Below are 56115 nucleotides of genomic sequence, written 5' to 3' on the forward strand. Positions count from 1 at the left end.
AAATAAACTTCGAGTAATTTCTACCATCAATCAATGAAAATAATTTCGATCGATCAACCGGTAAAAATCCACACAAGTTGTTCTTCATAATCTCTTAATGATCTTCTTGCCACTTCGTCAGCAGCAAGCTAGGTCGGCTATATTACTCTCTATCTCTAGAAAGTCAACAGGTTTTATTGATTATTTTCAAACTTCTTCAAGATTTCCAGATTACACCCTTTAGGCTAAATCCTTGTTTCTCAACAAGCTTTAATCAACATCACCGCCGATGGATGTGCATTCTACAGTATTTCAGGTCAGGCGCAACCCCTTTTCCGCTTTATTTTATAAATAACACCTCGACTGTTTATTTATTCTACAAAATAAAGGGTTTTTCTTATTTTTTGCACGCAAAAGGTACTGTATTGACCAATTCATCACGCATTTTTTCTTCTTTATCTTTTTCCTGCCAGTTCAATGAACGACAATCGATATATTCGCAGTAGCCACTTTCGCCCATTTCTTCATGATGATTAATTTTGATTTGATATTTAAAGCTACCTACATAGCCAGCAGCCAAACCAAATTTAAAATCTCCGCGACTTTGTGCCTGAACTGAAATACAGGTGCCATCTTTTCCTTCATAGCCCCATTCAAATTCACGCGGCAAATACATGTATTGTCCATTCGGCGTTTTTACCTTCGGATAAACACGATGGACTTTAAAACGCACATTATGGTCGAACATTTGTGCCACGCCCGTCTTGGCATCGCGTAAATACAAACGTGATTGCACAATGCTATTAAAAGGGTCACGAATTTGCGCTAACAACAGCTGACGATTATTTTCCAGATTAATAATTTGATAAGTAAAAAATGCGAGTGGCAAATAGGAAAAGTTAATCGAACGTGCATATTCGAAACAGCCCATTTGCTGAATTTCAAATGTCTGCCCTTTATAGATAATCTGACCTTCACATTGACATAATGCGGACCAGTGATCTGCCAAGCCCATACGTAACTTGGTAAAATAAGAAATAATATTACTGGTGGTCACCGATAAATCAAAACTTAGCTCTTTATCTTCACGCTGAATCCGAAAATGCGGAAAACTTCCTGAAATTAATTCCCGATCTGCAAATTTGAAATATTCTTTTTTAAACTGGCATTCTTTTTCAACAGAATAGGAATTTAATTGTCCCCTCATATGTGGACTGACACTGGCAATAGTAGTCGCTGTATCTAAAGCAGTGGAATGAATTGCACTTTCATTGCGAAGCATGGGGACATTGGGCTGACCAATCACACTCAGAAAGTTTAAGTAATGTAATGGCGCAGGCAAATTCGGAATCATCAAGCCTTGATGAATAATTTTATATCGCCCTTTTTGCGCATGATAAGCCAACTGCGCCTGAGATGGAGCCTGATTGAGTTGTTTAGACTGATCAAATAAATCTTGAAACAACTGCATATCATGCTCCTTTTTATTTTCAGTATAGATGTCTCATTTTTATATCGGGGTGTTTTTTCTGGCCATAAATGTCGTTACGAAACCAGAGAGTGCGTAGATAATAGAAATGACTAAAATACCTACTGGAATATTATAAGTAATCGCGGCAAAGATAAATACAGCGATAGGTAACACCGCAAAAGGCACGCGTTTACGATCAAATGTTTTAAATGAATAATATTTAATATTCGAGATCATCAACAAGCCGACTGCCACAATGAGTACGGCATTGATGATTTGAATACCGACTTCACGCAAATCAAAAATTGCAGGGAAATCACGTCCCACCCAGACCAGGGTGATAATCAAAATGGCGGCCAACGGACTTGCGACACCAATAAAGTAGCGTTTATCGACCACACCAATTTGTACATTAAAGCGGGCTAAGCGGAATGCGGCACATGCGGTATAAACAAAACAACATGCCAGACCGATACGACCTAAATCATGCAAGCTCCAGCTGTACATTAGAATAGCCGGTGCCACACCAAACGCTAACAAGTCGGACAAAGAGTCATATTGTTCACCAAAAGCACTTTGTGCGCCAATCGCGCGAGCAACCCGACCATCTAAACCATCTAACAACGCTGCAAGAAAAATAGCGTAAATCGCTTGGGTGAAATCACCATTCATACTGGCAATGATAGAGTAAAACCCCGACAGCAATGCTGCTGTCGTGATCAGATTCGGCCACAGATAGATGCCACGACGTTTCACCTTTTGTCCCTCATGGGTTTGCTCTTCTTCTTCCACTTCAAAAGTGATGCCATCAAAACCATGTTCATCACGTGTAGAAGATTCACTTTCAGGTTTATTTATACTTGTCATTCTTGTCGATCCTAACTGTAACCGTATCTCTCTTAAAGGTATATCTTATTCGCCAACTAACCAGCGTACAGCGGCATGCCCACCATTTTCACTCATGCGTAAATGCGGGAACAACCATTGTAGTGCTTCATCAGCATCCTGTGAGAATTTCCACGGTGGATTAATCACAAGCAAACCACAACCATTCAAGCCCACTGGGGTATCGTCTGGCCATACACAAATTTCACACACCAATTGACGGCGAATACCGGTTTTCATCATTTTCTTTTCAAAACGATCAATCATGGCGCGGTCTTTAATTGGATACCAAACTGCAAAACAACCTGTAGGCCATTTTTTATGTGCAGTCGCCAACAATTCTACCAATTGAGGGAAATCTTTACGTTCTAATTCGTAAGGAGGATCGATCATCACCAAACCGCGTTTTTCTTTCGGTGGGATAACCCCTAACAAACCTTCATAAGCATCACGTTGATGCAGACCTGCACGGCGATCACGAATATTGAAATACAATTCTTGAAAAACTTCTTTTTGCATTTCGAAAATTGTCGCTTTATCAATATCGCGCATCCCTTCTAGTGCAAACCAAGGTGAACCTGGATAAGCACCCTTGCCTGAACCGGCACGCATATCTTCAACGATTTTAAGATATTGCTTCACACCTTCAGGGGCATTACGGATAATTGAATCATCAAGCTTTACCAAACGATGAATACCGTTTAAAAACTCACCTGATTTTTGTGCAGCAGCTGTAGATAAATCATATTTACCTGCACCACCATGCGTATCGATATAGCGATATGGTTTATCTTTGGCATTTAAACGTGTTAAAAGTTGGAGCAATAACACATGCTTCATAACATCGGCAAAGTTGCCTGCATGGAAATGGTGACGGTAATTCATGTTTCTTTAATTCCTATAATCAACGGACATTTTAGCATGAAAAAATGTTTCATTCCGAAGGATATCTTGCTCTAGAATACGCCACCTTTCTCCAGATTGTATTTGAGTATCTGTGTATGGATGCAATTCACCTCCCAAAGTCATGGAATGTTGATCAAATTGTTGAAGATTTAGATCAACAGGGTTTTACAATCATTGACAATGCCTACCCTCAAGACTATGTACTTGCTTTAGCTGAAGAATGCACTTCCAATTTAAACCGTTTTCGGGATGCAGCCATTCAAAGTGGCGTGGTCAGCAAAATCCGCAGTGACCATATTCTATGGATTAGCGAAGAACTAGAAATCGCACAACATCACATTGAAACACTTAAAGAAATCTCTCAAGTATTAAATCAAAATTTTTATTTAGGCATACAAGAAGTCGAAGCACATTTTGCCTGCTATAACGCGGGAGAATATTACGCTTTGCATCGCGACAATCCACAGGGCAAAAATGGTCGTATTGTTTCTACGGTCTATTATTTGCATGAAGATTGGCAAGATGACTGGGGTGGAGAATTGCATCTAGAGGATAAAAATGGACAATGGCATACCATTCAACCCAAACCGAATCGTATTGCGATGTTCCAAAGCGATTTATTGCATGAAGTAATTAAAGCCAAGCATCAACGCTTATCGATTACCGCATGGTTACGTAGTGGTAATGTCTTGTTCTAATTGTTTATTATAAAAGTAGGATGCTGCATTTGCCTTTAAATTCCTGGTTTTGCCCCTATATACTGATTATTCATCAATGAGGTATTGGCTAATGTTTGAAAATACAAAAAAAATTATCGAGCGTATCGGTGAGACAGATCAATTGTATTTGGAAAACAATACGCCTGATCTCGCCTTAGAACGTGCTGATTTGCGTTTACAACTGGTGGTTATAAGCAATTTACGTCAAGAACAGATTCATTTTCTACAAGAAGCCGTGGTTCTGTTAGAACAGGCACGGATTGAATATGAAGAAATGCCGATGCGGTTGTATTTGAATCTGTCTTTACATCTGGCTAAAGCCTATATGCTGTATTTCGAAATCACCAAGGAACAGCGTTTTGCTTTAATTACCCAGCAGATTTTAAAACCCCTATCGCAACATGAACATAGTGATATCTATTTTTTCCTTGCCTATGCATCGGTTTCTAAAAATCAAATTGCTTTAACTCGACATTGGTTAACTAAATACAGTAAATCTGTAGACTTTGATTTAGAACTATTACAGCAGCATCCTTCGTTTAAGGTGGTACGTAAAGAAATCTGGTTTGTGAAACTGCTGCAAAGCAAATTGCACTAATTGCAGAAAATAAAAAACTCTCCTAAATGGAGAGTTTTTATATGAGAAAGCTTTTTTAAAAATTTATTCTAACTTTAAGCCATTTGTAATTTATTGGCATTCAGATGCAGTTGCTGATTAAGCTCATCAATCCAGATGACCCACTCATCCGCATCTTCGACCAAATAACGAATCAGAAATTCACGCTGAGACTTATTCCAGAAAGGTGCATCGTGTAAATTTTGATTTGCAGGTAATTGATGGGTACGTATAAAAAGCTCAATGGCTGCAGGGCTATTAGCCAATCCCAACTGCGAAAACAATAATTCTAAGGATGGTTTATTACTCATCATCTTTGCAAACTCCTTATTCGTTAAATTGTCATTTATTATTCAATTAACTTATAAGAAATATCAGAAAAATAATAGTCATCACTTTAATTATGTTGTTTCAATTTGTGATTAAAAATTTATCTTATTTATGTGGCTGATATTCAGTATGTAATTGCTCATTTAAGATATCCACCACCATTGCCCATTCATCATCTTTTTTCCAATGACTGATCAGAAAATCATGCTGTGCTGGCGTCCAGAATGGAGCATGATGCAAAGCGACATCCATCGTCAATTGATGAGTCTCTATGAACTGATCAATTGCTTCTTGGCTCGCATCGAGACCCAATTGTTCGAACAAGAGTTCTAATGTGGGTTGCTGATCAAACATGTCATTCTCCTTAAGCTGTTATTATTAGCCTTTAAATTAAACTGAAATGCCTGAAAATTCAGTTGTTACTGCATCACAGCTTGTTATTTTTTGTTCAACAGGAAATTTCAGGCATAAAAAAGCACCCCAAATGGAGTGCTTTTTTAACTTAATCTAGAAGATTAAATTATTTAAGCATGTCAGCAATTGCTGCGCGCTCTTCTTCAAGTTCGTTCAACGTGAAGTTGATACGTTCACGGCTGAATTCGTCGATTTCAAGACCTTGAACGATTTTGTATTCACCGTTTTCAGTCGTTACAGGGAAACCGAACATCACGCCTTCAGGAATACCATAAGAACCGTCAGAAGGAATACCCATAGTTACCCATTCGCCGTTTGTGCCAAGAGCCCAATCGCGCATATGGTCGATTGCAGCATTTGCAGCAGAAGCAGCAGAAGACAAACCACGTGCTTCGATGATCGCAGCACCACGTTTACCAACAGTCGGAAGGAATACGTTAGCATTCCATTCTTGGTCGTTGATCATGTCTTTAACGCTTTCGCCGTTGATAGTCGCAAAACGGTAGTCAGCATACATTGTTGGAGAGTGGTTACCCCAAACTGTAAGGTTTTTGATGTCTTTAACCGCTTTACCAGTTTTAGCAGCAATTTGAGATGCAGCACGGTTGTGGTCAAGACGTAACATTGCAGTGAAGTTTTTCGCTGGAAGATCTGGAGCAGATTTCATAGCGATGTAAGCATTCGTGTTTGCAGGGTTACCTACAACAAGTACTTTAACGTCACGGCTAGCAACTTCGTTGAGTGCTTGACCTTGACCGATGAAAATTTCACCGTTCACTTTCAACAAGTCAGCACGTTCCATACCTGGACCACGTGGACGTGAACCAACCAATAACGCGTAGTCAGCATCTTTGAATGCAACTTTTGGATCATCAGTACCGATCATGTCTTCTAAAAGAGGAAATGCGCAGTCTTGAAGTTCCATCATCACGCCTTTAAGCGCTTGTTGAGCTTTCTCAAAAGGAACTTCTAACAATTGTAAAATAACCGGTTGATCTTTACCTAGCATCTCGCCGCTTGCGATACGGAATAGTAAGCTATAACCAATTTGACCTGCAGCACCAGTAACGGCAACACGAACGGCTTGCTTCATCTAATTATCTCCAATTGAGGATAGTCAATGCGATTAAATAGTTAGTCCATTTAATCTAATAATCATAAACGCCCAAGATTGTACTCCAATCATTGGACTGATGCATGCAAAAGAGATAGAACTTCAACAAAAGTCTGATAGGAAATACAAATAAAATATGGCAAAAAACTTAGTAAGAACCTTTTATGGTGAAGGAATTCGGACAATTCGTTTCAACTGTTGTTGAACACTGTTTGTACTGCCCATTCGGTTTATAACAAAGTTTGACTTCTGTCAGAATGGGTGTTCCATTTACAGACGCGCAATTAAACTTAATTGCACTCACCGGCATAGCCGGATTTAAACGTAAAAACTGCAAGCGAAGGTTGGTCACATGCATGGTCCGATTTTCAGGACTGGTTAATTCAGTAGGTACTTTTAGACGTTCTGCATAATTAATTACAGTACGAAAATATTGACTTGCATTCATCGGCACACACCCACCAATCGCCTGCCAAAGTTGAACTCGCGCACCTTCATCCGGCATGACGCGTGCCACCACTTTCGCCTGTAGTGGTGATAAAGCTGCTGAAGCTGCCGTTTTACACTCGGGTTCTGAAGTTTCGGGCAATAAACCTGAAATATTAAGAGCATAGCCTTCTAAACATTTTCGTTTTTTTGATTTTTGATTATCCAACATACACACCGCAGGCGTCATTTGTACCACCATCACATACCCTTGCACTGGCGCTGCAAAAATATGAGATGAAGACAGCCCTAGGCCTGCACCGCTCATGACGAACAGTGCCAACCTGGCTAAAACTGGCGTGTAGTCAAAAAAAATCATTAATAACCCAAACCCCATCAACAAAATTAAAATTTAAGGATTTATTCTCAATGGAATGATATTCATTCTTTTTTCAATAGATTGTGCACCTTGCCCAAGTAAAACCCCATAATGAGTCGCATTGGTCATCACATGTTTTACATAATCACGGGTTTCCGTGAGTGGAATGGTTTCAGTATATTGATCCGCGGCAATAGACTGCGAATCGGGTTGCCAACGACGTGCCCGGTTTGGACCTGCGTTATAACCTGCTGTGGCTAGAACAGGACTACTGCTCAATTGGCTCTGAATCATGGATAAATAAAAGGTGCCATAACGAATATTGGTATTCATATCAGATAGTGCAGCCGGGTTATAGGTTTCACCCATCTGACGTGCCACCAGTTTTGCGGTATCCGGCATAATCTGCATTAGCCCCCCCGCGCCCACATGTGAACGTGCACCGGTATTAAAACGACTTTCTTGACGCATAAGTCCATACGCCCATGCAGGATCGATCCCTGCATTACGACTATGGCTCACTACATAATTCTGATGTGGCATGGCATAACGATATGAATAATTATGTTTATTTTCAGTGCGATCGGCAGCATAGATTGCTCGATCATACCAGCCCATATCCGTAGCACGTTTCGCTGCGGCAAGCAGCAAGCCATCATCCTGTTTTAAATAGGCCTGACGAACCGCCCAATTCCATTCGCGATTAATATAATTATCGGGTGCATTGACACGGCGTAAAGCAAAGGCACGACTAAAATGAATATCCTGGCTTAAGCGCTGCACATCACTATTGGAGGGTTGAACATTATTCGGAATATTGTTGTAACTTTGCCCCAGTTTATCTTTGGCCAATAAGTTATGATAATCATCACCTTGCGCCAATTTTTTAAAGATTTCCTGTGCAGTTCGTTTAGAGCTTGCATCTCCGCGCTGCTCGGAAGCACGTGCCAACCAATATTGCCAACGATCTTCCTGTTTTTGGGTCACGCTCATGGCATCAATGGCACGAATTAAACTTTCCCAGCTACTAAAACGAATGGCTTGGCGTGCATAAATTTCCGCTTCTTCTGAACTGAATGGCAATCCATAACTGGCATCCAGATAATTCAGCACTTCACGATTGAAGTTGTTTTTCATCACCGTAGTACCGCCAATATAGCCCACAGCACGGTATAACGCTTTTTGCACCTGTACCGGTGTGCCTTGGGCAGCGTTTTGCACTGAAGATATTGCAGTATTTAAATCACTATCTGCTAAACGCCCCATCGCAAAAACTAAATAGGCATGATCAGCAGTTGATGTCTTAGGTGCAGACCATAAGTAATTTAGAGGATTGGCTTGAATTTGATTGAGTTGCGCGAGCGATAAACTCATACCCAAGGTTTGTGCTGTAGCTAAAGCCTGACCGGATTGACCTGCGCGCAGCTGTCCCCACAGGCGTTGCTGTCTATCCTGCTCGGTCATGAGTGGACTGGAAAGCATCATGCGACCTAGACCGGTACATGATTCAGGTTGTGAATTGGTGGTGAGCCAAACATCTTTATATTCAGCAAAAACCAGCGGATCGCCCGACTTTGCTCGGACTTGTGCCACTGCACAACTTTCGGCCTGATCCGGATTGGTGACATACTGCAAAACCGGTTGCGCGGTTGCAAAATCGGCTTGTTTTACTTTTTCTTCGACATAATCTGCTGCCAATTTTTCGGCCATGGCGGATTGCGGATAACGCTGTGCGAAGTTAACAATATTACTGGAAGGTTGTGCGGATAAATTCGCGTTCAGTGACCAATATTCAGGGTAATAACCCAACACATCATTTTGCATAGAGGCTTGGTATTGTTGTAATAATCCAGTATTTCCTGCATTGGCCGCTTGTAAAGCAGCATTAAATTGTTCATCTGCTGCATGGGTAATAGAAACGAAACCCGTTGATGCCAAACTTAAAGCAAGCATTTTATAATATTTTTTATTGATTACCCGATTAAACATATGCTTACCTTCTGTCATTTAGTATTGCCTTGGTCGCACCTAATCATTTTTAAGTAGTTTAATTATTATTAAACTACTCTACTGTTCTGTTATGTAACCTTATGATTAGACAATATTAATTTTCAATCATTTTTACTCCATAAATCAATCTTATTGTCGGTTTATTTATATCTATAAGTTTAGCCGCTATTCCTGCTAAAATATGCGCCTTTCTTCTATTCAAATCACAATTTCAAAAGATTAAGCCAGCACGCTCTTCTTGAATAATTTTCAATTAACGATTGAAATAAAAAAAGGGAAACTGCTAGCCCGACCCAAAATATGGAAAATCTAAAATTGTGATTTCTTCAATTTATCCTTTAGGAGCCTACATGACGGTTCAAACCTTCATTCCAAATAGTGCCCAAGCTGCTTCAGAAAACACTGTTACCCAGCCACAGCACACCCCAGCCGACGGATCAGTGAAAAAACTGTATATCGAAACGCAAGGGTGTCAGATGAATGAGTATGACAGTCATCGTATGGCAGACCTGTTGGGCGACTCACACGGTTATGTGTTAACGACTGATCCGAAGGAAGCCGATATTCTGCTAATGAATACCTGTTCGATTCGTGAAAAAGCCCAAGAGAAAGTGTTCTCTGAACTGGGTCGCTGGCGCAAACTGAAAGAAAAAAATCCTGACCTGGTGATTGGGGTTGGCGGTTGTGTGGCTTCGCAAGAAGGCGACAATATTCAAAAACGTGCGCCTTATGTCGATATGGTTTTTGGCCCACAAACCTTGCACCGTTTACCGCAAATGCTGGATCAGCATAGCGATCAAATTGAAAAACCAAAGAAAGATAAAATCAAGCTGGTGGATATTTCTTTCCCGGACATCGAAAAATTCGACTTTTTACCTGAACCGCGTGTTGAAGGTTACAAAGCTTTTGTTTCGATTATGGAAGGCTGTTCAAAATACTGTTCTTTCTGCGTGGTGCCTTATACCCGTGGTGAGGAAGTTTCACGTCCTTTAGATGACGTACTTGCTGAAATTGCAGGTTTGGCTGAAAAAGGCGTACGTGAAATTTCGCTACTCGGTCAAAACGTCAATGGCTACCGTGGTGAAACGTTTGAAGGCAATATCTGTACATTTGCAGATTTACTGCGTTTAGTCGCTGAAATTCCGGGCATTGGTCGTTTACGTTACACCACTTCACATCCGCTTGAATTTAATGATGATTTAATTCAGTGTTACCGTGATTTACCACAAATGGTTTCACATCTGCATTTGCCAGTACAAAGTGGTTCAAACGATGTATTGAAAGCGATGAAACGTAACCACACCATCGATGTCTATATCGAGAAGATTAAAAAGTTACGTGCAGTCCGCCCTGATATGCATTTATCTTCAGACTTTATTATTGGCTTCCCCGGTGAAACTGATGAACATTTTGAAGAAACCTATCAATTCATCAAAGATTTGGATTTCGACCATTCATATAGCTTTATCTATTCAAAACGTCCGGGTACGCCAGCATCTGAATTACCAGACAGTACTCCTGAAGATGTGAAAAAAGAACGTCTTGGCAAAGTACAAAAATGGATCAAACGCTCAAGTATTGATAAAACAGATGCCATGCTTGGCACCATCCAACGTGTTCTTATTGAAAAAGTTTCCGACAAAGATCCAAACCTGTTGGTGGGTACTGCCGATAACACCCGTTATGTATCCTTCATTGGTGATCCAGCTTGGGTTGGGCGTTTTGCAGAGATTGAGATTACCGAAATTAAAACTTTGAATTTTGTTTACGGTGAGCTATTGAATCTTGAGCCTGACGTGGCGTAATGTAAGGTGATCAGTAAGATCATTTTATAAGGAATTCTCTTGACTGCAGCGATTCGACGTACAGTAAATTTTCCTGGTGTTTCAATGGAGCGTTTAAAAGGCATGCTTGGTGCTTATAACGGTCACTTGAAACAAATCGAACAACGTTTAGATGTCCAAATTTCCCATCGAGGTGATGTATTTTTCATCGATGGGAAACTCGATGCAGTAGAGAGAGCCGAAACCCTCTTGATGCGTCTGTATGAAGAAACTGAAATTACCCAGCAAATTAGTGCTGACACCTTGCATCTGATGATTCAAGGTAGTCAGACGGATCGTGAATTACAGATTGATCCAGATCAGGAACATACCGGTCTGGATGATGTCTGGTTACAAACCCGTAAAGGTCGCATTAATCCGCGTGGCGCGAATCAAAAACGCTATGTACAACGTATTTTACAAAGTGATATTTCATTTGGTATTGGTCCTGCCGGTACAGGTAAAACTTACCTTGCTGTGGCAGCGGCAGTCGACATGCTGGAACGCAATGAAATTCAGCGTATTCTGCTGGTTCGTCCTGCGGTAGAAGCCGGTGAAAAACTCGGCTTTTTACCGGGTGATTTAAGCCAGAAAATCGATCCATATTTGCGCCCGCTTTACGATGCCCTGTATGAAATGCTGGGCTTTGAAAAAGTTGCCAAACTGATTGAACGTCAAGTGATTGAAGTTGCGCCCCTCGCCTATATGCGTGGTCGTACCCTCAATCATTCTTTCGTGATTTTAGATGAAGCGCAAAACACCACACCTGAACAGATGAAAATGTTTCTGACCCGTTTAGGTTTTGGTTCACGCGCGGTGATTACCGGTGACATTACGCAGGTCGATTTACCGCGTGGTCACCAATCTGGTCTAGCGCATTGTTTACGTGTACTTGAGCCAATTGCTGAAATTCATATCACTCGTTTCCATTCTCGTGACGTGGTTCGTCATCAGCTGGTACAAAAAATTGTCGAAGCGTATGAAGGATGGGACAGTGAACAACACCGTCTTAGTGCTGAAGCACGTGCAGAACGCAAAGCGCGTCAGGAAGCCTTGATTGCTGAAAATAATGCGGCTGCCGATGCCCAAGACTAAGATCATTTAAGGATTCATTTTGAAACTTAGTCTCTCGCTCCAACAAGACTTTCAAGCTCCAGAGCTTGTGCTGAAACGTGCTTATATCAAGAAAGTGATTGAAACAGCACTTCGTTATATCGATGTCGATCAAGATTGCGAAATCGGGATTGCCTGTGTTGATAATGACGAAAGTCATAAATTGAATTTGGAATATCGCCAAAAAGACAAACCGACCAATGTGTTGTCTTTCCCCAGTGATATTCCAGAAGAAATTTTACCCATGCTTAATGCATGGCCGATGGGTGATTTGGTGATTTGCATTCCTGTGGTTTTGCAAGAAGCCATTGATCAAAGCAAAACTCCAATTGAGCATTTCACCCATATGCTGGTTCATGGTGTATTGCACTTAATGGGCTATGACCATGAAACTTCAGAAGCAGATGCTGAAGAAATGGAAGCTTTGGAAATTAAAATTTTGGCAAAGTTGGGATTTGATAATCCTTATACAGAGCAAGACTAAAACCCATTCAATAAAAAAGCGGGCTTAGGCTCGCTTTTTTAATGCCTTATATTCTCTCTCCTTTTTAAAGAAGAGGATTAGGGAGAGGATTTATTTCCATACGATTTCTACCAATATTCTTATAGAAACATAGAAAACCCCTATTTTTTCATACCTTTTTAAACCAGATTGACTATTCTTTGCTTGCAAAAGAAACATCGTCTCCCTTATAAAAGAGCAACCTCAATAAAATAAAAAATAATACAGAATGAAATACATTGTAATTTTTAAAGCAAAAATAAATGTTTTAGATGATGAATATTCTAGAACAGCCCAACTTTTACGTGAAAAAGCACTTACACAATTCAATTGCCAAAAATTTGAAGCGATCACCGAAAATGACTTTGAGATTGCACTGTCATATTGGAACTCTTTAGAAGATATTCAAACTTGGCATAAAGATGCAGAACATCAAGTTGCGCAGCGTTTAGGCAAAGAAAAATGGTATAAAAGTTTTAGTGTTGAAATTTGTGAAATTCAGAAAAGTTATACGGACTTAAATGCTAAATGACAATTAATTAGAACAAAATTCATTTATAAATTATTAATCTTCTCATTCCTCTTCAAAAGAGAACTCTATTTTACTTATTCTCCCTCACCCCCTTGCGGAACAATATTCCTCATCCCATAGGGAGAGGGAGTCTTATTAGATGATTAACGCACTTCAAACTCTGCTTCAGCCGGATCAAAACGCCAGGTTCTGACAATACGCAGTTCTGAAATATCTTTCATGCCTTGATCAAAACCACCAAAGGGTGCCGCTTTACGCACCGAGGTTTTTGCGGCTTCATCCAATAAAGCATGACCGGAACTATCAATCAGGCGAATGGCACGAATCCCGCCATTTCTATTCAAAATCACCATTAAACGAACTTCTCCTGCCAAGCGTTGCACTTTTGCAGCATCGGGATAATAACGGTTACCGTAAAATTCAACTTTTTGACGGAATTTTTCTAAATAAGCGGCTGAAATATCCTGCTTGGCTTGAATACCATCTACAGTTTTAATCTTTTGCTGACGGCTAAAATTTTGCTGACGTTGTAAATATTGCGCTTCCAAACTTGCCACCATCGCGGCTTTAGCTTGGAACTGACTATTCAGCGCTTCCATGGCCTTTTTACGCTGATTCTGTTCAGCTTCCTTTTTCCAGCTTAAAGTCGTCATTAAGACTTTTTCTTCAAAGCTTAATTCACGCTTTTGCTGTAATCGTTCTAAACTTTCTTGTTGTTGCTCACCTGCACTTTGTTCAAGCATCGGTGCTGGCATATCACTCGACATGCGATGTGCTTCGCGGAAGGTTCCAGAGCCTTGCTGATCTGCCTGCGCAAGAAAATCGGCATTTTCAACTTTATCTTTACTCGGGCGTAAAGTCACCGCAATTTCTTTCACTGCTGCATCACTTTCTTCCGGCATTGCAAATTGCAGTGTCAAAATCATTAAATGTAGAATGGCAGCCAAAATAACTGCGCTTGTGAAAATAGGATCTTTCCACCATACATACATTAAAGGTGCAAAACTGATTTTCTTAAGCATCACATTAAACCGACAAAATGTCTGGTCCCCAAACTGCATAAAGCAGTATAAAATAAACACAGTCTTCATTTTTGAATAAAAAACGAGAATTCAATCAACAAGCGAACTGTAGACAATTAAAATCATGAAAATGGTGCAATTAATTTTGCTAAACTGCAAGATTGAATACTTGTATTTTTAATACTTTTCGACAAAATCCATCATCTCTCGAAGCCTAAGAAGATTCACTTGCTAGGATGCCCCATATGCAAACGCTAATATCCAATATCTCGAAACGTATACGTCAAGTGTACCAAAAAGCCGAGGGATTTATTGAAGATGAGCGTGAATTTCCATTATCTCAAGTTTTTCTGAATGCAACGTTCCAGCGTTTTGTGACTGACAATGTCTCTATGTTGAAAGATTTACATGCCGATCTGCATGATGACTGGCTACGCTTATATGCAACGATGGATGTCAAAGGTTTATACATCACCCTTTCAGTCGATTTAAAACTGGTGCAGATGGAGCTGAATAAAGACACCCAGCTTATTGTGTTTGAACAAATCAGTGACACCGAAGTGATTGAAGCAAAATACAAAAATATATTTCAAAAGCTTGCTGTAAAATTTGCTTTATTTTTCTACCAAAAAGTCTTAAATCAAGATCCTTTGGGCATGATTCTGGAAAAGCTCAATGTCATTAAGGTCAAAGATGATTTACTGCATTTAGACCTCAACCGCTGGCTGGGTAAAAAGCGTTCCATCATCGACACTTTAGCCAAAGTCCATGTCAACCATGCGGTTTTACGTGAAGCTGAACTGGTGGTTATGGGCAATGTGAATCTGACTGCGCTATTTAGAAAAATGTCCGAAGAACCGGTGGATGATTGGGATATAGCAGATCTTGCTGAAACTGAAGTCAGTCCGCTTAAACAAAAATAAGCTGAATTTTTTTTCATGATTAAAATCTGTATTTTTAACTGGAAAAAAACTACATAAAGATACAGATTAGACAAAATTTCGAATTTTATCTTCATAATCAAAGCGCATAATAGCAATCAAGCAAAAAAATGCACTTTATTCAAACTTCATAGGAACACTTTACTTATGGCTCACAATGTATTGAAAACAATCGCGTTAGCATCTGGTGTAAGCACTACACTGTTGTTTGCTGGTTTCTCAAGCCAAGCATTTGCCATGAGTCCATTCCAGGCAAGTTATCAATTTAGCTATAATGGCAAAAATATGGGCTCGGCAACGCGTACTTTAAGTAAGTCGGGGAATAACTGGACTTATGTTTTTGCTGCCAAAGCAGGTGCTATTGCTTCTGCAACGGAAACCAGTCATTTTAGCTTAAATGGTAACAATATCATTTCAAACAACTTTAGCCGAAGCAGCAAAATTTTGGTGCACAACAACACCATGAGCATTAAATTTAATCCAAATGCTAAAACCATTAACACCAAGAAAGATGACAAAGCACGTTCTTTTGCTTGGAAATCTGGTGTTCTGGATGAGCTAAATGCTGAATTGCAACTTCGTGAAGACTTAAAAGCTTCAGGCTTAAAATCAAGTTATGCAATTGCCGATGCCAAAGAAGTTGAATCACGTCGCTTTGTAAAACAAGGCACTGAAAAAGTTAAAACCTCTTACGGTACGTTTGACACCATTAAAGTGGTGATGAAACATGACAAACCAAACCGCGATACGATTTTCTGGTTAGCACCTAAACTTGACTATGTTCCAGTGAAAGTTTCTCACCAAGATGGCAAAACATCGTATGGTTTGTTGTTAACAGGCTATAAAGGCTCAATGAATTAATCGATTTGATCAATTTCGCTTGCATTTTTTGAGAGCCTTTTTAAAATACGCTTTTGCTTGAAAAAGCATCTGCCCTTAGAGGAATTCTCCCGTGCACGCACTAGAACAGAAAATCTTAAGTGAAGGTATCGTTCTATCTGATCAAGTTCTGAAAGTTGATGCTTTCTTGAATCATCAAATTGACCCTGTATTAATGCAGCAAATTGGTAAAGAATTTGCTGCTCGTTTTAAAGATGCAGGTATCACGAAGATTATCACTATCGAAGCTTCTGGTATTGCTCCAGCAGTAATGGCAGGTTTAGAACTTGGCGTGCCTGTAATCTTTGCACGTAAATATCAATCTTTAACTTTAAAAGATGATTTATATCGCTCTAAAGTTTTCTCTTTCACCAAACAGATTGAAAGTACCATTGCGATTTCAAACAAGCACATTAACTCTAGCGATAAAGCGTTAGTGATTGATGACTTCTTGGCAAATGGTCAAGCAGCTTTAGGTCTTGCTGATTTAATTCATCAGGCAAAAGCTGAAGTTGTGGGTATTGGTATTGTGATTGAAAAATCTTTCCAGCCAGGTCGCCAATTGTTACTTGATAAGGGTTACCGTGTTGAATCTTTAGCACGTGTTAAATCTTTAGAGAATGGTACTGTTGAATTTGTTCGTGACTGAGTTTCGAATTGAATTTTAAAAAGAGCGCTTAGGCGCTCTTTTTTTATATTAATCTTTTAGAGGTTATTCATTAATTAAAATATCTATGCGATTAACTATAGTCAAGTCTGACTACACGTTGTTTCCAACTTTCTCATGTACGAACAGCCCCCCTCGTATCTTTAAATTGAAATTGACTTAATTCTGATTTTTGACGTGCTAAAGCTACATCTGTTTGAGTGATGATGTGTGTTCTCATACACGTATGTGCAAATATTTCATTTACTTTTTTCAGAAGCTAGAGGGTTGTCATAAATTACTCCACCCTACTTTTTTACCAAATCCTCAATGGGTTTTATGTATTCCACTTGAGTCCGTCTACATTACCCGCTTCAGGATGAGATGTAAGAAAATCTGAAATTCATTGTACTTTTTTTCTAATGATCCGATTGAAATGAGCTTCCAGAATAAGTACTACTATGGAATAGATTAATGCCGCTATATGCGATCATTAAATCAACAATTTATATTCATATTATTGTAAGATAAAAAGGTCTAACTATCCGCAAATAGTTAGACCCTGAATCATATTGAAGGGTGGATTTATTTTACGGTCACTGTAATGCTGCCTGTATTCACAGCGCCGATTGCTGAAGTTTTGATGCCGTCAATATGATTCTCGAATCCTCTTGTATTTACAGATGCATCAATAGCGCCAGTATTAATGGCTAAATTCGCTGCGCTGTAATTACTCAGGGTTTCAGAGAATTGATCATAAACGTCGGTATTCAGTGATGCACTGATAGAGCTTTCGAGCTCTGACGACCGTTCAGAACGCCACTCTTCTAAAGTACGCGCCGCACTTCTTTCAGCATCAAGAGTTGCCTCTAATGTCCCCGTACTCACAGCACTCAGGTTACCTTGCTGTAAGCTGATACTTCCTGTGTTCACGGCACCCAGTGCTGAAGTTTCTATCGCAAGTTTATCTCCCACATTATTTAGTGAATTAAAACGCCCCTCTGTGTTGACGGTTGCATCAATATTATTGGTATTAATGGCTAGGTTAAGCGCACTACCATTTGCAGTCCTTTGAGATAAAAGGTTTAGGGTCGATTGCAAACCAGTATCTACAGTTACATTATTATCTTGAGCATTTGCCATAACTGCACTGGACAGGAAGGCGACGGATAAGGCGATTGTTTTGATAGTCTTATTCATAGTTATTTTCCTTTTCTAGTTTTGAAGTACTTCTCGCTAAGTACTTCTTTTTATAATGGGAGCGAGCCCATTTTTTATATATTTTTCAATCACGCTGAGTGGTTGACCAATAATTTTCTACAACCTCTGGGTTGACATCCCACAGCATCGAAGTCTTCTCATTTTCTTTTTCTTTATTGCCTTTTTCTTCATTCATTTTGCTTGAAGAAGATGAGCCTTGTTTCTTGCTGATGTATTTAATCAGGTCTTGTTTGCTCATTTCAGGCTCGCCTTCAGGATTTTGAATCACCTCAGATTCTTTATTTTTAGGCGGCTTGGTATCTTTACTGGGTGAGTTGGTCGATTTATTTTTTTCATTAGATGAACTTGTATTATCTGAGGATGACTCCAGAAGAGATCTACTTGAATCCGCAGTGTTTTGTTTCTGGCTTTCCTTATATTTATACAAGGCAACAGAACTTCGCGTTAAACTTAAGCGGCCAAATTCAGGCGGTATTTCAGTGCGGCAGCTTTCAAATGTTGCAGGCGGAATAACCTGACTGAGCAATTCAAAGGTTGCCAGATTCAACATTTGGCGCAAAGCAAAGTTTGTTGCCTCCCGCTCTCCTTTACCGACCTGAATGTTCAATAAAGTATGGCCAGCGAACCTGCCTGCACTTATGCCGTAATCTTGTGCGGCAATTTGCTTCTGCAGTGAAACATTGGCAACGACTTTACTGCTGCGTGTATCGGTCAGAGATAAATCTAAACCGACCATAATCCGGGTTTGGCTATAATTGGGACCGACACCGCCAATCTGCATGTCCAGACCGCCGCCAGGAATAAAATCCAAACTGTTAATACTGCCTGTCACATAATAATCAGAAGCCTTAATTTGCCTTGGGTCGCGAATTCCCCACTTGGCTTCGCTTTCTATAATACGAGGATCACGCCGGTTCAATAAGCTAACACCAGCCTGAAATAACGCAGATTGCACCATATCTCCCGCACCTTGGGTCACCATTTTGCCACTGCCGCCATTCGTCACTACATCTTTGCCGGTTTGGTCTAAAATTGCTCCAACAGAGAAATTGACATCATTGCGCAGTTGTCCTTTCAGGCAAGATAAGGCCATATCAAAAGGGGTAAAAATATCGGTAATTGGTGGCCCCTGCACCAGACTGACAGGCTCCTTGTTTGAAAGTGCCATCCCCGTACACCCTGTCAGAAGATGGCTAAAAATGATCAAGATGCTCACAGAAGATATTTGTCTTCTATTCAACCGAGGGAAATTCAGCATAGTGACTCTCCCCCTGGTTGGGTGCTTAAGTTAGGGCATTGCTGATTATTTTGAGTGGTATTTGAATTTACAGATCCGTCATTCGCAGTATCATTCGAAATGTCTACACCGTTATTTGAACCATTTATATTCACATTGCTAGTAGCTGAATTAACTGTACCTATAGAACTTGTCGATGTGCTATTTATTGTGGTTTTTCCTAGTCCAGAATAATAATCTGAATCCATGAGTTCAATCAGATTTGCTTGGACTAAATTCTCATTGGAACGATTACTTGATGCTTTCCAGCGCTGACTCCACTCATCAGATGTTGCATAAGTGTTACTCAGAAAACATAAGCAAAATAAACCCACATTGATCACTGATATTCTCATGATGTTTGCCATCCTTTGAGCTAAGATGTTTATTTATTTTTCGTTGAGTAATATTTAATTAGTAATGTTTAATTTCTATAACAAACATTAAATCACATAAAAAAAACAAAAGGCGAAACGTATCAGGATTTACATGTTTCTTGTTTGTAAAGATAAAACATCTTGTTGTTTTAATTAATAAATTGTTATTTGTTGTTTATTTTTGAATTGTAAGAAATCATGATGTAACAAATTTTAAAATCTATACTTCACATAAATAATCGAACTTAATTAATATATTTTTAATATTAATAATAGTAAAAATTTTCGAAAAGAAAGACTAAACTTGTCAAACCAATTCAGTTTTATGAAACGGTTAACTTTGATTTTATTAGAGCTTCTATTTTAATGTGAACTAGATAGTGATTTATTAAAAATATAATAAAACAATCACACTTAAGATTATTTATAAGGGAATTCTGATATAAATATGGATTTTTGCAAGCATCACTTCAGGCTCCGTATGCTTCAACCAAAGATACCCATGTAATTAAGCGTAAAGAAATGACCAGTGAGCATATCTATGTTTTGAGTTGTGAATATTCAGAGGGGAATTTTCATCGTTTTAGGACTCATCATTACCCAAAAATGATTTAAGGATGGCCAAAGTTAGATGAAGCAGCAAGGTATTTACAACTCAGATAAACTTCTATGACTTTCATTCAGCTAGAATCAAGTTGGTATGAAATGTTCCTGACATCATAAGATAGAGGATACATACTGTTCTTGTTTATTGTTAATGACCTATTATCTTGGAAAAGTACCCATACTCACTTTCTTGCAAGATAAATAAAAGATGAATATTTGATGGAAAAATCTATGCAATGTCCTAAATGCGGATCTTCTGAAGTTGAGAAACGAGATCACGAGAAAAACATCAAGACAATAAGCGGAATCCTTCTTACTTCTGCTGGGGCAACCGCAGGAACAGTCGGTGGTGCGGCAACTGGCGCATCAGCTGGGGCAGCAATTGGCGCTGTCGCTGGGCCATTAGGTGTTATTTTCGGTGGAACCGTAGGGACTTTTGTAGGTGCAATTGCCGCTGGTGTCACTGGCGGTATGTTAGGTAATATCTTCGGGAAAAAAGCCGGTGTGATTATCGATAAAAATGTGTTCTTAGATTATAAATGTTTAAAGTGCAATCATCGTTTTAAAGAAAAAGTATAACGATTCAACGCTTAAATTTTATCCTGTAATTTAAAAAGACCATTCATTTTAGAATGGTCTTTTTATTTTTTATATATCGATAGAAATTCTATTTAGAATAGTCACCTATTTAAGTTCCCTTTCCACTTTAGAAAATTATGAATTTGCTTGTAATTTTTTAACCACATCACCCAAACGTTTTCCCTGCTCTTCGCACAGGACTTTTTCATCTTGGCTTAAGCCCAAATCGTGGCGTGGACCACTGACATGACTTGCACCATACGGCGTACCACCCGATTTAGTATTGGATAACGCTGGATTAGCATTTGGTAGCCCCATAATCATCATGCCATGATGGAACAATGGTGGAAGCATAGTCAGCAAGGTACTTTCCTGTCCACCATGCATGGAACCCGATGAGGTAAATACACAGGCAGGTTTTTGATGTAAAGCTCCATTTAACCAAAGGCTTGTGGTCTGGTCCCAAAAATACTTCATCTCAGATGCCATATTGCCAAAACGTGTTGGCGAACCCAAAGCCAAACCCGAACAATTCGCCAAATCATCTAAAGTACAATAAATATCCCCTTTAGCAGGAATACTTAGTTCAGCTTCTTTAACCACTGTCGATAAATTTGGAACAGTGCGAATTTTTACCGCCATACCTGCAGATTCAATACCATTGGCAATTAAATGCGCCATTTCTTTAGTCGAACCATATTTGCTGTAATATAAAACAAGGACATAAGACTGCATAATTTTTATAAACGAAGCTAAAAAAGAAAACTATACGGTATTTTTCCCATTTTTTGGTTAAGCTTGGTCATGAAAATTCATAAAGATGATTAAAAAAATTGAGACTTGATACCTATGTTAGAAAAGTATTTAAAAAAACTTCCTTTTTATAATGAGACTTGGTTTCAGTTTGTTTTATTTGTCATAAGACGTTTTGAAGCAGATCGTTGTCGTGAACAGGCAGGTTCACTAACCTATACCACGTTATTTGCAGTTGTGCCCATGTTAACTGTTTTCTTGGTCATCATTTCTTCCATTAAAGCGCTTGAGCCGGCAAGACAACAATTACAACAACTGATTTATAGTAATTTCTTACCGAGATCCACGATTGCTTTTGATAAAGCCTTCAATGCCTTTACCGATAAATCCAGCAATCTAACCGTTATTGGGATTTTATTTCTATTTATCACCACGGTGATGATGCTAACCAGTATCGAAACCGTTTTTAATCGCATTTGGCGAGTCCGGGAAACACGTGGCGGCATTATTGGCTTTATGCGTTATTGGACCATTATTTCACTCGGTCCAATTTTATTAGGTAGTGCATTCGCTATTTCATCTACCGTAGCATCGTTAAATGTGCTGAGCAATAATTTTGCCGGCTACGAGTTAAATGGCGAGTTTATCTTTTGGTGTATTTCCTTTGTCCTGACCATTCTGGGTTTTTTCATTTTAAATTGGACTATTCCTAATCGGACTGTTCCGATCAAGGCGGCTTTGATTGCAGGTACATTTAGTGCGGTGGTATTTGAATTATTAAAGAATCTGTTTGGCGTAATCATGTCCAATTTCACCAGTTATGAAATTGTTTATGGTGCTTTTGCTGCCGTGCCAATTTTCCTGCTATGGATTTTCTTGTCCTGGAACATTGTCTTGTTAGGCGTTGAAATCAGTTATGCGCTGACGGCATTTCATTCAGGCAAAGAACAGAAGCGACATCCTGTGATTATGCTGCTGGATTTATTGGAACTGTTTTATAAAAAACAACTTAAAGGCGAAAGTATCTCTGATGAAGAAGCTTTGGGCATTTTGGGCCGTGGAGAAATTGGACGCTGGCCTTCTTATGTACTGATGCTCGAAAAACAGAACTTAGTTAAACGTACCGACAATGACGAGTTTGTTTTAGCACGCAATTTGGATCAAGTCGATTTCTGGAGTTTCTATACCCAGTTACCCTACCCACTTCCACGCCGTCAAGATATGGGCAATATTCATCCTGACGATGTATGGATGCAAAAACTGGGTCCTGCACTGATTGAAACAGATGACTATCTTTCAGCAAAACTGGCGATTCCCTTATCCAAAATTCTGGAAGAGAAATAGAACGCTCTTTCTCTCACACCACCGAGTGTTGAGGAAATTTATCCAAGATAAAATATCTCTCCTTCCTTCTTAAAAGAGGAAGGGATATGGATAAGGCTTAAATTTCCGCAGTGTTCTTCCAGCAAATCATGGCCCCGAAAGTCACCAAGCATGTCCCGATCCAAAAGGTAAGACTGGGTGTTGCATCCAAAATCAGCATCGACATAAAGGAAGATAAAACAGGCATAAAATAGGTAGCGAGAATCAGCAGCTTGATATTGCCGAACTGTAAACTCTGATTCCAATTGCTATAAGCAATCCCTACCAAACCACCTGTCACTGCAATCAATAGCCACATATTCAGCTGTGGAAAAATAAAAGCCTGATCCATCATAAAATGAATGCACCATAAGGCGATCGCCGTCACCAGAAAAAATAACGGCACCGCATTTTGCCCTTGGGCATATTTTTTGGTCAGTACGCTATAACACGGCCAAAGCAAAGCCCCTAAAAATGCAAAACAATAGGCCATTGGATTTTGTTGCAGTATTTGTAGAAATTGCTCCAGATTCAAAATGTCGGGATTAACCACCAGCAATAACCCAAGGACAGAAACAATAAATCCGACAATCACCGGCCAACGATAATTCAGCTGCTTGGCCAATATTGAAAAGACAATGGTGAGAGGCGGCCACAAATAATTGATCATCGCGATAATCAGCACCTGATCATGATTTTGTGACAAGGCAATCGAAACTAAAAATAGAATTTCATAAGCCACAAATAAAGCGCCACAGCCCCACAAATAAGCTTTCGATATGTGCTGAAAACGCGGCAGCCCATTCAACACTAAAATAGCCATCGCACTAAAACTATAAATCAGCGCAATGGCTGAAACAGGACTTAATGATTCAGTAATCAGTTTAACCACTGCAACCAGACTTGCCCAAATCAAGATGGATGACAAGCCGATCAAGGTGGCTTTATTGAATGCTTTCATGCTTTGCTATTTTTCGGCTTTAACCAGCCCTGTAAACTTACGACCAACACACCCATCATCACCATGACTGTACCGATAATAAAATTCATTTCGATGCTTTCATTCAACAACCACACACCAAACAACATGCCAAACAATGGCGTTAAAAATGAAAATACGCCTAAACGTGAAGCCAAATAGCTTTTCAGCAGCCAGAACCAGATCAGATAACTGGCAAATGAAATAACGATACTATGAAAGATCAAACTGCTAATGGCAAGGCTTGTCCAATGAATGCTGGCTTGTCCCAACACGAAAGTTAAAGGGAACAGGAACACAAAACCACCTGCCAATTGATAGAACAAAGTCTGAGTTGCTGGTGCATCGGAAAGCTTGGTTAAACGGACAGAAATTGTGGTGGCTGCCCAAAGTATGCCTGCCAATAAAGCGAGCAAATCCCCAAATAGCATTTGCGATAGGTCTTGCCCTGAACTGCCATCGCGTCCAACAAATGTCACCACGATGCCTAAAAATGCGATAAAAATACCGCTCCACTGCAAAATGGATAAGCGTTCTGAAGGCAATTTCCAATGCAGACCTAAAGCCACAAAAATAGGTGCGGTATAAAGTAGAACAACGGCATGCGAAGCAGAAGTAAATCGAATGGCTTGAGCAAGCATAAAGAACTCAGCTGCAAATAATAAAGCTACAACTAAACCCGGATACAAATAATCTTTGCTCCATAGTGAGTTCCCTTCCCCAAGCTTGATCAGTGGATAGACCATTAAGGCGGAAAGCCCTGATCGCAAGGCGACTTGCATTAAAGAAGAAATATCGGGAGCTGCCATTTTCAAGACGACTTGTTGCAAGCCCCAAAGAATACACAAGCCAAACATGATGGTAGATGCTCGTACATCCAGTGCCTTGCGTTCTATCACTATTATTCCTTGAAACTTACCGTATTTTTTACGCGTCCAAAGATACGCTAAACCGCTCAACTTTGAAATTGCAGAGAATCTAAAAAAGTATTCAGCGTCATATATATTTTTAAAAAAAAGGACTGCCAAAGCAGTCCTTTTTATTCATTCAAAGCTTAAGCCTGAACAAAGGTTTTCCAGACAAACTCTTGGGTTTGACCTTGTAACGTCATGGTCAGTTGATCGCCTGCTTTTAATGCTGCCACACCTGCAGGTGTACCGGTCATCACCACATCACCTTCTTCTAAAGTGAAGACTTGGCTGATGTCGGCAAGCAAAGTGGCAATATCAAAAATCAGTAAAGAGGTATCACCTTTTTGACGCAGCTCATCATTGACATGCAAGGTGTAATGCACATCTTTCCAGTCTTTGACTTCTGACAGTTCCACCCAGTCTGCCAAGACACATGAACCATCAAATGCTTTGGCACGTTCCCAAGGCTGACCTTTCTTTTTCAGGTCGTCTTGTAAATCACGTAGCGTCAAGTCTAAACCCAAAGTCACTGCGCCCACGGCTTTTAAGGCTTTGGCTAGATCAGTTTCTGCCTTTAAAGTACGGTCTATACGCAAACTCAATTCACACTCATAGTGACAATTGCCCCACGCTGGGTTCCATGAAATGCCTTGTTCTAAACTCGCCAAACTGCTTGGCGGCTTAATGAATAAAACTGGACGATCAGGAATAGCATTTCCTAATTCTTTGGCATGGTCTGCATAGCTACGACCGACACAGACAATTTTAGATGGACGTGTACTCATGATCTTCCCTTTTTTATTTCACTTTTACTGTATTTTAAAGCTTACTTTTTAAATGTATTTTCAAATACGGTCTGATCCGCAGATTGCTCAAAAGCGCGTTTCGGCACAATAATGACGGTACGATTTTTCAATTCAATCATATAGGTCAGCTTACCTGTGGCAAAGTTTTGTACTTCGCTATAGTTGAAAATTTGCTTACGACCATTGGCATAAATTTCTACATAATCTTGAAATAATTCGATGCCCTGTTCACTTTTACCAAACTGGTATTTCACAAATTGACGTTTAAACATCATCGGTAAAAACCAGTAACGCATAATCAATTGTAAAATTAAAAAGAAAGCACCCAGCGCAACATAATAGCGCCCCACGCCATTAAAGCCGAGGTAAAAACCCCAAACAATGATCCCGATACTCACCAACGGGGTAATAAAGCGTGTGAGTTGCTTTTTACCAAAAGTAGCAAGGGCAAAACCATCTTGTGATTCTTCCAGGTTTAAGGAATAACGTAGCGATACAGCGGGCTTGGTCTCTGACATAAGTGATCATCAAATTATTACAACAATTGCGCTAGATATTACACCAGATTCAGCCTTTTCCTTATTGTTTTTGCCAGCCTAAATTACATAAGTTCGCTTCACAATTACTGGGAAATTGATTAAAACATCAGCATATACTCATAAAAAGCATAAACAGGATGTAATATGCAAAACAATAACTACAGATACAGCCTATTGATTCTGTGCTGCCTGTGCGCTATGCCAGTTTCGGCAAAAATCATTCCATGGAAAGAACAAATTCCCAGCAGCTTAAATGTATTTCAAGGCAAGGCTCAACCACTGGCGGACTTAACTGCAAACCGTATTTTAATTTATGCCCATCCTGCGCAATCCATTACTTTACCGACCTTTAAAAATCCACAAAGTATGACAGGCAAGTTTTATACCGGTGCAGTGGTTGTTCCTGCAAATAGCCAAAATGTGGCGCGGCTTTTAAGTAACTATAGCGGGTACAATGGACTATTTCCGGTATTAAAATCTTCAAAGGTCTTGGAACAACAAGGCAGCATTACCCAGATGAAGTATCAGGTGCATATTCCCACCCCTATTCCAATATTAAACTTTAAAGAAAATGTGGTGATGCAGCATCATTTAACAGCCAATAGCATTTCCACCATTGTTCTGGATGCGCCCATTCCTTACGGCGCGGGCAAAATTGAATGGTTTGATTTAGGCAGTAATAAAACTTTAATTACCCTTACCCAATGGGGTGATTTGAACCAGCCTAAAGGCTTTTTATTCAGTACCATTCTGAAGGCCATTCCAGAGGCCAAACTCGGCATTCCCTCGGGCACCAACGCTTTTTTATTAGAAGCCTTGCAACAACACTTTAAAACACCCACATATCAAACCTTAAAAGCTGGAAAGTTACCCGAACCCCACTTAAGCTCGAGCCAAGTTCAAAAAATTGCAGCGCTGAGTCAACAATCACAAGAGCCGGTTTCTTTTATCCTGCCATCTAATAAAGTACCTTATCAGCATGGTTTGGAAAGCTTGCGTTTTAGTAGCAGTTATCAATATTTCGCCAAAAGTCCGCAACAAATGCAGCACTGGCTGAATGCTCCTTCTTATCAAGAACTTTTTCCACGCCAGATTAAAGACATCGAAATTAAAAAAATTGATCCCAACACCTTTGATGCCGACTATAAAATTTCAGTCGGCTTAGGCGTGATCAATATTCCATTTGATTTTAAGCTACGTTTTGACTATCCCAACAGTTTAGAAAATCAGTTTGATGCCGTGGGTGGTGATTTGCAATTTGTCAAAGGCGGGATACAGCTGATTCCTCAAGATAACGGTACGCTATTAAACGTTACCAGTGCCATGAAAATTCACGACAAGGCACCATTTCTACTTCGGGCGATGCGAAGCATGCCTTATCACGACATGTTGCCAGCACTTGGTGGTAATACCGTGTTTGCATTGAAGATTAAACAGAAGATGAAATAATTGTTTAACACTTTTAATTTATTCTAGGCACAAAAAAACCGCAATTAAGCGGTTTCTTCCAGTTTTACATCTGTCGATGTGTTCAAGTTGGTGCGCTCAGAGAGATTCGAACTCCCGACCCCTTAGTTCGTAGCCAAGTGCTCTATCCAGCTGAGCTATGAGCGCGACGTCTTGATGTGGTGCATTATACGCGTTTTTAACTGTCTGTTAAGTGCTTTTTAACAAATACGCAATCAAGTGGACAGTTATTGGGCAAAATTGGATTTTTCATCTATTTTTTAAACAAAAATAGCCAATTTAGTGATTTCTCACGACCTCTTTCCCAAAAGCTGATCTTGAGATCAGCAACAAGCACTGAAAATACATCAATGCTCTAGATTATGACACTCAGGAAACTTATCTGATTGGTAGAGACCGATGTGAAGCCGTTTAAATACTACCTGTTGTTCTAGAATATTAAGTAACCACAGGAAAATATGCATGTAATTTCATAAATATATTTATGGCAATAAAGAGAATTTTTTAATTTTCTCCTTTTTTTCTTGATAGGCTTGGGTATCAGCCACAATTAATTGTTCTCTTAAATCTTTATACTCTTCCCAATGAAATGGTGGAATTGTATTTGGGGGATAAGGTTTTTGTTTATTACTTGATGCATATACTTCATTTCCACAAATAAATTCACATGCAGCTTTTGCACCTAATGCAAATAGTGCGGCTTTCTTTTCATCCGACATATTGAAGTCAAGAATACCAAATGTATCTGATTCATTATGCTTGATTTTCCCTAATATTCTTCTCACAATATTATTCGATTTATTTTTATTAGTGGGTACATACTTTTGTGAAGTGTCTATATATGTAATCAATTGTTTGTAATCATCATTATTAAGCAAAAAAGTATAATCATTGGTATGAATGGTCGTTTTGACGAGTGCTGTTAAATAGTCAGATATACTGTCTACTGTTGAAGCTTTTTTCCTACTAATATCAAGTTTGACTCCAAATGTCGGACATAATGGAATGCTGTCCCGAGAATGAAAAACATCAATTGGAAAATTAGAGATCACACCACCATCAACAAGATAAGCAACTTCAGGAGGATTCCCTTCAAAACCAGTCAATACCTGCCAAAAATCTTCACGCTTTTCAGGTATCTTATTGATTCGAACAGGTTCAAAAAACAATGGAATGGACATAGAAGCCCTGACATAGTGTTTGGGATGAACTTCTAGGGGATTCTTCCAATATAAATACCCCATTTGAGGAAAAATAATTTTACTTTCAGTGGTAATATCCGATGCAATAATAGCCAACCTACTAGTTTTGAAATTATTTTCAAAGCGTATCTGATCAAGAACAGGATATTTTCTTTTGCTAATTTCTCTAATTTTTAAATTTTTGTTCTCAAGTTTTTTAAAAAGTTTAGCCGTTGTTGAGGCATTATGCTGATTTAAAATGCTTTCTAACCAGTTTTCAAAGTACTGCCCCGGGTTGATACCCAGTTTATTTTTGCTAAATTTTCCGAGAGTTAAAAGACCTAACAGTTTTGGAAACATTGCAAAAAATGGATGATCTTTTTGCTCAATATCACTCGCTAATTCTTGAGCTAGAACCCCACCATCAACAAAACTTTTTAAATCCATTTTATTAAAAATAGCAAGGAGCTCTTCACTTTTTTTGTCAGATGATTGCCCTAAAGCTGCAAGAACTATCGCATTTATTGCACCTGCTGAAGTCCCTGCTAAGTTTAGAAAACGAATACCTGCTTGTTCTAGTGTGTATGTATAACCGATTAATGCAAGTCCCCACACCACACCTCCTTCTAATACTAAATCAATATATTGGTTGCCTTGGTGATCGGTAATATCCGAGATTGGCTGCGCCGTAATTTTATTTCGAATTGAATTGATATAGCCATTTTGGCCATGAATGTCTTGATCATCTTTGATTAACGCAAGTAGAGCCATATTCAAACCCTCACTATTATAATTTCTCGGACGTAAAACCTTTTTATTGAATTAATAAACTAAACCTAAATATAAAAAAACTCTATGTTTGAAACTCTTTCTGACAAATGCAGTGAGGCATATTTTTGAAAATATTTAAGCAGTTTTAAGGGGAAGCTATAACTAAATTTCAGACACAAAAAAAACCGCAATTAAGCGGTCTCTTTCAGTATTACATCTTCTAATATAAATCATAGGGTCTTATTTCAACAAATCAAAACTCATTCCATCCAGACAATGATTTTATCATTTAGCATTACCCCACCCTACCCATTTTCACTTCTCCTACCCGCTTGTAATAAGTGAACACCACACCACTTGATGTGACCAAGCTATCCGTTAATTCAAAAGCCGTGGGAGTTGAACCCTCAGCAAATAAACATTTACCTGTACCCAGGATAATAGGAAAAGTCATCAAACAAAGTTCGTCAACCAGATCATGTTTGAAAAGTGTCTGGGTCATATTGGCACTGCCATGAACTTTGATATCACCACCTTCTGACGCTTTGAGCTTTTTCACATCATCAACATTTTTCAAAAAGACAGAATTTTGCCAGTCCGAGTGCCCCAAGCTACTGGACATCACATACTTAGTGACATCATTGATTCCTGCCCACATCTCCGCATGCTTTGGCCAGTAAGCTTCCCAAATATTAAAAGTATTTTTTCCCAAAAGAATATCTGTGGACTGCATCCATTTTTGCATGATCGTATTGACTACTTCGTCTGCATCGGCCAAATAAGGGGCAACCCAGCCACCATATTTAAAGTTGCCTGATTGATCTTCCTCTGGTCCACCTGGTGCTTGAATAACGCCATCTAAAGTTATAAATTCCTGCACAATTATTTTTCTCATCTTAATTTTTCTCGTATCAACCCTTTATTTTGTTTATTTTATAGCTCAGTATTTGTTTTTATTATTCAGCTTATTTCAATTCTATAAACTTCAGACACAAAAAAACCGCAACATGTGCGGTTTTTTCCAGTTTTACATCTGTCGATGTGTTCAAGTTGGTGCGCTCAGAGAGATTCGAACTCCCGACCCCTTAGTTCGTAGCCAAGTGCTCTATCCAGCTGAGCTATGAGCGCGTACTTGAGTTGCTTTTCAGCATTCGTTACATTTACGTTTAACTTGATTGGTGCGCTCAGAGAGATTCGAACTCCCGACCCCTTAGTTCGTAGCCAAGTGCTCTATCCAGCTGAGCTATGAGCGCATTTCAAGTTATTCGTGGCGGTGAGAGAGGGATTCGAACCCTCGGTGGGCTTTAAGACCCACGCTCCCTTAGCAGGGGAGTACCTTCAGCCACTCGGCCACCTCACCGTAACGAGCCGCCATAATACAAACTAAACTCTACTTCTTCAAGTCACATTTCAAAAAATTCTGATATTTTTAATCAATCATCTATTTTTTATACGATTTCCGGCTATATCGCCCTCTTTCCCCGGTTTTTTCGACAGTTGCTCGTGTGAAATGTGCCGCTTCCCTGTAAAATTGAAATTGAAAACACAATATTGCAATCATTTTCGTGCAGTATCATGCTGCATGACTTATGCTAATCCTATCTTCTGACATGAAGCCAAAGACATTATGAAAAATTGGGTCGACCCTGAAGCTAAGGCTGAAGCCGAACGTTATGACAATCCTATTCCAAGCCGTATTCTCATTTCAGAAACGATTGAAAAATTACAAGCACCACAATCTCATGCAGATTTAGTGGAACACTTTAATATTGCAGATGAAAGAAGTATAGAAGCACTCAGCCATCGTTTAAGTGCCATGGTACGCGATGGTCAATTGATGAAAGATGGATTTAAGTTCCTGCTTGCAACCAGCCAACCGACTCATGAAGCAACTGTATACATCAACTCGAAAGGTTTAGGTACAGCAAAAATTTCCGATCATGATGATATTTTATTGCCAGAACGTGAACTGCGTTTGGTCTTTAATGGTGACCGCGTTAAAGTGCGTCAGACTTCGGTTGACCGTAAAGGTAAACCTTGGGGTTTTATTACTGAAGTTGTACAGCATCGTGTAAAACAGATTATTGGTAAAGTTGCGGTTTACGACGGCGAATACTTTATTCAGCCTGCAAATCCAAATGCACATCAACCAATTACCTTAGAAAAAGAACTGATTGAACATGCCCACGTCAAGGTCGGTGATTCTGTTCGTGTAGCCATTGATGATTACCCGACCCGTGAAGAATTGCCTACAGGACACATCGTGCAATCGATGGCGGACAAGGCAGACACTGAAATCATTATTCCGCAAACCATTTTAGAATTTGGTTTGCCGTATGAATTTCCGGAAGAAGTGGTTCGTGAAGCAGAAAGCTTTAAAGAACCAAATGAACAGGATCGCCAAGGTCGTATCGATTTACGTGATTTAGCCTTAGTTACTATTGATGGTGAAGATGCGCGCGACTTTGACGATGCGGTGTATGCTGAAAAACGTCCAGGTGGCGGTTACCGTGTGGTGGTTGCGATTGCTGACGTCAGTCATTATGTACGTAACGATCACCCGCTGGATGAGGAAGCAAAAGAACGTGGTACTTCAGTGTATTTCCCGCACTACGTTTTGCCAATGTTGCCTGAAGCACTCTCCAATGGTTTGTGCTCACTGAATCCACACGTAGACCGTCTATGTATGGTGTGTGATTTGACCTTATCCCGCGCGGGTAAAGTGACAGGCTTCCAGTTCTATCCATCAGTGATGCATTCAAAAGCACGCTTGACCTATACTCAGGTTGCGCAATATTTTGATGGCGAAAGCGATGCGATTCCTGACGACCGCAGTGTGCACAAGTCATTGAATACCCTGTTCCAACTGTATCAGACCCTCAAAGGTTTACGTGCCGAACGCCATGCGATGGAATTCGAAACCGTTGAAACCTACATGACTTTTGATGAGTTAGGCGGGATTAAAGAAATTCTGCCTCGTTCACGCAATGAAGCGCATAAACTGATTGAAGAATGTATGTTGCTTGCCAATGTGGCAGCAGCAGAATATGCCTTAGAAAATGACATTCCAATGTTGTACCGTGTGCATGAGCCACCTGAATTTTCGCGTATCCAAAAAGTTCGTGAGTATGTGAAGTTGCTTGGCCTGCCATTTCCTGAACAGCCAACCCAAAAAGATTACCAAGCGGTGATTGATGCGACTAAAGACCGTATTGACGCGCCAAGTATTCATGCCGTGTTGTTACGTTCAATGATGCAGGCCTATTACGGCGCAAACAACGCCGGGCATTTTGGTTTGGCTTATGATGCCTATACGCACTTCACTTCACCAATTCGTCGTTACCCTGACTTGCTGTTGCACCGTGCCATCAAAGCGCATTTAAAACAAAAGCCTTTCGCGCTTTCAGGTGCCGCTTTAGATGATGCCGGAGAACATTTCTCTCAAACTGAACGCCGTGCTGACGAAGCATCTCGCTCTGTGACCACATGGTTGAAATGTCACTATATGCAGCAGCATTTAGGTGAAGAATTTGTGGGTATCATCAGTGCAGTGGCTGAATTTGGTTTATTCGTCACCCTTAAAGACCTCTATGTCGATGGCATGATTCATGTTAGCCAATTGGGCGATGACTTCTTTGTTTATGATCAAGCCAACCAAAGCTTGATCGGTCAAAGTCGTGGTCAAACCTTTAGTCTGGGTGATGAAGTCAAAATTAAAGTTGCAGCCGTGAATCTGGAAGATCGTAAGATTGACTTTCAACTGTTGCAACAAATGACTCATGCCGGTCGTGCTATTCGTAGCCGAGCACCGCGTGTTGCCAAAACTACAGCGAAAGAAGAGGTTTATACCCCTCGTGCTAAAGCCGTAGTCAGTGAAGATGGTGAACAGCCCATTCGCAAGAAAAAGCCAAAAACCAAGTCAGATGCTTTTGCTAAAAAGTCAGATAAAAAACCTGCAGCTAAATCGGACCTAAAAGCCAAAGATAAAGACAAAGTGAAGAAAAAGTCTAAGCCAAAAAAGAAAAAGGCCAATGCGAAACCTAAGATAGAGTAAATTCAAAAAAGAGAGCTTCGGCTCTCTTTTTTTATTTATAATCAGCACACTATAAAAAATTAAAAAGATCTATGCCAATTCTTCAAATCACAAAATTTTACTACCATTACTATGTATGTCTTCTTATGTTCTGTTTGATGATCAGCGGAACTATTTATCTCTTATGCAGTAACTTCTCCCCAACTCCGACGATCCAAATCATCGCCCTAACCATTTCAGTCATTCTCTATATTTGGCTGCTGTTATATTTTATTTACTTAAATAAACGCCAAGAGTGGTTTATTCCTCATCACTGGAAAAATGTTCGCAAAAGACCTAGGTTCTACTGCTTGCTAATTTTTCCACTCGTTATTATTTTTCTATTTTGGCTCAATCTTTCTGGCACACTTCTCATGTTTTATACAGCGATGGTCGGAAAACAGCAGCTGATCCATACGCAAGCCCAAGCTACTAAAAATTCGTTTAAAGGTAAAATCTCTTATTACTTGAAAACACCTTATAGATCCTCTCCAATTTTTAAAATCAGCCCTGAGCAATATCAGCGCTACCAGAATCAGCAAGTCCGCCTACAATTGACCATTCGCCAAAGTTCAGTTGGAACATCCGTCAAATCTATTAATCATATTCAGGTTAAGCCGAAAACTACCAATAAGGAACAATAAATCCTGATCGAGTCTTGATTTCCCCTGTCATAAGCCCTACATCTACTAATAAGTTTATAAATGATATGGCGTATAGAAATGACTTTAGAAAAGGCGACTTTGCCTGTTCCACAATTTGATCAAATTCAACTTGCAGATTTAAAACAACAGATTGAACAAGCCATTCAACAAGGACAAAACTTTTTAAATAATTTAACTGAAGTCCCTGACAGTATTCAGGCACAACAGGCCGTATTAGATCAGGTCGATACCCTCGAAAATAATATGAGTGAATCCTGGGGTGTGCTGTCACATCTAAATGCGGTGATGAACAATGCAGAAACCCGCGAACTCTATCAATCCCTGCTGCCTGCTTTAAGCGAATACTATACTCAACTGGGTCAACACACGGTGTTGTATCAAACCTATCAACATGTACATGATGCGCCCCAGTTTAATACGCTTCCTGCTGCACACAAAAGTGCGATTAAACTGGCACTCCGTGACTTTAAACTTTCAGGTGTGGCTTTAAAAGGCGAAGCCAAAACACGTTATGCGGAAATTTCTGCACGTTTATCTCAGCTTTCATCTGACTTCTCCAATCATGTGCTGGATGCAACCCAAGCCTACTTCAAACCACTGACTGAAGAACAACTCAAAGGCTTACCGCAAAGCAGCATCGATCTACTCAAACAATATGGTCAGCAACGTGAACTTGAACAGGCGGTTGCCACTTTAGATATTCCCTCTTATCTTGCCATCATGACCTATGCAGATGATCGTGCCTTACGTGAGGAACTGTATAAAGCCTATACCACACGTGCCTCTGATCAGTCTGAACATACAGAGTTTGATAACACCAAAATCATCGAAGAAATCTTAAGCCTGCGTCACGAAATGGCACAGCTGTTAGGCTTTAACAACTATGCCGAGCTTTCGCTGGCCAGCAAAATGGCACCTGATGTAGAAACTGTCGATAAATTTCTGGTTGACCTAGCCGAACATGCCCGTGCACCAGCAACGCAAGAAATTGCCGAACTCAAAGCCATCGCATCTCAAGACGGGATTCAGGATTTACAACCTTGGGATACCGGCTACTATTCTGAAAAGCTCAAAGTTCAGCAATTCAATTTATCTCAAGAATCATTAAAACCCTACTTCCCTGCACCGAAAATTCTGCAAGGCCTGTTCAGCATTGTGAATCGTCTTTACGGCATCAACATTGTGGAACGGGAAGCGCCAGTTTGGCATTCCGATGCACGTTATTTTGAACTGGAAGATCAAGGCAATGTAGTTGGCGGTTTTTACTTTGATCTGTATGCCCGCAGTGGAAAACGCGGTGGTGCATGGATGAGTGGCTTCCGTTCACGCATGCAAACTAAAAATGGCTTACAAAAACCGATTTGCTACATGGTGTGTAACTTCACTCCTGCGGTCGGCGATCAACCGGCACTGCTCACCCATGATGAAGTGAATACCTTATTCCATGAATTTGGTCATGGCTTGCATCACATGTTGACCGAAGTCGACCATATTGCGGTAGCAGGAACGCACGGCGTCGATTGGGATGCTGTCGAACTGCCAAGTCAATTTATGGAATTCTGGACGTGGGATACCGACAGTCTGGATCTGCTCAGCGAACACATCGAAACCAAACAGCATCTTCCACAAGATTTACTCAAATCTTTACTCGATGCACGTTTTTTCCAGTCCGGCATGCAAACCTTGCGTCAGATCGAATTTGCCTTGTTTGACTTGTCGATTCACAAGCACAGCTCCGCTTTAAATGCAGAACAAGTCCAAGCCACCCTGGATGATATTCGTCAAAAATATGCGGTCGCACCAACGGCAAGTTATAACCGTTTTCAGCATAGTTTTAGCCATATTTTTGCCGGTGGCTATGCTGCAGGTTATTACTCGTATAAATGGGCGGAAGTTTTGGCCAGTGATGCCTTTGATCGTTTCGAACAGGAAGGAATTTTTAATGTTCAGACCGGAAAAGAATTTCGTCAATTTATTCTAGCAGTTGGCGGAAAAGATACAGCACTTGATGCGTTTATCAATTTCCGCGGACGCGAGCCAAAAATAGATGCGTTATTACGTCATCAAGGTTGGACGAACCCCTCTAAAAACGCTTAAACTAGGCGCCTTAGATTGATCAGAAGGTAAGTAAGATGGCTATTAAACGTCGTTTCATTGCAGGTGCAAAATGTCCTAAATGTGAAGCGCTAGATAGAGTAGTCATGCTTACCTCTGGCGAAGATGAATGGATTGAATGTGTTGAATGCGATTATACAGAAAACCGCCCAACGCATATTGATGAACCACAAATGCCGGAAGTACCGGATGAAGTGGGCGTTATTCAATTCAAACCTCGTCAGCCAAAATAAAAACAGGTTCAACACATGACGTTAGATCAAAGAAATAGCCCAAAACTTTTGTTGGGCATTACTGGGGGCTTGGTTGCAATCATTGTGCTTTTTTTGGCATATCAATGGTTTTTTGCAACATCAAACGAAGTACTTCCTGAACATGAAGGAACCAGCTTAAATACACCGGCAAAGCCTGCGGCTTCTGCTGAAGCTAAACCGACTGAACCCGAAGTTGCGACAGATGAAAAAACCATTCAATTGGTCGATGAAAAAATTCTGAAAACAGCTGTTCCAGAGAATGAATCATTAGCTAAAGAAGAAGTCGCTAAACTGGAAGATATTCAAATGCAACTGAAGGATCAGGAAGCCATATTGAAAGCACAACATGCAGATGCCGATGACTTAGTTGCACTAAAAGAAGAGCAAATTAAATTACTCGAAGCTCAACTGGCTCAGAAACAATAATTTTATAATGGAAGATTCAGCTAAAATCTCAGCAAACATTCTAGCTGATTTTTTTCATGCCTATAGCTACAAGCAATCGCAACTTATTTAAAGCGCTTGCTTTTCTCACCTGCTCTGCTTTTCTCTTTTCCCTGATGGGTGTCTGTATTCGTTATGCATCGCATACGGTCGATAATCCCACGATTGTCTTTTTCCGAAATTTTGTCGGCTTATTCATTTTCCTTCCACTCATTTTTAAGCAAGGGACGGAATTTTTTAAAACTGAAAAAATCTGGATGCATAGCTGGCGTGCAGTCATTGGGCTGATTGCAATGTATGGTTTCTTCTATGCCATTGCACATTTAAAGCTGTCCAATGCCATGGTATTTACCTACTCATCCCCGATTTTTATTCCGTTGATTGCCTGGCTATTCCTCAAAGAAAAAATCACCAACTCCATGTTACTTGCTGCAGCCATTGGTTTAATCGGTGTGATATTTGTCGCCAAGCCGGATGCAGGTATGTTTAATCAAATGTCAGTAATTGGACTAGGCGCAAGCTTCTTGGCCGCCATGGCATTTGTCACTGTTCGAGCACTGACCAGTACCGAGTCGCCTGAAAAAATCGTGTTCTATTTCTGCTTTATCGGCACCCTTATTTCGATGGTTCCGATGTTTTGGCTATGGCGTCCATATACTTGGACTGAACTGGTTTTTCTGATGTGTGCAGGATTACTGGCGAATATCAGTCAAATTTTTATGTCGAACGCCTATAAACTTGCACCCGCAGGACAGATTGGACCGGTAAATTATATTGCGATTATCTTTGCCGGCATCTGGGGTTTTATGTTTTGGCGAGAAATGCCTGATCAATATAGTTTGATGGGTTTTGCACTGATTCTTAGTGCGATTGTGCTATGTAGTCCTTTAGTACAAAAGCGTTCAGCACAATAAGCAAAAATAACATGCCATCAAAAAAAGCACCCGAAGGTGCTTTTTTTTATCGCTTAAAAACTATTGATACCAATCAAACAATCTAAAAATATACGGCGCATAGGTCACAATCAGCAACGATGGGAACAGCACCATAATTGGCAATAACCAACGCTCATAGCGGTAATAGAACTTGGTATATTTCACTTTGGCTTCTGCATCGGCAGCCCGAACTTCATCATCTCCGACCGACATTCGCGTCAGCAGATGATTCAGGGCAACCGGCGGCGTGACATAACCCAATTCAAATGCAACCAGTACAATCATCCAGAAATGAATTGGATGAATACCATTTTCATAGGCTACCGGCGCAATGGTTGCAGCAACCAGAATTACCGCACCAAATGGGTCTGTAGTCATACCAATAATGGCAAGTAACAATGCGATAAATGCCAGTGAAATATAAATATTGCCCAAATGCGTTGGCAATAATTCAACCACTTCACTACGCTCGATCAAACCGCCTACACTTGCAGACAGGGCCATCAAGATGATTAGTGCACCAATATGACCAACCGTTTCTGCCGAAGCAAACCAGAGTGAATGGCCAAAGCCTCGCGCTTTCTCTCCCGCATGCGGCGTATGTTCGCGCATAAAGGTCGATTGCTTTTCATGTTCCAAGGCCAAAGCGGCATGTCGATCTGGTGGAGTTGCAAAACGATCACCCCACCACTTATCAAACATAATATAAGCAATCAAAATGATCGGTAAAATCACAGGTGCTGTGAATTCATCCATTTTGGTGTCTAGACCATATTTATATAAAGCAATCACAATAATCGTAATCACAATATAAGGAATCACCGGAACAATGGCTTTCAACATTCCGGGAACCGCAACTTTCGGTGAATTCACACGGAAACGTGTTTCGGCCAGATATAACGATACCCCAAGGAAGATAAATGCGGTCAGCCAGAAGACATAGATACCATGATTAAACAGTTCATCAGAAGTCACATGACGACTATCCAGCATCGAAATCAAAATCACCAATAGACATGGACGAATCACCACACCCAGCGAACCTGACATTGCAGATACTGCCAAGGCGTATTGACGACGAGAACCCGAGTTCCACACTTCCTTATAAATGATCGCACCTGCGGCAACAACGAAAATTCCTGAAGCGCCGGTATAAGCGGTTGGAATCGCAGCAGCAATCAAAATTAACCAGGTTAGCGTTTCTGGTGCAAGGTTCCACGGACGTAAAATCCCGAGGAATAAATCCATGACACGGGTTTGGGTCAGCAACATCCCTGCCCAGATAAACAGTGCAAGGTTTAAGAAGATGCCTGAGAATTCAACCAGAATCCCGAGGTAAATCCCTTGCCCCATTGGATAATCCATGACAAAGGTAAAGACAATCCCGGTCAGTAATGCCATGTAGGCATATAAAGGCACACTCAGTAAAGCTAAGCCGAAATTACCTTTGCCTTCCTGTTTGGCTGCAGGTGGCTTAATAAGCTGGAGTAAACTGATCAAGGTCAGGGTAATAAACAGGAAAATCCACAGCCAGTAAACCACCAGCGTTTCATAGCTCGAGGTCACACCTGAATTGATGATTGAATGATATTGACTGAGCACAGATGACGCCAGCAAACCATTACCGAGCATCATAAATAGCGCATAGACTCGATAATCCAGTTTGGTGGTTGGAGCACGCAAACCAATATGATGAAACTTCACTGATGCAGTAATCGCAGCAACCACGACCATCAATAATAAAATGATGACTCGATTTTCAGTCCCAAATTTAAAAACACCAAAGAACGATGTTTCAAGCGTACGATAGGCTCTGATTGTTGAATGCTCATCCATATATTGCATGGCTTTATCATAGAACTGATACTTTTCTTCGCACTGTTGTTGTCCCGCCAATACTGAAGCACGCACGTCTGCTTCCGATGTGGTACCAAAAATATCGGCAAATTCATCATTGGCATTGGCTTTCATTTGCTTCTGGACTTGCGCATCTACATCGGGATGACGGTCACAAGTGGGGGTTGTTGGCTCTGCACGTAAAAAGGAATATTGCATGCCAATTTCTTCATTGCCATACAAACGCTCTCCCACACGTAACAACTGACCATGAATCATCTCACCGGTACCGATGATGAGCGTCAGCAAAAGTAGCAATAGAATGACAAAAGTCGAAATCCACTCTGTCCATATATAACGTAACAGACCTAATCCTGATCTGTTATTTTCATCATTTTGCATGTGCATTCCTATTTTTTATCTTGGTTATTGCAACGGGTTCAGCAATACCAATTTTCCTTTTTCGAATAGAAAATACCCTTTCTCTATTCAATCTCTTTATTGTTATGAATAAATTTGCATCAATTCGGTATTAATAAAAATGACAATATCCATTTTCTTTTATGTTTTAAATGTCAATCTCATCACTATTCAAAGAAATAATCCCATAAAATATAAAACATTGCGATAATTACGCCTCCAATTACCCCTAATAAATGTGACTCAACCAATACCGGACTGCCAATCAGTTCAGCCGTCCCTACACTGCCGATGGTATTTTCCCAAATCAATTTGGCCAGAATAAGAAACAGGACAAACGCAGCGAAGTTACGCTCTTTCTTATACAGCAAATGTACGCATGCAACCGTGACATAAGCGCCGTGCAAGACCCCAGATAACCCTGCATAGGCTTCAATATCAGGAAAGAAATAGTAAAAACACAGACTAATAAATAAGGGAAGTAAAACAAGCAAAGCAACAAAATGCCAAACTTTTACCCGCGGAAAAATGAAAGGTAAACAGGCAAAAGCCAGCATGTTCAGCGCAAAATGGATCCATCCTACATGTACCCAATGCCCGGTCCATATCCGCCAAAATTCTTTAAAAAAGCCTGCTTGCCAATAAATAAATGAATCAGCGAAAACTTGAAGGCATGCCGAAAATGACACCACAATTGCAATAAAAACAATTTTCCGTGTGAGAAATTGGTCTTTCATTGACATGCCCTCTGTTTAAAATGACTGATCAAAGATTAAAATCATCCATTCAGGCCAATTAAAATCCTCTTTTAATTGAACTCAACTTAGGATTTAGCCGTTACCTCTTCACTAAATAAGTCATCCAATTCTGCGGTGTTCTCTTCATCATCCCAGAAGCGCTGCATACCATCATCGCTGGTACGGATACCGGTATGTTCAGTCCAATAACGGTCGGAAATACCCTGTACCATATTCTTCGACATGCTATCGACCAGCTTAAACTGTGGATTTACAGGTTTTTCTTCTGTACGAGAAGCAGCAAATGTTTTTAATGCCTCACGAATTTTGGCATCATCACCACTGGCTTGTGCAGCAACGGCATATAAGGCATGAGACAAACGTACCCCTTTTTGTTCACCCAATTGCACGGATTCTTTTAAGGTTTGATACGGATCAGGTTTGCCATCACCCGCACCCGGCAATAGTGTCCAAATTACAGCACGTGCTGCATTTGGTGCACCCCAGAATTTGGCATTGTCTAAACAGCTCATACCACGTTCAACCACTGCTGCAATATCTTTCGGTACATTGATTGCACCGCCAGAATTAATGTCATTGGTCATGGCTTGCAAACCACTAATCATCCCCATCAAATAAACGGTTTGATCCAGATCACTCTTCATTTTCGGGCAGCCCTCGCCCAGTTTCTTGTTATATTTTGCTGCCCAACGATTTTCCAGCAGCTGGTAACCTGCATATTGACGCTGTGCTGCAATCGCTGCCCATCGTTTTTGTTCTATACGGGCATCTTGCGCTTCTGAAACTTGACCCGCTTTAGAGGCGCGTAAATAACGCAACTCTGATTCGAGTGCCTGATTTTCAGCACAAATTCCAGACGAAGCATATAAAAGAACGGCAATACGGGTTGGATCTGCGCCCATATCCTTGGTTGACATAATGGCTGGGGTTAACGCATTCCCCGAATTACACGCCATATCAGCATCATCCATCGCTAAAATAGGCGGTACAATGTGTTTCTCACTAAAACCCAGTGCAACATTGGCCCCTGTTTTAACCACTTGAGAACAACCTGATAATAAAGAACTTGCAACTGCAACAACTGCCATACCCTGGCATATTTTTTGGACTCTCGACATTTTCCTGTCCTCTATAATTGTGTTTATGTCCATAGCAACTAAACATATCAGATGCGAAATCTGAATAAAAGAGTATTTACTCTAATCAGATCAGCTACTTTGCCATGAAATGAAGTTTGGAAAATTGACTGGATTGAATGAAGTTATAATTTTTGGGCAAAAAAAAGTAGCATTGCGACGGTTCGGCACATGCTACTTATCAAGGGGTCAAAGCCTAACGGCTTTCATGTTGTGCAAATCGATCCTTCAGCACGGTTCCTAGTCGTCCAATAACAATTGCCAAAACAATCGCTACCACCAGAAACATCCAAGTTGGAATCACCATCATGATTTCCTCATTTGCTGTTGGTAAATTTAATGTACATTTAGCGTAAATAATTAACAGGAAAAATTGTCTGACAATTGGGATATTTCGTCACTTTATATTAAATCTGTCTTACAAAGATGAATTTAAAATATCTATATCATTGATTATTAAGTTTTTTATAATATTTCAAAATATATAATTGTCTAACAATTAGATCAATTTCGCCAATTTATTTAATGCTTTCCACTGTTTTAGCGGCAGTTGATCGATCCAAATCAGGAGTGGTTTCTCCTGAAAATGCTGGAAATAAACCACAATATAAAGTTGATGATCAATAATATGACTAATCGAAACGCGTTTAATCTGTTCAGATTTAACACTTGAAAGTGACCACTCTCGCGCTTCTAAGTGTTCAAAGTAAATAGGTTGCGGTACTTTTAAACCGTAGGCATAAGCCATCAACCCCAGCAGAACACAAGTCAACCATAACCATGGCACTAAGAGTTGCTGCAAAAGGACAATCACCAGTGTAAAAATGATCAACTGAAACACAAAGGCCAAGCGACTGCGTTTCAGTTGAAAAGACCGATTAACCATGTACGTAGTGTTTCAACTTAACAATCAGATCTTTCATTTCAGGACGTGGTGGTTCAGACACTTCCATAAACCAATCCAGTAAGTCTGGATCTTCTTGTGCCACTAATTCAGCAAATACTTCTTTTTCCACAGCATCAGCTTTTAGATAATGATTTTTTACGTAGGGATCAAAGTACACATCAATTTCTTTTAGACCACGACGGGCACGATAAATTACTTTGCGTTCTTCCAAGCTCATTTCTTCACTCATAGCATTCCCCAATAGTGTCAAATTTTTGCTAGTTTACCCTATCAGTACTGCATGTTTCGACTCATTTCCTGCAATTGACCAAATTCATCATTAACTCCAAATATTTGAGCATTCAGCACATTGTCGCTTGCTGATGGATCTTTTACTTTCTATACAACAATGACTCTGAAAATGGACACAATAAAAATGCAATCAGCTGCAATCCGCCCCATAGCCAATATGTTACCGCGCAATCTATTCACAGCAGAGCATGATGCATTTCGTGAAACCGTGCGCAAGTTCTATGAAAAAGAAGTAGTGCCCAATATTGAAAAATATGAACAGCAACAGCATGTTGACCGTGATTTATGGAATAAAGCCGGTGCAATGGGACTGCTCTGCGCCACGATGCCAGAAGAATATGGGGGTTCAGGAGTTGACCGTCTTTACAGCATGATTCTGATTGAGGAACAGGCCTATGCCATGGATTCATCTACTGGCTTCTCGCTACACTCGGATATTGTTGCGAACTACTTAAATAATTTCGGTAATGAAAAGCAGAAATTAACATGGTTACCGAAAATGGCTTCAGGTGAAGTTGTTACTTCGATTGCCATGACTGAACCCGGAACAGGATCAGACCTACAGGCAGTACGCACCAGTGCAGTTTTAGATGGCGATGACTATTTGATTAATGGTTCAAAAATCTTTATCACCAATGGCTATTTATGCGACATGGCGATTGTGGTCTGCAAAACTGGCAGTGCAGATAAAGGTTCTGCCAATTTATCTTTGCTGATTGTTGAAGCGAATCGAGCAGGTTTTAGCAAAGGAAAACCACTCAACAAGATTGGCATGAAAGGACAAGATACCTGTGAATTGTTTTTCGATAATGTCCGCGTGCCTAAAGAAAACTTGCTCGGCATAGAAGGCATGGGTTTTATGATGCTAATGAAAGAATTGGCTTGGGAACGTATGCTGGTTGGCATCATCTGCCAAGCAGGTGCAGAAGCTGCATTCGCTCATACGGTAAAATACACCAAACAGCGTCAAGCCTTTGGCAAACCGATCAGCGCTTTTCAAAATACCCGTTTTAAGCTTGCCGAATTGCGTACCGAAATAGATTTCTGTCGTGCTTATTTAGACCGCTGCATGGAATTACAGCTTGAAGAAAAACTTGGAATTGATGCCGCCGCTGCTGCCAAGTACAAAATTTCTGAGATGTTCTCTAAGGTCGTCGATGAATGCCTTCAACTGCATGGTGGCTATGGCTACATGATGGAATACCCGATTGCACGTGCCTATATCGATAACCGTGCCAACCGGATCTATGCAGGAACCAATGAGATTATGAAAGAGTTAATTTCTCGTTCCCTGTAAATAAATAAAAAAGGAGCCTTAGGCTCCTTTTTTATTTGCTGTTTGAATTAAGACACTAATTTAGGTTTACGCGAATCTACGCCTGTGTGCTTTTGAAATTTAAGGACGCTATCCTCAAACTTGGCATTTTTTAATAATTTACGATCAGCCAGATAATTATTGGTCACGTTCCAAGGCGCATGTTTACCTTGCTTCGGCATGACATCCGCTGCACGTGCAATATAACCTGAAGATAAACTCCCCATCACGGTATCTTCCATTAATTCAGTCTGATCACCTTGAGCAATCACTTGGTCATAGCCATTCTTATCCATATAATTAATCAGACGACAAATATAATCAGCAACAATATCAACTTTAAGCGTCCACGATGCGTTGATATAACCAATAATCATCGCCATGTTTGGTACATCACTAACCATAATCCCTTGATACAACATATGTTTAGAGGTATCTATAGGCTTTCCATCAATACTGGCTTTAATACCGCCTAGAATTTGAATCTGCAAACCTGTCGCAGAGACAATAATGTCGGCATCCAAATGTTGGCCTGATTTCAGCTGAATACCCGTTTCAGTAAACTTCTCAATTTGATCCGTTTCTACACTCGCTTTGCCTGAGCGTAAAATCTTGAATAAATCACCATCAGGTACCACACAAAGACGTTGATCCCAAGGGTTATAAGATGGAGTAAAGTGTTTCATATCCACTTTACCCTTGAGTTGCATCTCAATGGATTTGAGTAAGAATTTACGCAGTAATTTCGGCTGCTTTTGGGCAAGCGCATAAATAGCACGTTGCATTCCAATATTACGTGCACGCGTCAGTTTATAAGCAAGATCTTCCGGTAAGACTTTACGCATTTTGTCATAAACAAAATCAACCGATGGAATAGAAGCAATATAGGTCGGTGAGCGTTGCAGCATGGTGACATGCGCTGCCCCACCTTTTGCCATTGCAGGCACCAAGGTGATGGCAGTTGCGCCACTGCCGATAATCACGACTTTTTTACCGGTATAGTCGAAATTTTCTGGCCAATGTTGTGGGTGAATAAACTGCCCTTTAAATGCGGCTTGATTTGGGAAATCTGGCTGAAAGCCTTGGTCATAGTTGTAATAGCCAGTGCAACCCAATACAAAATTGGCAATCCAGGTTTGTTGTTTTTGATTTTCATCTTCAATTTGTACCACCCACTTACTGATTGAAGAATCATAATTAGCTGATAGCACACGATGTTTAAAATGAATTTTGCTTTTTAATTGGTATTCATCAACAACTTCAAATAAATAGCCTTTGATGGATGCCCCATCCGCGAGGACATTGGCTTTCTGCCAAGGTTTAAAATTAAAGCCAAAGGTCGACATATCAGAGTCTGAACGAATCCCTGGGTATTTAAATAAATCCCAAGTTCCACCAAAACTTTCACGACGTTCAATAATATCAAATTGACGTTGCGGACAATTCTTCGAAAGATGTGCAGCAAGGCCAATACCTGAAATACCTGCGCCAACAATCAAAATATCAATGTGCTTTTCCATGTTCTTTTTATAACCTTGTTGAACTTTATTTTATTAAAGCATAAATTTGACAATACACAATGTCAAGTTTAAATAAATCTGACAAAAAATATATCAGTTCAGGACAAAAGCTAAAATTGTCTAACAATATAAAATCATCAGGCATAAAAAAAGACCGGTGAAACACCGGTCTTTTTCGAACAACTGAAGTTCTTTTTGCGAAATTATTTAACTTCGCGATCTACTAGCTCAACGTAAGCCATCGGTGCAGCATCACCTGCACGGAAGCCCGCTTTAAGAACACGTAGATAGCCGCCGTTACGTTCTTTGTAACGAGGGCCAAGAACTGTAAATAATTTACCTACAGTTGCAGCTGAACGAGTACGAGCAAACGCCAAACGACGGTTTGCTACAGAATCGACTTTAGCTAAAGTGATTAAAGGCTCAGCAACACGACGTAATTCTTTTGCTTTAGGAACAGTAGTTTTAATTAACTCGTGTTCGAACAAAGAATTAGCCATGTTTTGGAACATCGCTTTACGATGACTGCTTGTACGGCCTAATTTCACACCACTATTACGATGACGCATGGTGATAGTCCTACTTAATTAACGGCTACGATAAGCAAAGCGATCGTCCATGCGGAGGCTAGCCGGTGGCCAGTTCTCTAAACGCATGCCCAATTGCAAGCCTTTCGATGCCAGAACATCTTTGATTTCAGTTAACGATTTTTTACCCAAGTTAGGAGTTTTTAACAACTCAACTTCAGTACGTTGAACCAAATCACCGATGTAGTAAATATTTTCTGCTTTCAAACAGTTAGCAGAACGAACAGTAAGCTCTAGATCATCTACTGGACGAAGCAAGATTGGATCCACTTCTTCGCGAGGCTCTTGAGCAACAGGAGCTTGATCTTTCTGAAGATCAACAAAAATTGCAATTTGTTGTTGCAAGATTGTTGCCGCTTTGCGGATTGCTTCTTCTGGATCAACTGTACCGTTGGTTTCAAGGTCAATGATCAATTTATCAAGGTCAGTACGTTGTTCTACACGAGCATTTTCAACTGTGTAAGACACGCGCTTGATTGGGCTATAAGAAGCATCTAACTGTAAACGACCCACTGGGCGAGTTTCGCCTTCTGGGAAACGTGAGTCAGAAGTCTCATAACCGCGACCTTGAGAAACTTTCAGGCGCATTTTTAATGAGCCTGAAGCACTTAAAGTGCCAATCAAATGCTCAGGGTTTACCACTTCAACATTATGAGGTAAACGAAGATCAGCGGCTGTTACGTCGCCAGGACCTTGTTTTTCTAATGTCAAATATGCTTCGTTTTGATCGAACAGCTTAATCGACAATCCTTTTAGGTTCAGCAAGAGCTCGACGATGTCCTGCTGCAAGCCTTCCAAGGTACTGTACTCGTGCTCAACCCCTTCTATTTCAACTTCAACCACAGCAGCGCCAGGTAAAGAAGAAAGAAGGATACGACGTAAAGCATTACCCAGAGTATGACCAAAGCCACGCTCTAATGGTTCTAGAATCACTTTTGCCGAGGTCCCGCTAGCCGCTTCGACCTTGATCGCTTGCGGAGTTAGAAACTCATTTGCAGTACGCGTCATTATTGCTACCTCAAGGGATTATTTAGAATACAATTCTACAATCAAGCTTTCGTTGATTTCAGCAGGTAAATCAGAACGATCCGGTGCAGCTTTAAACGTACCTTCCAATTTAGAATGGTCAACTTCCATCCAAGAAGGAATACCACGTTGAGTAGCTAACTCGATTGCGCCTTTAATACGCAATTGTTGTTTAGCACCTTCGTGAACTGCAACCACGTCACCCGCTTTAACTTGGATTGAAGCGATGTTAACGCGACGACCATTTAAAGTGATTGAACGGTGAGATACAAGCTGACGAGCTTCTGCACGTGTAGAACCAAAACCCATGCGATAAACAACGTTATCAAGACGGCTTTCAAGCAATTTCAACAAGTTTTCACCTGTTGCGCCTTTAACACGAGCAGCTTCTTTATAGTAATTACTAAATTGACGTTCTAACACACCATACGTACGACGTACTTTTTGTTTTTCACGTAATTGTAGTGAGTACTCAGATTGTTTTGCGCGGCTTTGACCATGTTGGCCAGGAGCTTTCGCATGTTTTTTTGTCTTAACGTCAAACGGTTTAACGCCTGATTTAAGTTGCAGGTCTGTCCCTTCGCGGCGAGAGAGTTTGCATTTTGGACCAATATAACGAGCCATGAATGTTTCTCCTTACACGCGACGTTTTTTAGGTGGACGACAACCGTTGTGCGGGATTGGCGTCACATCGGTAATGCTGTTAATTTTATAACCCACTGCACCTAAAGCACGAACCGCAGATTCACGACCAGGACCAGGACCTTTTACAAGGACGTCCAAGTTTTTCAAACCGTAGTCTAAAGCAGCTTTACCAGCAACTTCAGCAGCTACCTGAGCAGCGAACGGAGTTGATTTACGTGATCCACGGAAGCCTTGTCCACCTGAAGTGGCCCAAGCCAGTGCATTACCTTGACGATCGGTAATAGTCACAATGGTGTTATTAAAAGAAGCGTGAATGTGTGCAACACCTTCAGAGACGGTACGGGTGACCTTCTTGCGTGTGCGAGTATCTTTAGCCATCTTTTAGCTTCCAGAAATCTTATTTCTTAATAGGTTTGCGCGGACCTTTACGGGTACGTGCGTTAGTTTTGGTGCGTTGTCCACGGACAGGCAAGCTGCGACGATGACGAAGACCACGGTAGCAGCCTAAATCCATTAAACGTTTAATGTTCATGGAAATTTCGCGACGTAAATCACCTTCGGTCGGAACCTTAGTAATTTCTGCACGAATCGCATCAAGCTGAGCATCATCCAATTCACGGATCTTAGTAGTAGTTGGAATACCTACAGCAGCTAAGATGCTCTTAGCAGTGTGGCGACCGATACCAAAGATATACGTGAGGGAGATAACAGCATGCTTGTTATCCGGAATGTTTACACCGGCAATACGAGCCATTCACTTTCTCCAAAAAGGCAGTAGAGATAATCAACCGCCCGACAAAAACCTTGAGGGGCGGATATTAACCCAATTCACCTACTGAAATCAACAGGTCTTGATTAGATTAACCTTGACGCTGTTTATGACGAGGTTCTGCGCTACAAATCACGCGGATAACCCCATTACGACGGATAACTTTACAGCTACCACAAATTTTTTTAACAGAAGCTTGTACTTTCATGATGAAACCTCAAGTGCGCTTATCCCTTAGGATGAGCAGTCGTTTTTCTCATTAACGTTTGATTATCGTATTGATGCGAGGTGAGATGTGCTTGCAGCTGAGCCATAAAGTCCATCACGACTACCACAACGATCAGCAAAGAGGTACCACCCAAAGAGAATGGAATACCAAATGAGCTCTGTAATACCATCGGCATTAAACAAATCACTGTGATATAAATCGCGCCAATAAAGGTCAAACGATTGAGAATATGATCTAAGTAACGAGCAGTTTGCTCACCTGGACGAATACCAGGCACATAAGCTCCGCTGCGTTTCAAGTTCTCTGACACTTCTTTAGGGCTAAATACTAGCGCAGTATAGAAGTAACAGAAAAAGATAATTAACGCACCAAAGAGCACCAAATACAACGGCTGTCCAGGCGACAACACGAGCGCCAAATCTTGCAGGCCACGTTTGATAAATCCTGCACTAGGATCAGCACTACCCACCCATTGCCCTAAGCTCGCAGGGAACAAAAGCAATGAACTGGCAAAAATTGCTGGAATCACACCCGCCATATTAATTTTTAATGGCAAATGTGTCTGCTGTGCAGTAAATACACGACGACCTTGTTGTTTTTGAGCGTAATTGACTGGTATACGACGTTGTGCTTTTTCAATAAACACAATCGCTGCTAACACACCGATAGATAACAAGCCAAAAATTACCAAGCCAATAAGACTTGTTTGACCATTATCTACTGATGATAAAGATTGCATAATTAAATTCGGCAATCCAGCAACAATACCCGCAAAGATGATCATGGATATACCATTCCCTACTCCGCGTTCAGTAATTTGCTCACCCAACCACATCAAGAACATGGTACCCGCAACCAGTGAAGTCACAGCAGGAATGTAAAAAGCCAGGCCTCCAGTCAAAGTAATCCCTTGACTAATAAGTCCTGCACACATCCCAACAGACTGCACAAGTGCAAGCAATAATGTACCTTGTCGCGTATATTGATTTATCTTACGCTTACCTTGTTCGCCTTCTTTCTTTAAAGCTTCCAGCGAAGGAACTACCGTAGACATTAACTGCACAATAATTGAAGCAGAAATGTAAGGCATGATCCCTAAAGCAAGAATTGACATCCGCTCTAATGCACCACCTGAAAACATGTTAAACAAACCCAGGATAGTACCTGAGTTTGCATTAAAAAGATTTTCGAGTGCAGCATTATTAATGCCTGGTACTGGAATATGTGCTCCTAGTCGAAAGACCATTAATGCACCAATAAGGAACATCATTCGGCGAATAATTTCACGATATTTCACATGAAACGGCTGCCCTTTCATCATGTTAACATGACCCGAAGAACTAGGAGACATAGACACTAGCGATTACTCCTCGACTTTGCCGCCAGCAGCTTCAACAGCAGCTTTAGCGCCTTTAGTCAATGCAACACCTTGAATAGTGAATGCACGAGTAATATCACCAGAAAGTACGATACGAGCACGAGTCATATCTCTACGTACAACATTCGCTGCTTTTAAGGTTTCAAGTGAAACGATGTCACCTTCAACTTTAGCAAGCTCAGATAAACGTACTTCAGCAGTTTTCAAAGCCAATTGGCTAGTGAAGCCGAATTTAGGCAAACGACGATATAACGCAGTTTGACCGCCTTCGAAACCTGGACGTGTACCACCGCTCTTACGCGAGTTTTGACCTTTGACACCACGGCCACCGGTCTTACCAACGCCAGAACCGATACCACGGCCTAGACGAAGGTTATCACGCTTAGCACCTTCTGCAGGTGCAATAGTATTTAAACGCAGAGTCATGGCTTATTCCTCTACACTAACCATATAGTAAACTTGGTTGATCATACCGCGGTTAGAAGGAGTATCAACAACTTCTACAGTATGACCAATACGACGCAGACCTAAACCTTGAAGGCTAAGCTTGTGATTTTTCAAGCGATGCGATGAAGATTTAGTCTGGGTAACTTTAATCGTTTTCATGATTGATTACCCTTGAATTTGTGCTACAGAAAGACCACGTTTCGCAGCGACTTTCTCAGGAGAAGTCATATCACGCAAACCTTTAAAAGTTGCGTTTACTACGTTAGCAGCGTTTGTAGAACCATAGCATTTTGTCAATACGTTATGCACGCCAACAGCTTCTAAAACTGCACGCATAGCACCACCAGCAATTACACCAGTACCTTCAGAAGCAGGTTGCATGTAAACGCGGCTTGCACCGTGACGAGCATTAATAGGGTGTTGTACAGTACCGTTAACAAGATCAACAGTAATCATGTTGCGACGTGCAGCTTCAAGTGCTTTAGAAATAGCAGCTGGAACTTCACGTGCTTTACCACGACCAAAACCTACGCGACCATTACCATCACCCACAACAGTTAATGCTGTGAAAGAGAAGATACGACCACCCTTAACAACTTTGGCTACACGATCAACGGCAACCAGCTTTTCAACAAGACCTTCGTTTTGTTCAACTTTAGCCATGATTAGAACTCCAAGCCGTTTTCACGAGCAGCATCAGCCAAGGCTTTGATACGACCATGATATTTAAAACCAGAACGGTCAAATGCAACTTTAGTTACACCAGCTGCTTTAGCACGTTCTGCGATTAAAGCACCTACTTTTTGAGCTGCTTCAACATTACCAGTTGTGCCAGCACGTAAAGTAGCATCTAAAGTTGAAGCTTGCGCTAAAACTTTGCCACCATCTGCTGAAATAACTTGAGCATAGATGTGACGCGGAGTGCGGTTTACACACAAGCGAGTCGCACCCAATGCACGGATGTGCAAGCGTGTGCTTTTCGCACGACGCAAACGGGATTGTTTCTTTTCGTTCATAAGAACCTCGCGCCTTATTTCTTCTTAGCTTCTTTACGAAGAACAACTTCATCCGAATAACGAACACCTTTACCTTTATAAGGCTCTGGTTCACGATATGAACGGATATCTGCAGCTACTTGACCCAACATATGTTTGCTTGCTGATTTCAAAATGATTTCAGTAGCAGTTGGAGTTTCAGCAGTTACACCTTCAGGAAGTTTATAATCGATAGGGTGTGAATAACCTAGGTTAAGATGAACAACATCACCTTTAACCGCAGCTTTATAACCAACACCGATTAGTTGTAACTTACGTTCGAAGCCTTCACTAACACCTTTAACAAGGTTGTTAAGAACAGCGCGAGCAGTACCAGCTTGCATCCAAGAATCTTTAGATTCTTTAACTGGAGCAATATGAAGCTGACCTTCTTCCTGTTTTAGCTCGACCAGCGCATGCAGGTTGAAAGACAATGTACCTTTACTGCCTTTCACTTCGACCTGCCGGCCGTTCTGAGTAACTGTAACGCCATTAGGCACAGTTACTGGGGCTTTAGCCACACGAGACATGAGGATTCACCTATTAAGAAACAAAAGCAATAACTTCACCACCGATACCAGCAGAACGTGCTGCGCGATCAGTCATGATGCCTTTGCTTGTAGAAACAATTGCAATACCTAAACCTTGCTTAACGCTAGGAAGTGCATCTTTACCGCGATACTGACGTAGACCTGGACGGCTTACGCGTTTCACAGTTTCGATAACTGGTTTGCCTTCAAAATATTTTAACGTAATTGTTAAAGTTGCTTTACCTTCAGCATCAGCAACTTCTACGTTAGAAATGTAACCCTCTTGTTGAAGAACGTTAGCAATAGCAACCTTCAACTTAGAGTTAGGCATAGAAACAGTTTGTTTCTTAGCCATTTGTGCGTTACGAACACGGGTTAGCATGTCGGCAACGGTATCTTGCATACTCATTATAGTCGCTCCTTACCAGCTTGCCTTAACCATGCCCGGTACATCACCTTGCATGACAGTTTCACGTAATTTGTTACGGCTTAAGCCGAACTTACGGAAGTAACCATGAGGACGACCAGTTAAACCACAACGGTTACGAAGACGTACTGGAGACGCATTACGTGGTAATGCCTGAAATTTCATCATCGCTTCGAAACGTTCTTCTTCTGTTGCATTTACATTTGCAATCGTAGCTTTTAATTCAGCACGTTTTGCAGCAAATTTAGCAACAGTTTTTTCGCGTTTCAATTCGCGATTAATCATACCTTTCTTAGCCATATCGACCTCTTATTTAAACGGGAAGCCGAATGCACGCAATAGCGCACGGCCTTCGTCATCGGTGCGAGCAGTCGTAGTAACGGTAATATCCATACCACGAATACGATCAATCTTATCAAAATCGATTTCAGGGAACATGATCTGTTCCTTCAAACCCATTGAGTAGTTCCCACGACCGTCAAATGATTTCGCAGAAAAACCACGGAAGTCACGGATACGAGGGATCGCAATAGAGATCAAACGGTCTAAGAATTCGTACATACGTTCGCCGCGTAAAGTAACTTTACAACCAATCGGCCAACCATCACGGATTTTAAAACCAGCGATAGATTTGCGAGCTAAAGTAAGTACTGGTTTTTGACCAGCAATTGCTTGCATATCAGAAAGAGCGCCGTCTAACAATTTCTTGTCAGCTGATGCAGCACCAACACCCATGTTGATGGTGATTTTTGTAATGCGAGGAATTTCCATCACATTCTTAACACCCAATGTTTCTAACAATTGAGCTTTAAGTTCTTCATTGTAACGTGTTTTAAGTCTGGCCATGGCCTATATCAACCTATTACTTCGCTACCGCCACTGATTCACCATTTGATTTGAATACGCGAGTTTTCACGCCTTCAGCATCAAATTGGTAACCAACACGGTCAGCCTTTTGGGTTGTAGCATTAAAAACTGCCACGTTTGAGATATGAAGCGTAGCTTCCTGAGTTACGATGCTGCCTTCAGCGCCAGTAGCTCGGTTCGGCTTTTGATGCTTCGTCACCAAGTTAAGGCCTTCAACCTTAACACGGTCATTTGAAACAGACAGAACAGTTCCCTGTTTGCCTTTTTCTTTACCTGCGATCACAATAATTTGATCGCCTTTTTTAATCTTAGCCATGAGTGCCTCTTATAGAACTTCAGGAGCCAATGAAATGATTTTCATGAACTGTTCAGTACGAAGTTCACGAGTCACTGGTCCGAAAATACGAGTTGCAATCGGCGCTTTGTTGTTGTTCAAAATCACAGCAGCATTGTCATCAAAACGGATGATAGAACCATCCGGACGACGTACACCGAATTTCGTACGTACAACTACAGCATTCATCACGTCGCCTTTTTTAACACGACCGCGAGGAATAGCTTCTTTTACAGTAACTTTAATAATATCGCCAACAGAAGCATAACGACGGTGTGAACCACCAAGTACTTTAATACATTGTACGCGGCGAGCACCACTGTTGTCTGCTACGTCGAGCATACTTTCGGTTTGAATCATTGCCCTACTCCAAAACCGAGCATCACCGGTCACAATTTCGAAAGGCTCAAAGAGTACTCGAAATCAACCGATGATGCAACAAGAACGTCTAATTACTCAGCAGCAGCTTCAATAACTTCCACTAAAGCCCAAGCTTTAGTTTTAGAAATTGGGCGGCTTTCTTTAATGGTTACCAAGTCGCCGGTTTTAGCAACATTGTTCTCATCATGAGCGTGTAATTTAGTTGAACGGCGGATTGATTTGCCATACAACGGGTGTTGAACGCGGCGTTCAATAAGCACAACAATAGACTTGTCCATTTTGTCGCTTACGACCTTGCCGGTTAACGTGCGAACTGTTTGTTCACTCATTGTCCGTTCCCCTGTTTTTCGGTAAGGAGTGTCTTGATACGAGCAATAGTCTTACGAGTAAGCGCAACTTCATGCGATTTACCCAATTGACCAGTTGCCTTAGCCATACGAAGACGGAATTGGTTAAGCTGTTGCTCATCAAGCAAAGCTGTCAACTCTTCTACCGATTTTTCACGTAGATCATTAGTTTTCATTACATCACCGTCTTAGTAACGATAGTGGTTTTAAACGGAAGCTTAGCAGCTGCAAGCGTAAACGCTTCACGTGCCAATTCTTCGCTAACACCATCCATTTCGTACAAGATCTTACCTGGTTTGATTTGGCAAACCCAGTATTCCACAGAACCTTTACCTTTACCCATACGAACTTCTAATGGCTTTTCAGTAATTGGTTTGTCTGGGAAAACACGGATAAAGATCTTACCACCACGTTTTACACGACGGCTGATTGTACGACGCGCAGCTTCAATTTGACGAGCGGTCATTTGACCACGCTCGAGAGATTTAAGTGCAATAGTACCGAAAGATACAGTGCTACCACGATGCGCTAGACCAGTGTTACGGCCCTTTTGTACCTTACGGAACTTAGTACGTTTAGGTTGCAACATGGATTATTCTCCTTTTTCAGCAGAACGATCATTGCGACGACCACGACGCTCCTGACCTTCACCACGACCGCGACCGCGTTTAGCTGGACGTTCTTCAGCAGGAGCAGGGTTCATGACTTGTTTCATGCCACCTAAGATCTCGCCACGGAATACCCAAACTTTAACACCAATCGTACCGTATGTAGTTTCAGCACGTACAGATGAGTAGTCGATGTCAGCACGAAGTGTATGCAAAGGTACACGACCTTCACGATACCATTCAGTACGGGCAATCTCTGCACCACCTAAACGACCAGAAACTTCAACTTTGATACCTTTAGCA

General features: G+C 40.7%; 64 protein-coding genes, 4 tRNA genes and 1 pseudogene (1 of these 69 only partly in view). 19 read left to right on the forward strand and 50 right to left on the reverse strand.

Annotated elements, in window-relative coordinates; genetic code table 11:
• Positions 1 to 376 precede the first annotated feature (376 nt).
• The 3 genes from HLH14_RS07745 to HLH14_RS07755 are packed head-to-tail and all read right to left on the reverse strand — an operon-like array spanning position 377 to position 3220.
• Positions 377 to 1450 carry a DUF6670 family protein gene (locus HLH14_RS07745; protein WP_067723734.1) on the reverse strand — a complete coding sequence of 358 codons (1074 nt, stop codon included), beginning with the start codon at positions 1448 to 1450 and terminating at the stop codon, positions 377 to 379.
• A 39-nt stretch (positions 1451 to 1489) separates the two neighbouring features.
• Entirely contained in the window at positions 1490 to 2317 is an 828-nt protein-coding gene (gene pssA, locus HLH14_RS07750) for a CDP-diacylglycerol--serine O-phosphatidyltransferase (protein WP_067723735.1), read from the reverse strand.
• Between the two features lie 45 nt (positions 2318 to 2362).
• On the reverse strand, positions 2363 to 3220 hold the full coding sequence (locus HLH14_RS07755; RefSeq protein WP_067723736.1) for a 23S rRNA (adenine(2030)-N(6))-methyltransferase RlmJ: 858 nt from the start codon (positions 3218 to 3220) through the stop codon (positions 2363 to 2365).
• 116 nt (positions 3221 to 3336) lie between these two features.
• Here HLH14_RS07755 and HLH14_RS07760 point away from each other — a divergent pair, with 116 nt between their 5' ends.
• The gene (locus tag HLH14_RS07760) at positions 3337 to 3939 is read left to right on the forward strand and encodes a 2OG-Fe(II) oxygenase (RefSeq protein WP_171532881.1); all 603 of its coding nucleotides are present in this window, start codon (positions 3337 to 3339) and stop codon (positions 3937 to 3939) included.
• 91 nt (positions 3940 to 4030) lie between these two features.
• On the forward strand, positions 4031 to 4558 hold the full coding sequence (locus HLH14_RS07765; RefSeq protein WP_067723738.1) for a hypothetical protein: 528 nt from the start codon (positions 4031 to 4033) through the stop codon (positions 4556 to 4558).
• A 74-nt stretch (positions 4559 to 4632) separates the two neighbouring features.
• Here HLH14_RS07765 and HLH14_RS07770 read toward each other — a convergent pair whose 3' ends face one another.
• The 5 genes from HLH14_RS07770 to HLH14_RS07790 form a co-directional block, all read right to left on the reverse strand.
• Complete coding sequence (locus tag HLH14_RS07770) at positions 4633 to 4887, reverse strand: DUF2789 family protein (protein ID WP_067723795.1); 255 nt, start codon at positions 4885 to 4887, stop codon at positions 4633 to 4635.
• Between the two features lie 124 nt (positions 4888 to 5011).
• Complete coding sequence (locus HLH14_RS07775; protein WP_067723739.1) at positions 5012 to 5260, reverse strand: DUF2789 family protein; 249 nt, start codon at positions 5258 to 5260, stop codon at positions 5012 to 5014.
• 166 nt (positions 5261 to 5426) lie between these two features.
• Positions 5427 to 6413, reverse strand: a complete 987-nt coding sequence (locus HLH14_RS07780; RefSeq protein ID WP_067723740.1) for a malate dehydrogenase — start codon at positions 6411 to 6413, stop codon at positions 5427 to 5429.
• Positions 6414 to 6582: 169 nt separating this feature from the next.
• The gene (locus tag HLH14_RS07785; RefSeq protein WP_067723741.1) at positions 6583 to 7239 is read right to left on the reverse strand and encodes a ribonuclease T2 family protein; all 657 of its coding nucleotides are present in this window, start codon (positions 7237 to 7239) and stop codon (positions 6583 to 6585) included.
• Between the two features lie 33 nt (positions 7240 to 7272).
• Positions 7273 to 9192: a lytic transglycosylase domain-containing protein gene (locus HLH14_RS07790; protein ID WP_171255160.1), complete on the reverse strand. Its 1920-nt coding sequence runs from the start codon at positions 9190 to 9192 to the stop codon at positions 7273 to 7275.
• A 407-nt stretch (positions 9193 to 9599) separates the two neighbouring features.
• Here HLH14_RS07790 and miaB point away from each other — a divergent pair, with 407 nt between their 5' ends.
• The 4 genes from miaB (at position 9600) to HLH14_RS07810 (ending at position 13219) form a co-directional block, all read left to right on the forward strand.
• The gene (miaB, locus tag HLH14_RS07795) at positions 9600 to 11054 is read left to right on the forward strand and encodes a tRNA (N6-isopentenyl adenosine(37)-C2)-methylthiotransferase MiaB (RefSeq protein ID WP_067723743.1); all 1455 of its coding nucleotides are present in this window, start codon (positions 9600 to 9602) and stop codon (positions 11052 to 11054) included.
• Between the two features lie 39 nt (positions 11055 to 11093).
• The gene (locus HLH14_RS07800; protein WP_067723744.1) at positions 11094 to 12167 is read left to right on the forward strand and encodes a PhoH family protein; all 1074 of its coding nucleotides are present in this window, start codon (positions 11094 to 11096) and stop codon (positions 12165 to 12167) included.
• Between the two features lie 19 nt (positions 12168 to 12186).
• Positions 12187 to 12669 carry an rRNA maturation RNase YbeY gene (gene ybeY, locus HLH14_RS07805; RefSeq protein ID WP_067723745.1) on the forward strand — a complete coding sequence of 161 codons (483 nt, stop codon included), beginning with the start codon at positions 12187 to 12189 and terminating at the stop codon, positions 12667 to 12669.
• A 247-nt stretch (positions 12670 to 12916) separates the two neighbouring features.
• A complete protein-coding gene (locus tag HLH14_RS07810; protein WP_067723746.1) occupies positions 12917 to 13219 on the forward strand; it encodes an antibiotic biosynthesis monooxygenase family protein in 303 nt (100 codons plus the stop codon).
• 143 nt (positions 13220 to 13362) lie between these two features.
• On the opposite strand, the gene HLH14_RS07815 is transcribed toward HLH14_RS07810, so the two are convergent.
• Positions 13363 to 14241: an energy transducer TonB gene (locus tag HLH14_RS07815; RefSeq protein WP_067723747.1), complete on the reverse strand. Its 879-nt coding sequence runs from the start codon at positions 14239 to 14241 to the stop codon at positions 13363 to 13365.
• A gap of 245 nt (positions 14242 to 14486) precedes the next feature.
• Here HLH14_RS07815 and HLH14_RS07820 point away from each other — a divergent pair, with 245 nt between their 5' ends.
• From HLH14_RS07820 to HLH14_RS07830, 3 genes are all read left to right on the forward strand, one after another.
• The gene (locus tag HLH14_RS07820; protein ID WP_067723748.1) at positions 14487 to 15164 is read left to right on the forward strand and encodes a hypothetical protein; all 678 of its coding nucleotides are present in this window, start codon (positions 14487 to 14489) and stop codon (positions 15162 to 15164) included.
• Positions 15165 to 15329: 165 nt separating this feature from the next.
• Complete coding sequence (locus HLH14_RS07825) at positions 15330 to 16043, forward strand: DUF3108 domain-containing protein (protein WP_067723749.1); 714 nt, start codon at positions 15330 to 15332, stop codon at positions 16041 to 16043.
• A 91-nt stretch (positions 16044 to 16134) separates the two neighbouring features.
• Positions 16135 to 16710 (forward strand): xanthine phosphoribosyltransferase, encoded by a 576-nt coding sequence (locus tag HLH14_RS07830; protein WP_067723750.1) that lies wholly within the window; start codon positions 16135 to 16137, stop codon positions 16708 to 16710.
• A 582-nt stretch (positions 16711 to 17292) separates the two neighbouring features.
• On the opposite strand, the gene HLH14_RS07835 is transcribed toward HLH14_RS07830, so the two are convergent.
• The 3 genes from HLH14_RS07835 to HLH14_RS15955 all read right to left on the reverse strand — a co-directional run bounded on the left by HLH14_RS07835 (position 17293) and on the right by HLH14_RS15955 (position 19560).
• The gene (locus HLH14_RS07835; RefSeq protein WP_067723751.1) at positions 17293 to 17907 is read right to left on the reverse strand and encodes a hypothetical protein; all 615 of its coding nucleotides are present in this window, start codon (positions 17905 to 17907) and stop codon (positions 17293 to 17295) included.
• Positions 17908 to 17992: 85 nt separating this feature from the next.
• Complete coding sequence (locus HLH14_RS07840) at positions 17993 to 19186, reverse strand: CsgG/HfaB family protein (protein WP_067723752.1); 1194 nt, start codon at positions 19184 to 19186, stop codon at positions 17993 to 17995.
• Entirely contained in the window at positions 19180 to 19560 is a 381-nt protein-coding gene (locus tag HLH14_RS15955; RefSeq protein ID WP_067723753.1) for a hypothetical protein, read from the reverse strand. The genes HLH14_RS07840 and HLH14_RS15955 overlap by 7 nt, the downstream gene beginning before the upstream one ends.
• A gap of 846 nt (positions 19561 to 20406) precedes the next feature.
• Between HLH14_RS15955 and HLH14_RS07845 the strand changes: the two genes are divergently transcribed.
• Complete coding sequence (locus HLH14_RS07845) at positions 20407 to 20766, forward strand: hypothetical protein (protein WP_067723754.1); 360 nt, start codon at positions 20407 to 20409, stop codon at positions 20764 to 20766.
• A gap of 135 nt (positions 20767 to 20901) precedes the next feature.
• Here the strand turns inward: HLH14_RS07845 and wrbA are convergent, their stop codons facing one another.
• A complete protein-coding gene (gene wrbA, locus HLH14_RS07850) occupies positions 20902 to 21501 on the reverse strand; it encodes an NAD(P)H:quinone oxidoreductase (protein WP_067723755.1) in 600 nt (199 codons plus the stop codon).
• A gap of 114 nt (positions 21502 to 21615) precedes the next feature.
• On the opposite strand from wrbA, the gene HLH14_RS07855 reads away from it, so the two are divergent.
• Positions 21616 to 22863 (forward strand): YihY family inner membrane protein, encoded by a 1248-nt coding sequence (locus tag HLH14_RS07855; RefSeq protein WP_067723756.1) that lies wholly within the window; start codon positions 21616 to 21618, stop codon positions 22861 to 22863.
• A gap of 97 nt (positions 22864 to 22960) precedes the next feature.
• Here HLH14_RS07855 and yddG read toward each other — a convergent pair whose 3' ends face one another.
• The 4 genes from yddG to HLH14_RS07875 form a co-directional block, all read right to left on the reverse strand.
• Entirely contained in the window at positions 22961 to 23842 is an 882-nt protein-coding gene (yddG, locus tag HLH14_RS07860; RefSeq protein ID WP_067723757.1) for an aromatic amino acid DMT transporter YddG, read from the reverse strand.
• Positions 23839 to 24717, reverse strand: a complete 879-nt coding sequence (locus HLH14_RS07865) for a DMT family transporter (RefSeq protein WP_214645732.1) — start codon at positions 24715 to 24717, stop codon at positions 23839 to 23841. Before HLH14_RS07865 ends, yddG begins: the two co-directional genes overlap by 4 nt.
• 197 nt (positions 24718 to 24914) lie before the next feature.
• Positions 24915 to 25556, reverse strand: coding sequence for a fumarylacetoacetate hydrolase family protein (locus HLH14_RS07870; RefSeq protein WP_067723759.1), 642 nt, complete (start codon positions 25554 to 25556; stop codon positions 24915 to 24917).
• Positions 25557 to 25597: 41 nt separating this feature from the next.
• Entirely contained in the window at positions 25598 to 26095 is a 498-nt protein-coding gene (locus tag HLH14_RS07875) for a YcxB family protein (protein ID WP_067723760.1), read from the reverse strand.
• A gap of 219 nt (positions 26096 to 26314) precedes the next feature.
• Here HLH14_RS07875 and HLH14_RS07880 point away from each other — a divergent pair, with 219 nt between their 5' ends.
• Entirely contained in the window at positions 26315 to 27565 is a 1251-nt protein-coding gene (locus HLH14_RS07880) for an SRPBCC family protein (RefSeq protein WP_378320780.1), read from the forward strand.
• 88 nt (positions 27566 to 27653) lie between these two features.
• On the opposite strand, the gene HLH14_RS07885 is transcribed toward HLH14_RS07880, so the two are convergent.
• The 6 genes from HLH14_RS07885 to HLH14_RS07910 form a co-directional block, all read right to left on the reverse strand.
• A tRNA-Arg gene (locus tag HLH14_RS07885) sits at positions 27654 to 27730 on the reverse strand.
• A gap of 335 nt (positions 27731 to 28065) precedes the next feature.
• Positions 28066 to 29535 carry a patatin-like phospholipase family protein gene (locus HLH14_RS07890; RefSeq protein WP_067723762.1) on the reverse strand — a complete coding sequence of 490 codons (1470 nt, stop codon included), beginning with the start codon at positions 29533 to 29535 and terminating at the stop codon, positions 28066 to 28068.
• 295 nt (positions 29536 to 29830) lie between these two features.
• The gene (locus tag HLH14_RS07895; RefSeq protein ID WP_067723763.1) at positions 29831 to 30430 is read right to left on the reverse strand and encodes a dihydrofolate reductase family protein; all 600 of its coding nucleotides are present in this window, start codon (positions 30428 to 30430) and stop codon (positions 29831 to 29833) included.
• A gap of 156 nt (positions 30431 to 30586) precedes the next feature.
• Positions 30587 to 30663 (reverse strand) — tRNA-Arg (locus HLH14_RS07900).
• Between the two features lie 48 nt (positions 30664 to 30711).
• Positions 30712 to 30788: transfer RNA gene (locus tag HLH14_RS07905), tRNA-Arg, on the reverse strand.
• A gap of 15 nt (positions 30789 to 30803) precedes the next feature.
• Positions 30804 to 30895: transfer RNA gene (locus tag HLH14_RS07910), tRNA-Ser, on the reverse strand.
• Between the two features lie 267 nt (positions 30896 to 31162).
• Between HLH14_RS07910 and rnr the strand changes: the two genes are divergently transcribed.
• From rnr to HLH14_RS07940, 6 genes are all read left to right on the forward strand, one after another.
• Positions 31163 to 33589: a ribonuclease R gene (gene rnr / locus HLH14_RS07915; protein ID WP_171532870.1), complete on the forward strand. Its 2427-nt coding sequence runs from the start codon at positions 31163 to 31165 to the stop codon at positions 33587 to 33589.
• A 137-nt stretch (positions 33590 to 33726) separates the two neighbouring features.
• Complete coding sequence (locus HLH14_RS07920; RefSeq protein WP_155859802.1) at positions 33727 to 34251, forward strand: hypothetical protein; 525 nt, start codon at positions 33727 to 33729, stop codon at positions 34249 to 34251.
• Between the two features lie 63 nt (positions 34252 to 34314).
• Positions 34315 to 36369, forward strand: coding sequence for a M3 family metallopeptidase (locus HLH14_RS07925; protein WP_171255162.1), 2055 nt, complete (start codon positions 34315 to 34317; stop codon positions 36367 to 36369).
• A 41-nt stretch (positions 36370 to 36410) separates the two neighbouring features.
• On the forward strand, positions 36411 to 36620 hold the full coding sequence (locus tag HLH14_RS07930) for a YheV family putative zinc ribbon protein (protein ID WP_171255163.1): 210 nt from the start codon (positions 36411 to 36413) through the stop codon (positions 36618 to 36620).
• Positions 36621 to 36635: 15 nt separating this feature from the next.
• On the forward strand, positions 36636 to 37067 hold the full coding sequence (locus HLH14_RS07935; protein ID WP_067723768.1) for a hypothetical protein: 432 nt from the start codon (positions 36636 to 36638) through the stop codon (positions 37065 to 37067).
• Positions 37068 to 37123: 56 nt separating this feature from the next.
• Positions 37124 to 37999 (forward strand): DMT family transporter, encoded by an 876-nt coding sequence (locus tag HLH14_RS07940; RefSeq protein ID WP_067723769.1) that lies wholly within the window; start codon positions 37124 to 37126, stop codon positions 37997 to 37999.
• 60 nt (positions 38000 to 38059) lie between these two features.
• Here HLH14_RS07940 and HLH14_RS07945 read toward each other — a convergent pair whose 3' ends face one another.
• The 5 genes from HLH14_RS07945 to HLH14_RS07965 all read right to left on the reverse strand — a co-directional run bounded on the left by HLH14_RS07945 (position 38060) and on the right by HLH14_RS07965 (position 43306).
• On the reverse strand, positions 38060 to 40258 hold the full coding sequence (locus HLH14_RS07945; RefSeq protein ID WP_067723770.1) for a TRAP transporter large permease subunit: 2199 nt from the start codon (positions 40256 to 40258) through the stop codon (positions 38060 to 38062).
• Between the two features lie 185 nt (positions 40259 to 40443).
• On the reverse strand, positions 40444 to 41013 hold the full coding sequence (gene rrtA / locus HLH14_RS07950) for a rhombosortase (protein WP_131270564.1): 570 nt from the start codon (positions 41011 to 41013) through the stop codon (positions 40444 to 40446).
• An 86-nt stretch (positions 41014 to 41099) separates the two neighbouring features.
• Positions 41100 to 42152, reverse strand: a complete 1053-nt coding sequence (locus tag HLH14_RS07955) for a hypothetical protein (RefSeq protein WP_067723772.1) — start codon at positions 42150 to 42152, stop codon at positions 41100 to 41102.
• Between the two features lie 517 nt (positions 42153 to 42669).
• Entirely contained in the window at positions 42670 to 43056 is a 387-nt protein-coding gene (locus tag HLH14_RS07960) for a hypothetical protein (protein WP_067723773.1), read from the reverse strand.
• Positions 43049 to 43306 (reverse strand): FAD assembly factor SdhE, encoded by a 258-nt coding sequence (locus HLH14_RS07965; protein ID WP_067723774.1) that lies wholly within the window; start codon positions 43304 to 43306, stop codon positions 43049 to 43051. Before HLH14_RS07965 ends, HLH14_RS07960 begins: the two co-directional genes overlap by 8 nt.
• Positions 43307 to 43492: 186 nt before the next feature.
• Here HLH14_RS07965 and HLH14_RS07970 point away from each other — a divergent pair, with 186 nt between their 5' ends.
• Entirely contained in the window at positions 43493 to 44665 is a 1173-nt protein-coding gene (locus tag HLH14_RS07970; protein WP_067723775.1) for an acyl-CoA dehydrogenase family protein, read from the forward strand.
• A gap of 47 nt (positions 44666 to 44712) precedes the next feature.
• Here the strand turns inward: HLH14_RS07970 and HLH14_RS07975 are convergent, their stop codons facing one another.
• From HLH14_RS07975 to rpsC, 22 genes and pseudogenes are all read right to left on the reverse strand, one after another.
• Positions 44713 to 46203, reverse strand: a complete 1491-nt coding sequence (locus HLH14_RS07975; RefSeq protein ID WP_067726620.1) for a flavin-containing monooxygenase — start codon at positions 46201 to 46203, stop codon at positions 44713 to 44715.
• A 203-nt stretch (positions 46204 to 46406) separates the two neighbouring features.
• Positions 46407 to 46772, reverse strand: a complete 366-nt coding sequence (gene rplQ, locus HLH14_RS07980) for a 50S ribosomal protein L17 (RefSeq protein WP_067726622.1) — start codon at positions 46770 to 46772, stop codon at positions 46407 to 46409.
• Between the two features lie 18 nt (positions 46773 to 46790).
• On the reverse strand, positions 46791 to 47798 hold the full coding sequence (locus tag HLH14_RS07985; RefSeq protein WP_004650465.1) for a DNA-directed RNA polymerase subunit alpha: 1008 nt from the start codon (positions 47796 to 47798) through the stop codon (positions 46791 to 46793).
• An 18-nt stretch (positions 47799 to 47816) separates the two neighbouring features.
• The gene (gene rpsD / locus HLH14_RS07990; RefSeq protein ID WP_067726624.1) at positions 47817 to 48440 is read right to left on the reverse strand and encodes a 30S ribosomal protein S4; all 624 of its coding nucleotides are present in this window, start codon (positions 48438 to 48440) and stop codon (positions 47817 to 47819) included.
• Positions 48441 to 48452: 12 nt separating this feature from the next.
• Complete coding sequence (rpsK, locus tag HLH14_RS07995; RefSeq protein ID WP_001040166.1) at positions 48453 to 48839, reverse strand: 30S ribosomal protein S11; 387 nt, start codon at positions 48837 to 48839, stop codon at positions 48453 to 48455.
• A 19-nt stretch (positions 48840 to 48858) separates the two neighbouring features.
• Positions 48859 to 49215, reverse strand: coding sequence for a 30S ribosomal protein S13 (gene rpsM / locus HLH14_RS08000; RefSeq protein ID WP_067726626.1), 357 nt, complete (start codon positions 49213 to 49215; stop codon positions 48859 to 48861).
• A 106-nt stretch (positions 49216 to 49321) separates the two neighbouring features.
• Positions 49322 to 49438, reverse strand: a complete 117-nt coding sequence (rpmJ, locus tag HLH14_RS08005) for a 50S ribosomal protein L36 (RefSeq protein ID WP_000867907.1) — start codon at positions 49436 to 49438, stop codon at positions 49322 to 49324.
• Positions 49439 to 49457: 19 nt separating this feature from the next.
• Entirely contained in the window at positions 49458 to 50777 is a 1320-nt protein-coding gene (gene secY, locus HLH14_RS08010) for a preprotein translocase subunit SecY (RefSeq protein WP_171255236.1), read from the reverse strand.
• A 45-nt stretch (positions 50778 to 50822) separates the two neighbouring features.
• On the reverse strand, positions 50823 to 51263 hold the full coding sequence (gene rplO / locus HLH14_RS08015) for a 50S ribosomal protein L15 (protein ID WP_067726631.1): 441 nt from the start codon (positions 51261 to 51263) through the stop codon (positions 50823 to 50825).
• A gap of 3 nt (positions 51264 to 51266) precedes the next feature.
• Positions 51267 to 51443, reverse strand: coding sequence for a 50S ribosomal protein L30 (gene rpmD, locus HLH14_RS08020; protein WP_067726633.1), 177 nt, complete (start codon positions 51441 to 51443; stop codon positions 51267 to 51269).
• A 6-nt stretch (positions 51444 to 51449) separates the two neighbouring features.
• The gene (gene rpsE / locus HLH14_RS08025) at positions 51450 to 51947 is read right to left on the reverse strand and encodes a 30S ribosomal protein S5 (RefSeq protein ID WP_067726635.1); all 498 of its coding nucleotides are present in this window, start codon (positions 51945 to 51947) and stop codon (positions 51450 to 51452) included.
• 2 nt (positions 51948 to 51949) lie between these two features.
• A complete protein-coding gene (gene rplR / locus HLH14_RS08030; RefSeq protein ID WP_004281497.1) occupies positions 51950 to 52300 on the reverse strand; it encodes a 50S ribosomal protein L18 in 351 nt (116 codons plus the stop codon).
• 14 nt (positions 52301 to 52314) lie between these two features.
• Positions 52315 to 52848, reverse strand: a complete 534-nt coding sequence (rplF, locus tag HLH14_RS08035) for a 50S ribosomal protein L6 (RefSeq protein ID WP_067726637.1) — start codon at positions 52846 to 52848, stop codon at positions 52315 to 52317.
• Between the two features lie 13 nt (positions 52849 to 52861).
• Positions 52862 to 53257 (reverse strand): 30S ribosomal protein S8, encoded by a 396-nt coding sequence (gene rpsH, locus HLH14_RS08040; protein WP_067726639.1) that lies wholly within the window; start codon positions 53255 to 53257, stop codon positions 52862 to 52864.
• Between the two features lie 12 nt (positions 53258 to 53269).
• Entirely contained in the window at positions 53270 to 53575 is a 306-nt protein-coding gene (gene rpsN / locus HLH14_RS08045; protein ID WP_067726641.1) for a 30S ribosomal protein S14, read from the reverse strand.
• A 9-nt stretch (positions 53576 to 53584) separates the two neighbouring features.
• Positions 53585 to 54121 carry a 50S ribosomal protein L5 gene (gene rplE / locus HLH14_RS08050; RefSeq protein WP_067726643.1) on the reverse strand — a complete coding sequence of 179 codons (537 nt, stop codon included), beginning with the start codon at positions 54119 to 54121 and terminating at the stop codon, positions 53585 to 53587.
• Between the two features lie 16 nt (positions 54122 to 54137).
• The gene (rplX, locus tag HLH14_RS08055) at positions 54138 to 54458 is read right to left on the reverse strand and encodes a 50S ribosomal protein L24 (protein WP_067726645.1); all 321 of its coding nucleotides are present in this window, start codon (positions 54456 to 54458) and stop codon (positions 54138 to 54140) included.
• Between the two features lie 9 nt (positions 54459 to 54467).
• The gene (gene rplN / locus HLH14_RS08060) at positions 54468 to 54836 is read right to left on the reverse strand and encodes a 50S ribosomal protein L14 (protein WP_004650480.1); all 369 of its coding nucleotides are present in this window, start codon (positions 54834 to 54836) and stop codon (positions 54468 to 54470) included.
• 92 nt (positions 54837 to 54928) lie between these two features.
• Positions 54929 to 55186 (reverse strand): 30S ribosomal protein S17, encoded by a 258-nt coding sequence (rpsQ, locus tag HLH14_RS08065; protein ID WP_067726647.1) that lies wholly within the window; start codon positions 55184 to 55186, stop codon positions 54929 to 54931.
• The gene (gene rpmC, locus HLH14_RS08070; protein WP_005012982.1) at positions 55183 to 55380 is read right to left on the reverse strand and encodes a 50S ribosomal protein L29; all 198 of its coding nucleotides are present in this window, start codon (positions 55378 to 55380) and stop codon (positions 55183 to 55185) included. Before rpmC ends, rpsQ begins: the two co-directional genes overlap by 4 nt.
• On the reverse strand, positions 55380 to 55793 hold the full coding sequence (rplP, locus tag HLH14_RS08075) for a 50S ribosomal protein L16 (protein WP_067726649.1): 414 nt from the start codon (positions 55791 to 55793) through the stop codon (positions 55380 to 55382). The genes rpmC and rplP overlap by 1 nt, the downstream gene beginning before the upstream one ends.
• Positions 55733 to 56115, reverse strand: a pseudogene (gene rpsC, locus HLH14_RS08080) (30S ribosomal protein S3); it runs 434 nt beyond the window's last position. The gene rplP and the pseudogene rpsC overlap by 61 nt, the downstream one beginning before the upstream one ends.

The sequence above is a fragment of the Acinetobacter terrae genome (genome assembly GCF_013004375.1).
In the GTDB taxonomy this organism is placed as follows: domain Bacteria; phylum Pseudomonadota; class Gammaproteobacteria; order Pseudomonadales; family Moraxellaceae; genus Acinetobacter; species Acinetobacter terrae.

Excerpts from the sequence above, each read along its gene's own strand:
- HLH14_RS07785 (WP_067723741.1), bottom strand. The coding sequence starts at position 7,239 with ATGATTTTTTTTGACTACACGCCAGTTTTAGCCAGGTTGGCACTGTTC.
- HLH14_RS07940 (WP_067723769.1), top strand. The coding sequence starts at position 37,124 with ATGCCTATAGCTACAAGCAATCGCAACTTATTTAAAGCGCTTGCTTTT.
- HLH14_RS07875 (WP_067723760.1), bottom strand. The coding sequence starts at position 26,095 with ATGTCAGAGACCAAGCCCGCTGTATCGCTACGTTATTCCTTAAACCTG.
- HLH14_RS07920 (WP_155859802.1), top strand. The coding sequence starts at position 33,727 with ATGATCAGCGGAACTATTTATCTCTTATGCAGTAACTTCTCCCCAACT.
- rpmJ (WP_000867907.1), bottom strand. The coding sequence starts at position 49,438 with ATGAAAGTACAAGCTTCTGTTAAAAAAATTTGTGGTAGCTGTAAAGTT.
- rrtA (WP_131270564.1), bottom strand. The coding sequence starts at position 41,013 with ATGAAAGACCAATTTCTCACACGGAAAATTGTTTTTATTGCAATTGTG.
- HLH14_RS07780 (WP_067723740.1), bottom strand. The coding sequence starts at position 6,413 with ATGAAGCAAGCCGTTCGTGTTGCCGTTACTGGTGCTGCAGGTCAAATT.
- yddG (WP_067723757.1), bottom strand. The coding sequence starts at position 23,842 with ATGAAAGCATTCAATAAAGCCACCTTGATCGGCTTGTCATCCATCTTG.
- HLH14_RS07820 (WP_067723748.1), top strand. The coding sequence starts at position 14,487 with ATGCAAACGCTAATATCCAATATCTCGAAACGTATACGTCAAGTGTAC.
- rplR (WP_004281497.1), bottom strand. The coding sequence starts at position 52,300 with ATGAACGAAAAGAAACAATCCCGTTTGCGTCGTGCGAAAAGCACACGC.
- HLH14_RS07890 (WP_067723762.1), bottom strand. The coding sequence starts at position 29,535 with ATGGCTCTACTTGCGTTAATCAAAGATGATCAAGACATTCATGGCCAA.
- wrbA (WP_067723755.1), bottom strand. The coding sequence starts at position 21,501 with ATGCAGTCTTATGTCCTTGTTTTATATTACAGCAAATATGGTTCGACT.
- HLH14_RS07985 (WP_004650465.1), bottom strand. The coding sequence starts at position 47,798 with ATGACGCGTACTGCAAATGAGTTTCTAACTCCGCAAGCGATCAAGGTC.
- rpmC (WP_005012982.1), bottom strand. The coding sequence starts at position 55,380 with ATGAAAACTAATGATCTACGTGAAAAATCGGTAGAAGAGTTGACAGCT.
- rpsK (WP_001040166.1), bottom strand. The coding sequence starts at position 48,839 with ATGGCTAAAGATACTCGCACACGCAAGAAGGTCACCCGTACCGTCTCT.
- rpsN (WP_067726641.1), bottom strand. The coding sequence starts at position 53,575 with ATGGCTAAGAAAGGTATGATTAATCGCGAATTGAAACGCGAAAAAACT.
- HLH14_RS07970 (WP_067723775.1), top strand. The coding sequence starts at position 43,493 with ATGCAATCAGCTGCAATCCGCCCCATAGCCAATATGTTACCGCGCAAT.
- HLH14_RS07880 (WP_378320780.1), top strand. The coding sequence starts at position 26,315 with ATGCCAGTTTCGGCAAAAATCATTCCATGGAAAGAACAAATTCCCAGC.
- rplX (WP_067726645.1), bottom strand. The coding sequence starts at position 54,458 with ATGGCTAAGATTAAAAAAGGCGATCAAATTATTGTGATCGCAGGTAAA.
- HLH14_RS07760 (WP_171532881.1), top strand. The coding sequence starts at position 3,337 with ATGGATGCAATTCACCTCCCAAAGTCATGGAATGTTGATCAAATTGTT.
- HLH14_RS07775 (WP_067723739.1), bottom strand. The coding sequence starts at position 5,260 with ATGTTTGATCAGCAACCCACATTAGAACTCTTGTTCGAACAATTGGGT.
- HLH14_RS07815 (WP_067723747.1), bottom strand. The coding sequence starts at position 14,241 with ATGCTTAAGAAAATCAGTTTTGCACCTTTAATGTATGTATGGTGGAAA.
- rplN (WP_004650480.1), bottom strand. The coding sequence starts at position 54,836 with ATGATTCAAACCGAAAGTATGCTCGACGTAGCAGACAACAGTGGTGCT.
- HLH14_RS07755 (WP_067723736.1), bottom strand. The coding sequence starts at position 3,220 with ATGAATTACCGTCACCATTTCCATGCAGGCAACTTTGCCGATGTTATG.
- HLH14_RS07975 (WP_067726620.1), bottom strand. The coding sequence starts at position 46,203 with ATGGAAAAGCACATTGATATTTTGATTGTTGGCGCAGGTATTTCAGGT.
- rpsE (WP_067726635.1), bottom strand. The coding sequence starts at position 51,947 with ATGGCTAAAGTTGAACAAAACGAAGGTCTTGTTGAAAAGCTGGTTGCC.
- secY (WP_171255236.1), bottom strand. The coding sequence starts at position 50,777 with ATGAAAGGGCAGCCGTTTCATGTGAAATATCGTGAAATTATTCGCCGA.
- rpmD (WP_067726633.1), bottom strand. The coding sequence starts at position 51,443 with ATGAAAACGATTAAAGTTACCCAGACTAAATCTTCATCGCATCGCTTG.
- HLH14_RS07765 (WP_067723738.1), top strand. The coding sequence starts at position 4,031 with ATGTTTGAAAATACAAAAAAAATTATCGAGCGTATCGGTGAGACAGAT.
- HLH14_RS07825 (WP_067723749.1), top strand. The coding sequence starts at position 15,330 with ATGGCTCACAATGTATTGAAAACAATCGCGTTAGCATCTGGTGTAAGC.
- HLH14_RS07745 (WP_067723734.1), bottom strand. The coding sequence starts at position 1,450 with ATGCAGTTGTTTCAAGATTTATTTGATCAGTCTAAACAACTCAATCAG.
- HLH14_RS07945 (WP_067723770.1), bottom strand. The coding sequence starts at position 40,258 with ATGCAAAATGATGAAAATAACAGATCAGGATTAGGTCTGTTACGTTAT.
- HLH14_RS07870 (WP_067723759.1), bottom strand. The coding sequence starts at position 25,556 with ATGAGTACACGTCCATCTAAAATTGTCTGTGTCGGTCGTAGCTATGCA.
- rplQ (WP_067726622.1), bottom strand. The coding sequence starts at position 46,772 with ATGCGTCATCGTAATAGTGGTGTGAAATTAGGCCGTACAAGCAGTCAT.
- HLH14_RS07965 (WP_067723774.1), bottom strand. The coding sequence starts at position 43,306 with ATGAGTGAAGAAATGAGCTTGGAAGAACGCAAAGTAATTTATCGTGCC.
- rnr (WP_171532870.1), top strand. The coding sequence starts at position 31,163 with ATGAAAAATTGGGTCGACCCTGAAGCTAAGGCTGAAGCCGAACGTTAT.
- rplP (WP_067726649.1), bottom strand. The coding sequence starts at position 55,793 with ATGTTGCAACCTAAACGTACTAAGTTCCGTAAGGTACAAAAGGGCCGT.
- rplF (WP_067726637.1), bottom strand. The coding sequence starts at position 52,848 with ATGTCTCGTGTGGCTAAAGCCCCAGTAACTGTGCCTAATGGCGTTACA.
- HLH14_RS07955 (WP_067723772.1), bottom strand. The coding sequence starts at position 42,152 with ATGTCGAGAGTCCAAAAAATATGCCAGGGTATGGCAGTTGTTGCAGTT.
- HLH14_RS07855 (WP_067723756.1), top strand. The coding sequence starts at position 21,616 with ATGTTAGAAAAGTATTTAAAAAAACTTCCTTTTTATAATGAGACTTGG.
- rpsM (WP_067726626.1), bottom strand. The coding sequence starts at position 49,215 with ATGGCTCGTATTGCCGGTGTAAACATTCCGGATAACAAGCATGCTGTT.
- HLH14_RS07845 (WP_067723754.1), top strand. The coding sequence starts at position 20,407 with ATGGAAAAATCTATGCAATGTCCTAAATGCGGATCTTCTGAAGTTGAG.
- HLH14_RS07935 (WP_067723768.1), top strand. The coding sequence starts at position 36,636 with ATGACGTTAGATCAAAGAAATAGCCCAAAACTTTTGTTGGGCATTACT.
- HLH14_RS07960 (WP_067723773.1), bottom strand. The coding sequence starts at position 43,056 with ATGGTTAATCGGTCTTTTCAACTGAAACGCAGTCGCTTGGCCTTTGTG.
- rpsQ (WP_067726647.1), bottom strand. The coding sequence starts at position 55,186 with ATGAGTGAACAAACAGTTCGCACGTTAACCGGCAAGGTCGTAAGCGAC.
- rpsD (WP_067726624.1), bottom strand. The coding sequence starts at position 48,440 with ATGGCTCGTTATATTGGTCCAAAATGCAAACTCTCTCGCCGCGAAGGG.
- HLH14_RS07790 (WP_171255160.1), bottom strand. The coding sequence starts at position 9,192 with ATGCTTGCTTTAAGTTTGGCATCAACGGGTTTCGTTTCTATTACCCAT.
- HLH14_RS07810 (WP_067723746.1), top strand. The coding sequence starts at position 12,917 with ATGAAATACATTGTAATTTTTAAAGCAAAAATAAATGTTTTAGATGAT.
- HLH14_RS07770 (WP_067723795.1), bottom strand. The coding sequence starts at position 4,887 with ATGAGTAATAAACCATCCTTAGAATTATTGTTTTCGCAGTTGGGATTG.
- HLH14_RS15955 (WP_067723753.1), bottom strand. The coding sequence starts at position 19,560 with ATGAGAATATCAGTGATCAATGTGGGTTTATTTTGCTTATGTTTTCTG.
- pssA (WP_067723735.1), bottom strand. The coding sequence starts at position 2,317 with ATGACAAGTATAAATAAACCTGAAAGTGAATCTTCTACACGTGATGAA.
- rplE (WP_067726643.1), bottom strand. The coding sequence starts at position 54,121 with ATGGCCAGACTTAAAACACGTTACAATGAAGAACTTAAAGCTCAATTG.
- HLH14_RS07835 (WP_067723751.1), bottom strand. The coding sequence starts at position 17,907 with ATGAATAAGACTATCAAAACAATCGCCTTATCCGTCGCCTTCCTGTCC.
- HLH14_RS07865 (WP_214645732.1), bottom strand. The coding sequence starts at position 24,717 with ATGTTTGGCTTGTGTATTCTTTGGGGCTTGCAACAAGTCGTCTTGAAA.
- rpsH (WP_067726639.1), bottom strand. The coding sequence starts at position 53,257 with ATGAGTATGCAAGATACCGTTGCCGACATGCTAACCCGTGTTCGTAAC.
- miaB (WP_067723743.1), top strand. The coding sequence starts at position 9,600 with ATGACGGTTCAAACCTTCATTCCAAATAGTGCCCAAGCTGCTTCAGAA.
- HLH14_RS07895 (WP_067723763.1), bottom strand. The coding sequence starts at position 30,430 with ATGAGAAAAATAATTGTGCAGGAATTTATAACTTTAGATGGCGTTATT.
- HLH14_RS07840 (WP_067723752.1), bottom strand. The coding sequence starts at position 19,186 with ATGCTGAATTTCCCTCGGTTGAATAGAAGACAAATATCTTCTGTGAGC.
- rplO (WP_067726631.1), bottom strand. The coding sequence starts at position 51,263 with ATGACTCTGCGTTTAAATACTATTGCACCTGCAGAAGGTGCTAAGCGT.